At 63.5% G+C, this 41,086-nt stretch carries 31 protein-coding genes; 20 read left to right on the forward strand and 11 right to left on the reverse strand.

The genetic code is table 11. From position 1 onward, the window contains the following. Window positions 1-71: 71 nt before the first annotated feature. The 7 genes from M5G17_RS18155 to M5G17_RS18185 form a co-directional block, all read right to left on the reverse strand. Window positions 72-1,475 carry an amino acid permease gene (locus M5G17_RS18155; protein ID WP_273894301.1) on the reverse strand — a complete coding sequence of 468 codons (1,404 nt, stop codon included), beginning with the start codon at window positions 1,473-1,475 and terminating at the stop codon, window positions 72-74. A gap of 204 nt (window positions 1,476-1,679) precedes the next feature. Then, a complete protein-coding gene (locus tag M5G17_RS18160; RefSeq protein ID WP_273894302.1) occupies window positions 1,680-3,935 on the reverse strand; it encodes an ATP-binding protein in 2,256 nt (751 codons plus the stop codon). Beyond that, entirely contained in the window at window positions 3,932-4,699 is a 768-nt protein-coding gene (locus M5G17_RS18165) for a substrate-binding periplasmic protein (protein ID WP_273894303.1), read from the reverse strand. Before M5G17_RS18165 ends, M5G17_RS18160 begins: the two co-directional genes overlap by 4 nt. 4 nt (window positions 4,700-4,703) lie before the next feature. Next, the gene (locus tag M5G17_RS18170; RefSeq protein WP_273894304.1) at window positions 4,704-5,420 is read right to left on the reverse strand and encodes a response regulator; all 717 of its coding nucleotides are present in this window, start codon (window positions 5,418-5,420) and stop codon (window positions 4,704-4,706) included. 72 nt (window positions 5,421-5,492) lie between these two features. Further along, window positions 5,493-6,137, reverse strand: coding sequence for a TetR family transcriptional regulator C-terminal domain-containing protein (locus tag M5G17_RS18175; protein ID WP_273894305.1), 645 nt, complete (start codon window positions 6,135-6,137; stop codon window positions 5,493-5,495). 110 nt (window positions 6,138-6,247) lie between these two features. Further along, entirely contained in the window at window positions 6,248-7,024 is a 777-nt protein-coding gene (locus tag M5G17_RS18180; RefSeq protein WP_273894306.1) for a class II aldolase/adducin family protein, read from the reverse strand. Between the two features lie 37 nt (window positions 7,025-7,061). Further along, window positions 7,062-8,099 carry an ABC transporter substrate-binding protein gene (locus tag M5G17_RS18185; RefSeq protein ID WP_273894307.1) on the reverse strand — a complete coding sequence of 346 codons (1,038 nt, stop codon included), beginning with the start codon at window positions 8,097-8,099 and terminating at the stop codon, window positions 7,062-7,064. Window positions 8,100-8,282: 183 nt separating this feature from the next. Here M5G17_RS18185 and M5G17_RS18190 point away from each other — a divergent pair, with 183 nt between their 5' ends. From M5G17_RS18190 to M5G17_RS18215, 6 genes are all read left to right on the forward strand, one after another. Continuing rightward, window positions 8,283-10,232, forward strand: coding sequence for an oxidoreductase (locus tag M5G17_RS18190; protein WP_273894308.1), 1,950 nt, complete (start codon window positions 8,283-8,285; stop codon window positions 10,230-10,232). 46 nt (window positions 10,233-10,278) lie between these two features. Further along, on the forward strand, window positions 10,279-10,881 hold the full coding sequence (locus tag M5G17_RS18195) for a cupin domain-containing protein (RefSeq protein WP_273894309.1): 603 nt from the start codon (window positions 10,279-10,281) through the stop codon (window positions 10,879-10,881). 24 nt (window positions 10,882-10,905) lie between these two features. After that, entirely contained in the window at window positions 10,906-11,652 is a 747-nt protein-coding gene (locus M5G17_RS18200) for an enoyl-CoA hydratase-related protein (protein ID WP_273894310.1), read from the forward strand. Between the two features lie 87 nt (window positions 11,653-11,739). Then, window positions 11,740-12,417 carry a DUF3313 family protein gene (locus tag M5G17_RS18205; protein ID WP_273894311.1) on the forward strand — a complete coding sequence of 226 codons (678 nt, stop codon included), beginning with the start codon at window positions 11,740-11,742 and terminating at the stop codon, window positions 12,415-12,417. A 90-nt stretch (window positions 12,418-12,507) separates the two neighbouring features. After that, window positions 12,508-13,572 (forward strand): HNH endonuclease, encoded by a 1,065-nt coding sequence (locus M5G17_RS18210; RefSeq protein WP_273894312.1) that lies wholly within the window; start codon window positions 12,508-12,510, stop codon window positions 13,570-13,572. 12 nt (window positions 13,573-13,584) lie between these two features. Further along, the gene (locus M5G17_RS18215; protein WP_273894313.1) at window positions 13,585-14,409 is read left to right on the forward strand and encodes a hypothetical protein; all 825 of its coding nucleotides are present in this window, start codon (window positions 13,585-13,587) and stop codon (window positions 14,407-14,409) included. 43 nt (window positions 14,410-14,452) lie between these two features. Here M5G17_RS18215 and M5G17_RS18220 read toward each other — a convergent pair whose 3' ends face one another. Continuing rightward, on the reverse strand, window positions 14,453-15,751 hold the full coding sequence (locus M5G17_RS18220) for a serine/threonine transporter (protein WP_273894314.1): 1,299 nt from the start codon (window positions 15,749-15,751) through the stop codon (window positions 14,453-14,455). A 175-nt stretch (window positions 15,752-15,926) separates the two neighbouring features. Further along, the gene (locus tag M5G17_RS18225; protein WP_273894315.1) at window positions 15,927-17,303 is read right to left on the reverse strand and encodes an L-serine ammonia-lyase; all 1,377 of its coding nucleotides are present in this window, start codon (window positions 17,301-17,303) and stop codon (window positions 15,927-15,929) included. Window positions 17,304-17,449: 146 nt separating this feature from the next. On the opposite strand from M5G17_RS18225, the gene M5G17_RS18230 reads away from it, so the two are divergent. Beyond that, window positions 17,450-18,385 (forward strand): LysR substrate-binding domain-containing protein, encoded by a 936-nt coding sequence (locus M5G17_RS18230; RefSeq protein WP_273894316.1) that lies wholly within the window; start codon window positions 17,450-17,452, stop codon window positions 18,383-18,385. Window positions 18,386-18,433: 48 nt separating this feature from the next. Here the strand turns inward: M5G17_RS18230 and M5G17_RS18235 are convergent, their stop codons facing one another. Together M5G17_RS18235 and M5G17_RS18240 are read right to left on the reverse strand one after the other, a co-directional pair. Further along, the gene (locus tag M5G17_RS18235) at window positions 18,434-23,347 is read right to left on the reverse strand and encodes a dermonecrotic toxin domain-containing protein (RefSeq protein WP_273894317.1); all 4,914 of its coding nucleotides are present in this window, start codon (window positions 23,345-23,347) and stop codon (window positions 18,434-18,436) included. A gap of 82 nt (window positions 23,348-23,429) precedes the next feature. Further along, window positions 23,430-25,133: a sulfatase-like hydrolase/transferase gene (locus M5G17_RS18240; RefSeq protein WP_273894318.1), complete on the reverse strand. Its 1,704-nt coding sequence runs from the start codon at window positions 25,131-25,133 to the stop codon at window positions 23,430-23,432. 402 nt (window positions 25,134-25,535) lie between these two features. Here M5G17_RS18240 and M5G17_RS18245 point away from each other — a divergent pair, with 402 nt between their 5' ends. From M5G17_RS18245 to M5G17_RS18305, 13 genes are read left to right on the forward strand one after another with little or no spacing between them, the layout of a single operon-like run. Continuing rightward, on the forward strand, window positions 25,536-26,888 hold the full coding sequence (locus M5G17_RS18245) for a UDP-glucose dehydrogenase family protein (RefSeq protein WP_273894319.1): 1,353 nt from the start codon (window positions 25,536-25,538) through the stop codon (window positions 26,886-26,888). Then, window positions 26,885-27,955, forward strand: coding sequence for an NAD-dependent epimerase (locus M5G17_RS18250; protein ID WP_273894320.1), 1,071 nt, complete (start codon window positions 26,885-26,887; stop codon window positions 27,953-27,955). The genes M5G17_RS18245 and M5G17_RS18250 overlap by 4 nt, the downstream gene beginning before the upstream one ends. Beyond that, entirely contained in the window at window positions 27,952-28,698 is a 747-nt protein-coding gene (locus M5G17_RS18255) for a sugar transferase (RefSeq protein ID WP_273894321.1), read from the forward strand. Before M5G17_RS18250 ends, M5G17_RS18255 begins: the two co-directional genes overlap by 4 nt. Further along, window positions 28,699-29,346, forward strand: coding sequence for a CpsD/CapB family tyrosine-protein kinase (locus tag M5G17_RS18260; protein ID WP_273894322.1), 648 nt, complete (start codon window positions 28,699-28,701; stop codon window positions 29,344-29,346). Between the two features lie 22 nt (window positions 29,347-29,368). After that, entirely contained in the window at window positions 29,369-30,391 is a 1,023-nt protein-coding gene (locus tag M5G17_RS18265) for a polysaccharide biosynthesis/export family protein (protein ID WP_273894323.1), read from the forward strand. Window positions 30,392-30,411: 20 nt separating this feature from the next. Next, window positions 30,412-32,001, forward strand: coding sequence for a GumC family protein (locus M5G17_RS18270; RefSeq protein WP_273894324.1), 1,590 nt, complete (start codon window positions 30,412-30,414; stop codon window positions 31,999-32,001). Next, on the forward strand, window positions 31,998-33,086 hold the full coding sequence (locus M5G17_RS18275; RefSeq protein WP_420793399.1) for a glycosyltransferase family 4 protein: 1,089 nt from the start codon (window positions 31,998-32,000) through the stop codon (window positions 33,084-33,086). The genes M5G17_RS18270 and M5G17_RS18275 overlap by 4 nt, the downstream gene beginning before the upstream one ends. Then, window positions 33,083-34,453 (forward strand): O-antigen ligase family protein, encoded by a 1,371-nt coding sequence (locus M5G17_RS18280; RefSeq protein ID WP_273894325.1) that lies wholly within the window; start codon window positions 33,083-33,085, stop codon window positions 34,451-34,453. The genes M5G17_RS18275 and M5G17_RS18280 overlap by 4 nt, the downstream gene beginning before the upstream one ends. Then, window positions 34,450-35,415, forward strand: a complete 966-nt coding sequence (locus M5G17_RS18285; protein ID WP_273894326.1) for a glycosyltransferase family 2 protein — start codon at window positions 34,450-34,452, stop codon at window positions 35,413-35,415. Before M5G17_RS18280 ends, M5G17_RS18285 begins: the two co-directional genes overlap by 4 nt. Next, window positions 35,408-36,544, forward strand: a complete 1,137-nt coding sequence (locus M5G17_RS18290; protein ID WP_273894327.1) for a glycosyltransferase family 2 protein — start codon at window positions 35,408-35,410, stop codon at window positions 36,542-36,544. Before M5G17_RS18285 ends, M5G17_RS18290 begins: the two co-directional genes overlap by 8 nt. 9 nt (window positions 36,545-36,553) lie before the next feature. After that, entirely contained in the window at window positions 36,554-37,564 is a 1,011-nt protein-coding gene (locus M5G17_RS18295) for a polysaccharide deacetylase family protein (RefSeq protein WP_273894328.1), read from the forward strand. Next, entirely contained in the window at window positions 37,561-38,865 is a 1,305-nt protein-coding gene (locus tag M5G17_RS18300) for a lipopolysaccharide biosynthesis protein (RefSeq protein ID WP_273894329.1), read from the forward strand. Before M5G17_RS18295 ends, M5G17_RS18300 begins: the two co-directional genes overlap by 4 nt. Continuing rightward, window positions 38,862-40,781: a hypothetical protein gene (locus tag M5G17_RS18305; RefSeq protein WP_273894330.1), complete on the forward strand. Its 1,920-nt coding sequence runs from the start codon at window positions 38,862-38,864 to the stop codon at window positions 40,779-40,781. The genes M5G17_RS18300 and M5G17_RS18305 overlap by 4 nt, the downstream gene beginning before the upstream one ends. Window positions 40,782-41,086: the final 305 nt, after the last annotated feature.

The raw sequence follows: 41,086 nt of genomic DNA on the forward strand, positions 1-41,086 counted from the left end.
ACCATAGAATCTCCCACAGAATCCAACCTGTGGGAGCGGCGGTGCGGCGGCCGACTTGCCCCGCGAAAGGCCTACACCGACGGCGCCAACACCACCTGACGCTTGCGATTGATGATGAAGTACGCCGCGTAACACACTGCAATGAAACCAAAACCCCAGTACAACGACGGCCGCTGGGTCTCATCCATTGCCAGGAACACGAACAGCGAACTGCACAGGGTGATGCACAGCAGCGGCACCAGCGGGTACAGCGGCGCTCGGTACTTCAGCTCGCTGAGCTTGCCGCCCTCACGCAGGTAGGCGCGGCGGAACTTGTACTGGGCCAGGGCAATGACGATCCAGGTCACGGTGCCAGACATACCGCTCACCGCCATCAGCACCATGAACAAAGTGTCGGCGGCGATGAAGCTGGTCATCAGCGACACCAGGGCAAAGCACAGGGTGATGCTCAGGGCGCGCAGCGGCACTCCGCGCTTGCTCAGGGGCGACAGGCTTTTCGGCGCCATGCCGGTCTTGGACATGGCCCAGAGGATGCGCGTAGAGGCATACAGGCCGGAGTTGCCCACGGAGAGAATCGCGGTGAGGATGACGAAGTTCATCAGGTCCGCCGCGTACGGAATGCCGACCATGTCGAACACCTGTACGAACGGGCTTTCCATCAGGCCCGCCTGCTGCCACGGCACGATCGCCGACAGTACGACAATGGCCAGAACGTAGAAGATCAACACGCGGAACACCACGTTGCGCACGGCGCGCGGGATGCTCTTCTCCGGCTGGTCGGTCTCACCGGCGGCCACGCCCATGATCTCGCAGCCCTGGAAGGCGTAGACCACGGTCATCATCACCGCGAACACCGCTGACAGGCCATTGGGGAACAGCGAGTCGCCAATCAAGTTGTTCATCATCGGCGCAGGTTCGCCGCTAGTCAGCGGGATCGCGCCGAAGATCACCAGCACGCCAACAATGATAAAGCCCAGGATCGCCGCCACCTTGATCCCCGAGAACCAGTATTCGGCTTCACCAAAGGCACGGGTAGCCAGGGCGTTGAGGCCGAACAGCACCACCACGAACAGCGCCGACCAGTACCAGATCGGCACTTCGGGGAACCAGCGCACCATCAGCATGCCAGCGGCGGTGAACTCCAGGCCCACGGTGGTGGCCCAGCTCATCCAGTACACCCAGCCGATCATAAAGCCGGTGGCCGGGCCGATGAATTTAGTGGCGTGCGCCTGGAACGAGCCGGACACCGGCATCTGCACCGACAGCTCGCCCAGGCAGACCATCACCAAGTACATGAGAAAGCCCGCCACCAGGTAGGCAAGGATCGCGCCCACCGGCCCGCCCTGGTTGATGGTTACCCCCGAGCCCATGAACAGCCCGGTGCCGATCACCCCGCCCAACGACAGCATGAAGATGTGCCGGCTTTTCAGCGCACGGGTCAGGTGGATGCCTTTACGGTCAGTAGAATCAGTCATGACAGCACCTCAACAGTGGTTGAAGCGCGGGAGGGACAGGCGATGGTGCGGGGACGGCTGAGCTTTACGGCAGTTCATTATTATTATCTCCAATAAGCTTCGAAGACCGCGTGCAGTGCGGTTGAGGTCGATTATTGGAAAGCGATGTAAGCTGGCGTTGTACGTAAAGATCGAAGATGTAAAAAGTCGTAAGGTTTTTGTACGTCAGCCCTGGATCAGCTGTTTCAGGGTGTCGCAGGCCAGGCGCAACTGCTCGGCCAAGGGCGCTTGCAGGGTATGCAAGGCCGTCTGGTTCTTGCTCAGCGCCGCCTCTTCCACCTCGCGCAGAACCGTCGCCAGGCCACGAAACCCCAGGGAGTCACTGCTCCCGGCAAGGCGATGCGCCAGGTGGGCGACATCGGTGCAGTCCTCGGCCTTGAGCGCCTCGGCCAGGGCACCCCGCTGCTGTTCGATGGCATCGCGCAGCACCATCAGCAAACCCTGGACTTTCTGCTCGCCGAGCAAGCTGCGATGGGTATCGAGCAACGCCCAGTCCATGCCCTGCCCGGCCACCACGGCCTCGACCACCGGCACCTGCTGCACCAATGCCTGGCGTAAGCTGTCGAGTTTGAGCGGCTTGGCCAGGATGCCCTGCATGCCCGCCGCAAGGTACCCGCGCACCAGCGCCGGCTGCACGCTGGCGGTCAGGGCCAGGATCCGGCACTCGCGGTTTGGCCCCGGGTTCTGGCGAATGTGCCGGCACAGCTCGACACCGCTGATGCCCGGCAGGTGTACATCGAGCAGGATCAGGTCAAAACGACGTTGCCTGCACAAATCCATGGCCTGTTCGCCGTCCTCGGCCAGCCACAGCCGGTGGCCGTCACGCGCAAGCAAGCCGCGGATCACCTCGCGGTTGAGCTCGACGTCTTCGACCACCAGGATCTCCAGGGCGCGGATGTCCACGCCGGGCACCTGCTCGACAGGTGTTGCCGTCGCCGTTTGCAGGCTCAGTTCGAACCAGAAGCAACTGCCCTGCCCCTCGATGCTTTCCAGGCCGATGCGCCCGCCGAGCAGCTCCACCAGGTGCTTGCAGATCGCCAGGCCCAGGCCGGTGCCGCCGTAGCGGCGGGCCACGGCTTCGCTGGCCTGGACAAAACGCTCGAAAATCCGCCCTTGCACTGCCGGGGCGATGCCGATGCCGTTGTCGTGGACACTGATCCGCACCTGTTGGCGGCCCTGTTCCTGTTCCAGTACCTGGACCTCGACACTGACTTCACCGGCCTCAGTGAACTTGATGGCATTGGCCAGCAGGTTGCTGAGCACCTGGCGCAGGAACTGTTCGGCGCCGTGGTGACGCTCGGCCAGGCGCAGATCAATGCGGCACAGCAGCACGCTGTGGTTGTCCAGCGCCCGGGGCTCGAGCAGGGTCATGACCTCCTCGCACAACTGGCGCAGGGAAAAATCCACGGCTTCGGGGTGGCTTTCACCCTCTTCCAGGCGCGCGAAGTACAGCACCTCGTTGAGGATGCTCAGCAAGCCTTCGCCGGCCTTGTACAGGGCATCCAGGCGCTTGCTGTCGCGGGCATCGAGATTGGCTTCGCGCAGCAGCTCGGCCATGCCCAGAATGCCATTGAGCGGGGTGCGCAGCTCGTGGCTCATGGTTGCCAGAAAACGCGACTTGGCAAGGTTTGCCGCTTCGGCTTCGTCCTTGGCGCGCATCAGGCTGGCGGTACGCCGCTCGACCATTTTCTGCAGCTCATCGCGCTTGTCCTGCAAGGCCAGGCGGTCGCTCTCGCGGCGCTCGATGTCACTGAGGATCGCCCGGCGCATGTCGTCCAGGGCATGGGCCACGGTGTCGATTTCATCGTCGCGAGCCGAACGGCGCTTATCCAGGCGCAGCGGCTCCTGCCAGTCGCCGGCCCCGACCCGGCGGGCGAATTCGGCCATCACCTGCAAGTGGCGGGTGACCAGGCGATAGAACAACCCCGACAACGCCACCGCCAGGCCGCAGAGAAACACGCTCATCCACAGCAGGCTGGTCAAGCCGGTGGCGAACAGGCGCCGGTGCACCGCGCCCAAATCGATGCTGACTTCCAGCTCGCCAAGGTGGCGCAACGGCCCCGAAGGCGGTTGATAGTCCAAGGCGAAGCGCTCGATGCGCAGCGGCCCCTGGGGGTTCGCCTCGCCCTGCAGCAAGTTGAAATCGCTACTGCTCAGACGCACCCGCGCCACATCGGAGAAGTCCACCAGGCCGCGCAACTGCACATTCAGTTGCTCCTGGTCGAGGTCCCAGAGGCTGCGCTCAAGACTCGCCAGGTAACCGGCGCGAATCAATGCCATACGCGCATCGATGTCACGCATCTCGCGGCGGTACTCGAAATACAGCTGCACGGTGCTGGCCAGCACGGTGAAGCACAGGCTGAACAACAGAATGAACAGCAGCAGGCGCCGCAGCAGGCCACCGGGTTGCAGGCGGATCATCGGGCGTCTGCCGGCAGGTTGGCCATGTCACGGTAAGTGACTTCGCTCTGTTCCAGCCAGCGCTGGATTTCACCGCTGTCGTGCATGCGCTGCAGTTGCTCGTCGATCTGCGCCATGTGCAGGCTCAGTGGTGAATGCCGCGACACGGCAACGCGCAGGTAGTCGACACTGAGCGCTGCCGGCAAGGCCTGGATGGCCTCGGCGCCGGGCAGGTGCTCGACAAACAACTGGCCGGTGCGCCGTTCCTGGATGACAAAATCAATGCGCCCGCGGATCAGCTTGCCAAAATTCTGCTGGCTGGAAGACACCCACTCGATGTTCTGGTGGCGGGCGACGAAGCGGTCGAAGTCGGCCCCGTAGCTTTCCCCGAACAACAGCCCGCCACGGTAGCGGGCCAGGTCTTCCAGGCCCTCGAACTGCACCGGCCGCTGGCGGTTGTAGAACACCGCCACTTCCTCGCGCAGCACCGGCACCGTGGAAAAACGCATGGCCTGATCGCGCTGGTCGCTGTTGTAGGCCAGCACCACATCGACCCGCCCTTGGGCGGCATCGAGCAGGCAGCGCTTCCAGTTGCCCAGCACGACGATCTCCACCTCATAGCCCAGGCGCGCGAACAGCTGGCGCACCACCGTCGGCGCCAGACCGCGCACCTGCTTACCGTCACTCCAGGAAATCGGCGGGTACACCGGGGAATCGCAATAGCGCACACGTTCGGCAGCCTGGGCACCCGGCAGCAACAAGGTGAGCCAGAGCAGCCGCCACATGCCGTCAGGCCGCCACGCTGGCAGTGAACAGGTAACCGGCGCCGTGAATGGTGATGATCAGCTGCGGCTCGGCCGGGTCATCGTGCAGCTTGCGCCGCAGGCGGCCGACCAGCACGTCGATGGAGCGGTCGTTGGGCACCCATTCGCGGTTGCGGATCTGGTCCATCAACTGGTCGCGGCTCAGGGTATGGCCGCTGTTGCGCAGGAACACACTGAGCAGCTGGAATTCGCCGTGGGTCAGCAGGGTTTCAGCGCCCTGTACATCGATCAGCCGCCGGCGGTCAGTATCCAGGGCCCAGCCGGCGAACTGCTTGAGCGGATGCTGGGCGGCGCTGGGCGCTTTGCTGGCCTGGGCGTGGCGCACCCGGCGCACCAGGTTCTTGGCCCGCGACACCAGCTCGCGCGGGTTCAGCGGTTTGATCACGTAGTCGTCGGCGCCGCATTCCAGGCCGACGATACGGTCAATGTCGTCGTTGCGCCCGGTGATGAGGATAATGCCGACTTCCGAGCGCACCCGCAGTTCACGGGTCAGGGTCAGGCCGTCCTTGCCCGGCAGGCGGATGTCGAGCATGACCAGGTCGACAGCCTGCTCGGCAAGAAAATGTTCGGCTTGCTCTGCCGTGGCGGCGCAGTGCACGTCGTAGCCTTCCTGGGACAGGTAGGCGTGCAGCAAGTCGCGAATGAGCGGATCGTCATCGACGACCAGGACCCGAGGCGTCATGGCGTGTTGTCTCTTGTTATTAGTGTTGTGGTGAAACCCGCGACAGCAGCGTAACGATTACTGAACGACCGATCAACAACCCTCGGTCAGGGTGAAGCGCCGACGGCCACCGGCTTCCAGGCCATCGACCCAGGCCTCGCAAATCTGCACGCCCTGCTCCGGGGTGAAGGTGCCAGGGTTGAGCCCCGACTCCAGCCACAAACCATCGAGCAAGGCGCTGAGGCTGATGGCCGCAAGGTCGGCATTGAAGGCCGGCCAACCACCCTCCTCGGCCAGCGCGGCAAGCAGCCGGCGCAACTCGTTGCGGTACTCGCCATAGGAGTGATCGTGCACCTGATTGATCGCCTCGGCGGTTTTTACCGCGCCCCAGAAGGCCAGCCAGGCATCGAGCAACTGCGGGTCGAGCAATTCGGCGCAGAAGGAGGCACGAAAGAACGCCGACAGCCGTTCACGGGCATTGGGTGCGGCCTGGGCCATGGCGTCGCGGATCAGGCCCATCACCCGGCCGGTGACCGCCAGGTAGGCCTCGGCGACCAGTTCGTCCTTGCCCGAATAGTGATGGCTGATCAGCCCCACCGAAACCCCGGCCTCGGCGGAGATTTTGCGGATCGAAGCGCCCTGGAAGCCGTGGCGCTTGAGGCACATCAGGGTCGCCTCGACCAGGTTGGCCTTGCGCAACTCCGGGACCATACGGCTGTAACGGGCTTCCTGGGACATGGGCTTTCTCGTCAAGCGGTGGACTTATCGCGGGGCAAGCCCGCTCCCACAGGTTTGTGGGAGCGGGCTTGCCCCGCGATGCTATTGAACGAATGTACAACAACTACGGATCAGTCGCGATAGCCCGGCGCCACCCGCTCCAGCAACCGGAGCAAGGCCGACCAGGCCAGTTGCATACCGTCCGGGTCGCTCAACTCACCTTCCTTCAAGGCCCGCGCCGGTTCGTTGAACTGGCGTTCGGTATGGGCGCAGACCTGCTCCGATGGCAACACCAGTTCACCGGCAGCCATCGCCGCAAGCTGGATCTCGCAGGCTTTCTCCAGGTAGTACATGCGCAGGAACGCCTCGCTGACGCTGCGGCCGACACTGAGCAGCCCATGGTTGCGCAATATCAGCACCGCCTTGTCGCCCAGGTCATGCACCAGGCGCTGCTGCTCGGCCAGATCCAGGGCGATGCCCTCGTAGTCGTGGTAGGCGACCTTGCCATGAAACTCCATGGAAATCTGATTGACCGGCAACAACCCGCACCTGAGCGCCGCTACCGCGCAACCGGCTTTGGTGTGAGTGTGCAGTACACATTGGGCATCCTCACGGGCACCATGGATGGCACTGTGAATGACGAAACCGGCCGGGTTGACCGGGTGCGGCGAAGCCTCGACCGCGTTGCCCTGCAAGTCGATCTTGACCAGGTTCGAGGCGCTGATTTCATCGAACATCAAGCCGTAGGGGTTGATCAGGAAGTGATGCTCAGGGCCGGGAATGCGCACCGAGATATGGGTGAAGATCAGGTCGGTCATGCGAAAGTGCGCGATCAATCGATAACAGGCGGCCAGTTCCTGGCGCAGGCGTTGTTCGACAGTAAAAGCACAAGGCGGGATCGAGTTCATTGTTGTAGTTCCCAGGTAATCAGGCTGGCGATCGGGGTTAGCGACTCGCCCAGGCGTTGAAACGCTCTTCAAGTTCATCGCCATGATCGACCCAGAACTCGACGTTCATCGACAAGGCGCCTTCAAGGTTCTGTTTCGAGGTCGGCACCCAGCTCGCCAGCTTCGGGTCAAGCGCGGCGGCGGCTTGGGTGTTGGTCGGCCCGTACGGGATTTGCTTGACGTAGCGTACCTGGGTATCGGGCTGGTTGGCGAAGGCAATCAGGCGCTTGGCCTGGTCGACGTGCCTGGAGCCCTTGATGATTGCCCAGTAGTCCATGCCATACAGGCTGCCTGGCCACACCAGGGCCAGCGGGCTGCCCTCCTGGGCGGCGACGGCGACCCGGCCGCTGTAGGTCGAGGTCATCACCACGTCACCGGCGCTCAGCCACTGCGCCGGTTGCGCGCCAGCTTCCCACCACTGGATACAGGGCTTGAGCTCGCTGAGTTTGTTGAAAGCGCGATCAACGCCTGCGGGGGTGGCCAGGACCTTGTACACGTCCTCAACCTTGACCCCGTCGGCCATCAGCGCGAACTCCAGGTTGTACACCGCCCGCTTGCGCAGGCCGCGCTTGCCGGGGATCTTTTTCACATCCCAGAAGTCTGCCCACGAAGTCGGCGCCTGGGCCAGCTTGTTGCGGTCGTAGGCGATCGCCACGCTCCACACCAGCACTGCCGAGCCGCACGCCTGGGCGGCATCGGGAATCAGTTGCTCGGCACGTCCGAGCTGGGTCCAGTCGAGGCGCTCGTACATGCCCTCGTCGCAGCCGCGCATCAGGTCCGGGCCTTCGATTTGCACCAGGTCCCAGTCGACGTTGCCGGTATCGACCATGACCTTGATCCGGGCCATTTCGCCGTTGTACTCGCTCTGGATCATCTTGCTGCCGTCCTGGGCACTGAAAGGCTTGAAGATCGCCGCATCCTGGGCTTTCTGGCCGGCGCCGCCATAGGCGACCACGACCATGTCCGGTGCTGCCTGGGCGCTGCCAATGCTCAGGGCGAGCAGGCAGGCAGAGAAACTGAGCAGGTTCGATTTCATCAATGGTTCCTCATGCCGGTACCACGTCAGGCGTGGTCCGTTTTCTTGTTGTGGTGAGGTTCGCCCCAGGACCCGGGGTGATTGCACGCTAGTTAAAGGCAAGTAAAAAAACAAGTTGATTTTTTACTATCGGTACACTTTCATAGAAAAATAATAACAACACCCCGCTGGAGCCTGACCCCCATGTCGACCTTCGCGCACCTGTTCGAACCGCTACAGATCCGTGGCAAACGCTTGAAGAACCGCATCATGTCCAGCGGACACGACACCTCGATGCCCACCGACAACCTGGTCAACGAACGCCTGGTCGCCTACCACCGGGCCCGCGCCGAAGGCGGCGTCGGCCTGATCGTGCTGCAGGTCGCCGGGGTACACGACAGCGCCCGCTACACCTCCCATGTGCTGATGGCCACCGACGACGCCTGTATCGTCGGCTACCGCCAACTGGCCGAGACCTGCCACGCCCATGGCACCCTGGTGCTGTCGCAGGTCTTTCACCCCGGGCGGGAAATCATGGAATCCAGCGATGGCTTGCTGGCGGTGGCCTACTCGGCCTCGGCGGTGCCCAACGAGCGGTTTCGGGTGATGCCGCGAGCACTGGACCAGGCCATGATCGACGAGATCGTCGCCGGTTACGCCGCCGCTGCCCGGCGCCTGCATCTGGCCGGTATCGATGGTGTCGAGGTGGTTGCCAGCCACGGCTACCTGCCCGCGCAGTTCATCAACCCACGGGTCAACCGGCGCACCGATGGTTACAACGGTGAACTTGAACAACGCCTGCGCTTTGTCCGCGAAGTGATTGGCGCGGTGCGTGCGGCGACAGCAGACGATTTCATCATCGGCCTGCGCATCAGCGCCGATGAGCGCGATGCCGAGGGGTTGACCGAGGATGAATCGCTGGCAGCGGTGAAAATGCTGCAGGCCGAGCTGGACTACGTGCATATCGTCGCTGGTACGTCGGCGTCGCTGGGCGGTGCGGTGCATATCGTCCCACCCATGGCCATCGAGGCGGCGTACCTGGTCCGTGAGGCCGGGACTTTCAAGGCGCAACTGGACATCCCGCTGTTCGTCACCGGGCGCATCAACCAGCCCCAGGAAGCCGAGCTGATCCTCGCCCGTGGCCAGGCCGATGTCTGCGGCATGACCCGCGCGCTGATCTGCGACCCGCAGATGCCCAACAAGACCCGCAACGATCAAGTCGAAGACGTGCGCGCCTGCATCGCCTGCAACCAGGCCTGCATCGGCCACTTTCACAAAGGCTTGCCGATCTCCTGTATTCAGCACCCGGAAACCGGCCGAGAGCTGCAATTCGGCACCCTGCAGCCAGCGCTTGCACGCAAGCGGGTGATGATCGCCGGTGGCGGTCCGGCCGGCATGAAAGCCGCAGCGGTAGCGGCGGCACGTGGCCACGAGGTGACCCTGTATGAGGCCGGCTCGCAGCTCGGCGGCCAGGTGTTGCTCGCGCATCTGCTGCCACGGCGCGCCGAGTTCGGTGGGGCCAGCACCAACCTGCAGCGCGAGATGCAACTGGCCGGGGTCAAGGTCGTGCGCAATACCCGGGTGGACCGTGCCGTGGTCAAACGTGAACAACCGGACCTGGTCATAGTTGCCACCGGCGCCGAACCCTACTGGCCCGCCTTTGAACGCGGTGGCGAATTGCAGGTGGTCGATGCCTGGCAAATCCTGCGTGGTGAGGTCAAACCCGGACGCTCGGTGCTGGTGGTCGACTGGCGCTGCGACTGGATCGGCCCGGGCATCGCCGAGCGCCTGGTGCGTGAAGGCCACCAGGTGCAATTGGCGGTCAATGGCACCCACTGCGGCGAAAGCCTGCCACTGTATGTGCGCGACCAGATGGCCGGCGAGTTGCACAAGCTGGGCATCCCGATCACCCCCTATGCGCGCCTGTACGGCTGCGACGACACCAGCGTGTACTTGCAGCACACTGCCAGCGGCGAGCCGATGATCTTCGAAAACATCGATACCCTGGTGCTGTGTCAGGGCCATCAGCCGGTCGATACACTAGCGGCCGAGCTGCAGGGCCTGGTAGAGGTCAAACGCATCGGCGACTGCCTGGCGCCACGCACGGTTGAAGAGGCGGTCTACGACGGTTTGAAGGTCGCCTGGAGCTTGTGAGCCTGTTTATACTCCGGGGCTTTGACAGTGCGGTTCGGAGCACGCCATGAGCAACAGCAGCAAGACGCCGCCTGCGGCCAACCAGGAAGGCGCCGCCGCCCATTTTCTCGGTACCCGCATCCGCGGCCTGCGCAAGCGCCGCGGCATGACCCTGGCCGAGCTTGCCGAACAGAGCGAACTCACCGCCGGCTACATCAGCCAGCTGGAGCGCAACCTCTCCTACCCGTCGATCCCGGCGCTGTTCAACATCGCCCGCAGCCTGGGCGTGACCATCCAATGGTTCTTCGCCAGCGAAGCCAGCACCGCGCCAGAAGACAATGGCTACGTGGTGCGCAAGAACAGCCGCCTGAGCGTGCACTACGAAGACGGTATCGTCGACCAGTTGCTGACCCCGCAACCCAACCGCCAGCTGGAAATCCTTCATTCGCGCTTCCCACCGGGCACCTACAGCCAGCAGAGCTACAGCCACGATGGCGAAGAAGCCGGCTATTTACTGTCCGGCAGTTTCGAACTGTGGGTTGGCGAGCGCTATTTCCAGCTCAGCGAAGGCGACAGTTTCAGCTTTTCCAGCCAGGAGCCGCACCGTTACGGCAACCCTGGCGATGTGGATGCGGTGGTGATCTGGGTGATCACCCCGCCGACGTTCTGATACCTACAACAACCAAGGCCAGCCATGAACGAGTTGATCACCCGCGACCTGCACCAGGGCCTGCTGACCCTGACCTTCAACCGCCCGGACAAGCTCAATGCGCTGAACACGGCGATGTATACGCAACTGGGCGAGCAACTGCTGGCGGCAGTTGAAGATGCCCAGGTCGAGGTCATCCTGTTGACCGGCGGACCACAGTGTTTTTGCGCCGGCAACGACCTCAAGGACTTTCTCGACAACCCACCCAGCGACATGGACAGCCCGGTGTTTCGCCTGATGCGGGTGGTCATGGCCCTGGACAAACCTTTGATTGCCGCGGTGGCAGGCGCCGCCATCGGTATCGGCACGACCCTGCTGCTGCATTGCGACCAGGTGCTGGTCAGCCGTTCGGCCAGGCTGCGCATGCCTTTCGTGCCGCTGGGCCTGTGCCCTGAATTTGGCTCCAGCCTGTTGCTGCCACGCGTGCTCGGGCACACACGGGCGGCGCGCTTGTTGCTATGCAATGAACTGCTCACAGGCGAGCAGGCCGTTGAATGGGGCCTGGCAAACGAGCTGCACGAGGATGGCGAGCAGTGCCTGGCGGCGGCGCGCACGCTGGCCGAACGGCTGCAAACCTTGCCGCAGGAAGCGCTGCGGATCAGCAAGCGTTTGCTCAAGGATGCTCATCGCCAGGAGCTGGCCGCGACGGTTGAACGTGAAGGCTTGCTGTTTATCGAACGGCTGCATACGCCTGAGGCGAAGGCGGCGTTGCGGGCGTTGGTCAAGGACTGACAGTTGCAGCCGGGCCAAGAGCTGCTAGCGTTGTTCTGGCGATCATTCCCCTGCCCCGTGCGGTCATTGCCAAGGATACGAAAGTCGATGAAGCCTACCTTGCGCTCCACCCTGCTCTGCTCCGCCCTGGTCGTTCTGGCCGGTTGCTCCAGTAACCAGGTAGACCCCAGCCAATACTCCGGATTCCTCAAGGACTACAGCCGCCTCAAGCCCGCCGAAAGCATCTCCGGGCAGCCGGTGATGCGCTGGATCGATCCGCAGGTGAAGGCTGGGCGCTTCACCCAGGTGTTTATCGAGCCCAGCCAGTTCTACCCAAAACCACAGCCCACCGCAGTGATCTCGGCCCAGGCCCTGGGACAGATCACCCAGTACTACACCAACGCGCTCAAGCGTGAACTGGGCGCCGAATTACCCTTGGCCCAAGGCCCGGGCCCCGGCGTGCTGGTGGTACGCCCGGCGATCACCGCAGTCTCGACCAAGACCGAAGGCCTCAAACCCTACGAAGTGATCCCCATCGCCCTGGTGGCCGCCGCCGTCAACACTGCCGCCGGCGGCCGCGACCAGGAAGTGGACATCGCCACCGAAGCGGCCTTCCTCGATGGCGGCAACAACAAGGTGGTGGCCCAGGTGGTGCGCAAGGGCACGGGCGAGGCCCTGGAAAATGACACCTCCAAACTGGCCCTGGAAAACGTCAAACCCGTGCTGGACGGCTGGGCCAGAGACCTGCGCAAAAACTTCGCCAAGCTCAGAAGCGAGTCGCGCTAGGCACCAGGCACCGGGATCAGTGTGCAGCGCACAGCTGATCCCGGAGGGCTACACTGAACGGATGTCAGTCTGCTACCTGAGGGCTGCATCATGCGTCCGGTTAAAAAAAGCTCAAACAACCAAAGTTACGCGCCCGATGCAGCACAGAGCTTCAGCGGTGCTGTTGCGGCCCTGCTGCAGAAGATCGACGGTGTCGCCACTCAGCCCAACTACACCATCGATCTGGATCGTGTGCTGAAGCTGCTACTGGAGCGCGCCAAAGGTCTACCCATCGCCGGTGTAACAGCCGTGGAACAGGACGTCCTGGTAACAGGGCTCAAACAGCGAGTCACCACTCTTTACAAAACCGCTGCCCTGCCTTTGACCCAGGAGCTGGGCGCTTTCTGCGCCTACTGCGGTACTGCCCTGCCCGGGTTGGTGGAAGTGGAACATACCGTGCCAAAGGCACCCTACCCAATGTATGCCACAACCTGGGAGAACTTTCTTCCTGCTTGCGGCCCCTGCAATACCAGCAAAGGCAACAAACCAGACCGCATAACAGCGACCCAGTCATCAGGAATACATGCCCCCGATGAGACGGACTTGCGTAATACCATCAGGTACCACTGCTACATCTGGCCGGATCTTGCACCAGACTGCTATCGACGGTTGCCGCTCAAGTTGCACTATCACGACAGCAACCGATGGATCGAGCTTGACCCGGCGACATCGGTGAATGGTAACAACCAACTCACGGCCTACGATGTGATACAGCATCAGATCCTGGCCACTATTGAAGTCAACCACACACTGCTCAATGACGTTCCCGTTACCGTCGTTGTGGATTGCGCCGCGCATGACACCGTGGAGGCCGATACCATCGACCTGACGGGATTGAACGATGACTCCTCGAGCATTTACGACCGACGCCAGATGAACCGCACGCGGGCCTGGTTCGATGCGTTGGAGGAGTGTCGACTGTTGGGAACCGCCCAAAGCGGATATGACTTGGACCTGCTCTGGAAGGGCACACCGCGGCGCGCGGCAAGCTCCGGCTTCTATGCAGTATGGTTGACGGTAATGCAGGCATACGGCGCCCACTACGCCACACGTTTTGTCCAGGAGACCAAGAACTCGCTGTACTACCCCCAGACCAATACCCACAGTCTTCCCTGAACGAGGTGCGCCATGCGACCGCTTGTACGCCCTGCGTTGCCACCACAACTGCAACACGTCCCCGCTGCCAGGCTGCTGGTGAGCGCGTTCGGCAACTTCTGTTCGTTCTGCGAGCGTCCTTTACTCGATAGCCTCTGGGTCTGGAACGCGAAAACGGGCCAGAGCCAGGAAGGTGACCGCTGCACCAGTGAGGACTGGGAACACCTTTACCTGCTCGACCACAACTGCCATGAAGCTCAACGACATGCCAGCCCCCTGGACTTGCCCTTGCTACTGCTGCCAACCGATACAGCTGCCTTCCTGCAGGAAGGCCCGCCGCTGCTGTATATACTGACATCCATGTCCAGGGATCAGGTCAATGAAGAGCAGAAATTGATTCAAAGCGACAATGTCGATCAGGTGTTGATTTCTGCAAGCGACTACCGGGCTCAGGCAACGATTCGCTATTTCGCGCTCAATACCGCATATCTGGTTAAGGACAGACTGGTGGTGCCTCGACAGGACCACCTGTCGTTACTTGATCGGCGCATGGAGCAACGCAGCGAGGCGTGGCGAGAGGCAACCCAGGCAGCGTTAGACTTGAGGGAAGCCGGGCAGTCCGAGGTAGTTAAAGCCCTGACCAGACAACTGCGCCAGTTGATCGGCACGACCGGGTTCTGGTCAACCTGCCGGGCAGCGGTCGACCTGGTCCTTCAGGACCCACAAAAACTGCAAGAGATATTCGCGGCAAACCTGCCTGCTGATCGGCCAGTGATTGCCGGACTGGCTGCGAAACACGCTATCCATTTTCTAGGCAACGGCCCGCACCAGCCCTTCCCCGGCACCGCACCATTCTAGGCAGTCGGCTGCACACCGCATAAAGCGGTGTGCAGCCATTCACTCAGGCAAAGAACGAGTAGAAAATCGCCGACAGGGTAATCAAACCGATCAGCACCACGAACACATTCGAAACCTTGCCCGAGTACTTACGCAACGACGGTACCTTGTGCATGGCGTACATCGGCATCAGGAACAGCAGGCAGGCGATGATCGGCCCACCAAGGTTCTCGATCATGCCGAGGATGCTCGGGTTGAGGGTCGCCACGGCCCAGCAGGTGATGACCATGAACAGCGCGGTCATCTGTTCCAGGCGCTTGGCCGAGACCTGCTTGCCACGGCTGCGCAGGGTTTTCACGATCATGCCCTGGAAGCCTTCGCTGGCGCCGATGTAGTGGCCCAGGAACGACTTGGTGATTGCCACCAGGGCGATCAGGGGCGCGACGAAGGCGATCACCGGAGTCTGGAAGTGGTTGGCCAGGTACGAAAGGATCGAGATGTTCTGCTGCTTGGCTGCGGCCAGGTCGGCCGGCGACAGCGCCAGTACGCAACTGAAGCAGAAGAACATCACCGTCAGCACCATCAGCACATGGGCACTGGCGAGGATCTTGCCGCTCTTGGCGTCAGCCTGCTCGCCGTAACGGTGCTTCTGCTCAACGGCAAAGGCCGAGATGATCGGCGAGTGGTTGAAGGAGAACACCATCACCGGGATGGCCAGCCACAAGGTCTTGAAAAACAGGCTCAGGGGCATGCCTTCGCTGGCCTGGGCGAAGAATGCGCCGTTCCAGTTGGGGATCAGGCTCAGGGCCAGCAACAACAGCGCGGCCACAAAGGGATAGACCAGCACGCTCATGACCTTGACGATGATGTCCTGGCCGCAACGCACCACGATCATCAGGCCGCAGATCAGCAGCAAGGCCAGCAGCGCCCGCGGTGGCGGGCTCATGTGCAACTGGTGCTCCATGAAGTTGCCCAGGGTGTTGGTCAGGGCGACGCTGTAGACCAGCAGGATCGGGAAGATGGCCAGGAAGTACAACAGGGTGATCAGCTTGCCGGCACCGATGCCGAAATGCTCTTCGACCACTTCGGTGATGTCTTCACTGGCGCCGCGCTTGCCCGACAGCACGAAGCGGGTCAGGCCGCGGTGGGCGTAGAAGGTCATGGGGAACGCCAGTACCGCCAGCACTAGCAGCGGCCAGAAGCCGCCTACCCCGGCGTTGATCGGCAAGAACAGGGTGCCGGCGCCGATGGCGGTGCCGTACAGGCCCAGAACCCAGGTGGTGTCGTGACGGCTCCAGGCGCGGCTTTGCGCAGGCGCAGCCGATTCCACACGAACGGTCGTGGTGCTATTTACATCAGTCATCGATATTGCCTTGTAGTTGTTTTTGTTGCGTATGAACGAACTGCTTTGTTGCTAGGTAAAGCCTGGGGCTGCGTTGCAGCCCATCGCTGGCAAGCCAGCTCCCACTGGATGGTGCAATCCTTGTGGGAGCTGGCTTGCCAGCGATGCAAGGCGCAGCCTTGCTTCTTTTAAGGGATCAACACTCGACGAACGCGACCGCCAGGCCGCCGCGCGAAGTCTCCTTGTACTTGTCGTGCATGTCGGCGCCGGTATCACGCATAGTGCGGATGGCCCGGTCCAGGGAGATGAAATGCTCGCCGTCGCCGCGCAAGGCCATCTGCGCAGCATTGATAGCCTTGACCGCAGCAATCGCATTGCGCTCGATGCACGGCACCTGGACCAGCCCGCCGACCGGGTCGCAGGTCAGGCCAAGGTTGTGTTCCAGGCCGATTTCAGCGGCGTTTTCTACCTGCATGGGCGTGGCCCCGAGCACTTCGGCAAGGCCGGCAGCAGCCATGGCGCAGGCCGAACCGACCTCCCCCTGACACCCGACTTCAGCACCGGAGATCGAAGCGTTCTTCTTGCACAGGATGCCCACCGCGGCGGCACCGAGCAGGAAGTCGACCACGTCGTTATCGCAGGCATCAGGGTTGAACTTCATGTAGTAGTGCAGCACTGCCGGGATGATGCCGGCCGCGCCGTTGGTTGGCGCAGTCACCATGCGCCCGCCAGCGGCGTTCTCTTCGTTGACCGCCAGGGCGAACAGATTGACCCACTCCATGGCGCTCAGGGTCGAGCCGATGACGTTGGGCTTACCCAACTCCTGCAGGCTGCGGTGCAGCTTGGCCGCGCGACGCTTGACCTTGAGCCCGCCTGGCAGGATGCCCTCGTTGCGCAAGCCGTTATCGACACACTCGCGCATGGCCGCCCACAGCTTCAGCAGGCCACTACGCACTTCGGCTTCTTCACGCCAGGCCAGTTCGTTGGCCATCATCAACTGGCTGATGCGCAAATTATGCTGCTTGCACAGCGCCAATAACTGGGCGGCGCTGGCAAAATCGTAGGGCAGTTGCACCTGATCGGCGCTATTGCCCGCCTCACCCACTTGCGCGGCCTCAACGATGAAACCGCCGCCCACCGAATAGTAGGTTTGTTGCAGCAACGAGCCGCTGGCACTGCTGGCTTCCAGAGTCATGGCATTGGGATGGTACGGCAGGCTTTCATCGAGCAGCAGCAAGTCACGCGCGCAATCAAAGGCGATGGCCTGCTTGCCATCGAGCATCAGCACTTGGCTGCGTTGCAGTTGTGCGATCAGCGGCTCGATGCTGTGCGGGTCGATCTGGTCGGGCCACTCGCCCATCAGCCCGAGCAGGCAGGCGCGGTCGGTGGCGTGGCCGACGCCGGTGGCCGACAACGAGCCATACAGGCGCACCTCGACCCGGCTCACCTGGGCCAGCACGCCTTGTTCACGCAGGGCCTGGGCGAAGGTTGCCGCCGCACGCATGGGGCCTACGGTATGGGAGCTGGACGGCCCGATGCCAATCTTGAAGAGGTCGAAAACGCTGATAGCCATGCTAATGCCTGACCGAGGCAACATTCCATGTCACGCAACGGCACTGTTAAAAAATTGATGGGTGTTGCCAAGTTGCGCGATACTGCCCGGTCACCAACGCCTTGACCAACGAAATTTTCTAAGCAAGCCTTTAGCAGAGCTAAACGATGAAGCGACAAATGAATGGTCAGATGTACGTCTGGCTGCACGTGTTTGCCTGCGCCGCGCGGCACCTGTCGTTCACCCGCTGCGCCGAAGAACTGCACATCACCCCCGGCGCGGTGAGCCAGCAGATCCGCCAACTGGAAGAGCGCCTGGGCTTTCGTCTGTTCCTGCGCCGGGCCCGGGGCGTGGAGCTGACCGCCGAAGGCCAGCGCCTGGCGCAGACCGTCGCCGAAGCCTATGGCAGCATCGATGCCGAACTGCGCCGCCTGGATGCTGGCGAAATTCGCGGCACCTTGCGCCTGCGCTCGATCCCCTCGTTTTTGGCCAAATGGCTGACCCCGCGCTTGCCACGCCTGCAACAACGCTACCCGGACATCCAGTTACGCCTGGTGGCCGAAGACAGCAGCCAGGCCCTGCACGAAGGCGATTTCGACCTGGCCATCGACCTCAACGACGGCAGCTATCCGGGCATGCATTCAACGCCGCTGCTGGACGAGCAGATCTTCCCGGTCTGCGCCCCGGCCTTGCTACGCGGGCGGCCACCGCTGCATGGCCCTGCGGACCTTGCGCATTATCCGCTGCTGCACGACATCACCGCCTGGCGCGGCAGTTCCGAATACGCGGAGTGGGAGTTTTACCTGGCGGGCATCGGCGCCAGCGGCCTGGATGTGCGCCGCGGCCATACCTTCAACCGCAACCACCTGACCATCGAAGCGGCGATTGCCGGCATCGGCGTGGCCATCGCCCGCCGCACCCTGCTCAACGACGAGCTGGAACGCGGCGCCTTGATCGTGCCGTTCGGCCTGCCGATCGCCAACCACAAGCGCTACGTGCTGCTGTACCCACCCGGCGGCCTGGCCCATCCGGGCGCGCGGGCGGTGCACGACTGGCTGGTGGAGGAAGCCGAAGGCTTTCGGGCATTGCACGCCCGGGATTGAAGGGCAAATCCGGTGACCGCAAGCAGCCACCGGATCAAGGCCCGGCGGTTAATCCAGTACCGGGGTCAAACGCGCCAGCAAGGTGCGTTCGGCCTCAGCCCTGCCTCGTTGTAGGCTGTCGGTAAACACCTTGTACTGGTGCTCGTTGAAGTCCTTTTTCATCAGGTTGCCCGCCTCGTCTTGCCACACGGGCGTGATGCCAGCCGCTGTGAAGTCGGCGTCGCCGGCCTGGGTTGCCAGGTAGCTCAACAGACTGTCATCGAGTACCCGTACCGGCTCCTGACTGACGCCCAGGCAATAATCGGCGTACTCCAAGCCCTGATACCAGCGCTCGCTCAGCTCCATGAACGGCCCCTGGTAACGCTGTTTGACAAAGCGCCACCAACCCGGCAGCTCAAGCAACCATTCACGGCGACCCAGCGGTGTGTCGAGCACGCGCACCGCCGCTTCTACTCGCCTGGCGAGCCTGTCGCTGACATAGGCCGTGTGCCGATAAAGCATGCCTGATGAGGGCTCCGGATAGTTCAGCCGCTTGGCGCCCGACAGTGCCTGACGTAGCGCCAAGCGAATCTCAATGTCATCGACCGTATGCGACAGGTCCTGATCACTGATGTCATCCAGCGGATCCAGTGGCGGATAAGCCAAGGGGTCACCCTCGCTCAGCACATCCCGCGCTATCTGCCTCGCGCTGGAAATACGGTCGGCAATCCGCTCGACCTGATGGCGGCGATACAACTGGCGGTACAGCTGCAGCAGTGTGTCGACCCTGCCCTGTTCGCTGGCCGCCTCATTGCCAAGGCGGTAGGCCATCACTTCGACCTCCAGCGCGCTGAACACATCGGCGCCGGCGTCGCCGCAGGTTTCTGGATAGCCTGCGGCGATCTCCTCAAGGTTTTCGGTCAGTGCCTGATCCTGCCCGGCAAGTTCGAGCATGCCCCACACCCGCCCATTGACATGAGCCAAGTCGACTCTTACCGCTTGTGAACGTTCAAGGGTGCTCAGGGCACTTTTGAGCGCGTGGTTGCGCCCTTCGTCGAACAGCCCGCGCCACAGGTCCTGGCGCCCCTGGCTCACGCCATTGAGCCACAACGGCTGTGCATGGGTTTCACCTGAAAACACGTGAGGCAGGCCAATGGCATGCAAATGCAGGACACCCTGCGCATTGAGCGGATTGTTGTCCAGGCGCAGCGATAGAGGGCCACGCTGACCGAACTCGAGCACATGCTGGCCAAAACGGGTCTCTACCAATGACGGAATCGCTTCGATGGTGTTATCAGCCAGGTTGATCGAACGCAACTGGTACTGGTTCTGATCCATCAGCCGGGTCAAGCCCTGGGGCCATTCGCTCAGCTCGCAGTGACTCAGGTCCAGCTCCTTGAGCCAGGGCATGAAGCTCAAGTCCGGGGCGCGCCTCAGCGGGTTGTCGCGCAGGATCAGCTTGTTCAGGTAGATGAACTTGGCAAATGCCGTGCTTGCGGCCTCATCAAGGGTAATGCGGTTATCGTGCAGATCCAGATAGTTCAGTTGCAAATCGGCAAGCTTGTCGATCTGCGCCGCATCCAGCAGCAACTGGTTGGACTGCAGCTCCAGCCGGGTCAACACCGGCAAGCTGGTCAGGGTATCGATAGCGCCATCGGCGAGTTCGCCCAACTGATTGCGGGCCAGGCTGATGATCTTCAGCTTGCGCAATGGCCGTAGCGGTTCGAGCAGGGTTTGGCTGACCTGCAGGCGGTTGTTTGTCAGTGCCAACTCTTCCAGCTCAAGCAGCTTGGTGATCGACGCGGGGATCTGTTCCAGCGCGTTATCGTTAAGGCCCAAGGCCCGTAGTTTGGGGAAACAGTCGAACAGTCGAGACGGAATCGCCCCGTCTTTCACTGAGCGCAGGTCCAGCTCGGTGATGTGGCTGAACGTTGCGTCCAAAGTGGGTAGCTCGGTCAGGTCAAGGCCTTTGAGGTCGAGCTTGTGCCGACTTGCACCACCGCCGCGCTGCCAGGCCATTTTCAGGCGTGTGGCCACTGCCCTGCGGGTACTGTGGCGCGCTAACGGTCGCGCCCAGTAGTCCAGCTTCACCTGCAGTTGCCGGTATTGACTTTCCAGCGCCGTGATCGAGTCGGCCACATCAACACCGGTCTCGCGCAGTTCACCCAGCAAACGGCCGATCTGTGCGCGATCCAGCTGCGGGTAGAGCCTGCCCAGACGCCGGCGCGCTTCGCCGCCCAGTGTGCCGACCGCGCCGCCCAAAGGGTAACCTGCGCGCCCGTCGGCAAGGCGCAAGGGCGATTGGTGCCAGGGCCGCGCCGGGCGCTGGCCGAGCAACCGCGAGCTGCGCGTGCGGTCTGCAAAGGCCAGGGCCTGCAGCCTGTGCTGCAAGGGCTGGCTGTCGCTGACCTGCACGCCCAGCGCGTTGCGCTCGGCATCGGGCAAAGCCCTGAGCACCGCAGCATAGAAGTCTTTACCCACAAACAGTTCGTTGCCCACGGCATCGTAGCTGCAATACCGCCGCCCCGTGTTGACCAGGCTCTTGAGTTCGCCATCGGCTCGGCCAACGGCGGCCAGCAGTCGGCCACTGAGCACGTGCTCACGCAGTTCCAGGCGGACATCGCCGGTCCAACCCGGCAGCGACTCCAGCAAGCCCAGGGCCAGGCGTTCACTGTCGAGATTGTCCGGGCGGGCGCCGTGCAGCCCTTCCAGCGCACGGCACAGGCGCACCTGTTGCTGGTAAACACGCGCCTCTTCAGCCAGGCGCAGCGGCACACGCCCGCCGGTTTGCTGCAATTGCTCAAGCTCACTGAGCGTGGCCTGGCTCTCGATCTCCCGGGCCACCCGCGCAGGCAATGATGGAAAGTCCCTGATCAGGCGTAGCGCACCTGGCGACAACCCCTGCAGCGTGCCTCGATAGAGGCGAGCGAAAATCTCACCACGTTGCGCTGCCAGTTCATCGTCTGTCAGCTCACCGTCCCGGATGGTTTCGACCAGCCTGCTGGCACGCCGCTGAAACTGCAAACGCTGCAACGTGTCGGCCAGCAGTGCAGGTACCGGGTTCTGGTGCACATACAGGTGGCGCAGCGCCGCCTCGTCAATACCGCTGATGGCGGCTGCACGCTCCAGCGTCGTATCGTCCAGACCGTCGCTCAGAGCGCCGAGCCGCCGCAGCAACTGACGCCGTTCCCAGTTCAGCGGCTGCTCGCCATGCCAGGTCCAGACACCCTCGCCGTTGTGCGCAAGCGGCGGTTCATAGGCCTCGGGGTCATTCGGGTGCACCAGCCGCCATTGCTGGCGCTGGGCATCGTAGCGCTGCTCGTACCACTGTTGGTCAAAACGCAGGAAGTGGCGACCGTCATGCAGATACTGGCCCAGTTCGTTGGCCTCGACATCGGCGCCAGGGCTGATGTCGCTGGCATAACCGTTCAGGTCGCTCTTCCACAGCCGCGCTTGTCCATTGGGCAGTTCCACCTGTACCAGGCCATCAACAAAGCTTGAGGGCCGCAGCACTGCACCGACAGCACCCAGCCCGGCAAATGCGCCCAGGTTCAGGCCCACCGAAACAAACTGCTGCACGGCCTCGGCGGTTTCGCCTTGCTCCCAGGCGTGCACACCATGAAACACGCTGTCCATGATCTGCGCGCCGGTCACCGCCAGCATGACCTCATTCAAACCGGGTACCACGAAGGCTGCAACACTGAGAACGTTGACCCCGACCTGCAGCCAGACTTCCAGGCGGCCAAGCCGCGTCAGGTAATCCTCATCGCCGGTCGGTACCGCCAGCACTCGGGCATTGGCTTTCAGGCGGCGCACCTGTAGATCCTGCAAGGTCGTCCATAACGGCCCAGGAATCGTGCGCTCGACGATCTCCAGACGCGGCCGTGTCAGCGCCTCACGTATCGCCCCATCGGCTGCGGCCGCAGGCGCATACAGGGCACGGTCCACGCGCTGAGCGAAAACGCCTTGGAGCCCTTGTGGCACTTTGGCCGCCACCGCGCTGAAAAAGTCTGCGGATTTCAACTTGGCCGCCAGGTCACTGGCAAAGGCACTGGTCGATGCATACTCCTTGAGCGGCTGCGATGGCACCGCCGCCATCCACGCAATACAACGCTCGGTGGCCGCACTGGTAGCAGCTGGCGGGCCAATCAGCAAGACATCGCCCAACTCGCAATCGAGCATCGAAATACGCCGGCAGGCCACAGCTTTGCCATCGAGGGTGGCGCTGCCTTGGGCCATTAGCGCCTGGAGCATCTGATAGCTCGACGCGCTGATATCGCCGGTCATCCGCGCCCGCTGCAAGGTCACCTGAAAATCGCTGCTGATGGCCTGAGTCATGTCCCGGCTGAGCTGCCGGGCAGTGCTCGGGGTGTCGAACACCTGCTGCAGGTGATTCTGGTAGGCCTGGCCAAGATCAAGCTGGCGGCTCAACCGAGCAAAATCCGCAGGCCGCAAGGCGAGCTTGTCGAGCGGGTTGCCGGAACGGCTGATGAAACTGAAATGAAAGTCTTCGTTTTCTTCAAAGTTCTGCAAGGCTGCTTCAAGCAGACTGACCCGCCGCTCTGGCCCCTTCTCTACCCGCCGCCCGCCAATGCCCTGGCGCGGCCCTTCAAAGTCACTGGCCCAGCGGTGTAAGCAGGCAAGCTTGACGTCCACCTGCACGCCGTACTGCTCACGCAATGCCTGGGTCAACAAGGGTTCGGCAAAATCGGTGATATTGTGCAGGCCCGCCAACCGCCAGGCCAGTCTGCGTCGGGTCGACTGCTGCTGGTTCAAGGCCTTGAGCAAGGCCTGGCGCAAGGTTTCACTGCTGTTGCTGAACCAGGCCAGCGGCGCACCGTCAGCATCCAGGTAAATGGCCCGCTGGCTGTATAGCAGACCTTGCAAGTCGCTTGCCTTCAAGTGCTGCAGCCTGGGCCGCAAGGCCGCTTCCAGGCGGCGCTGATGAAAAACCTGATGTGCAGTATCGGGGATATCGGGCATGGCACGGTACCTGTGGGTGAATGGACCCACAGCTAACGGCCGAAACCTTGGTGGTTGGCGCTATATAACTACCTACTGCGCGTCAGTCCGCCTTGCCTATCGGCATCTGTGCCTGTGGCTCGCCCGGGGTAACCACCTGGCTCAGGTCGATGCGCTTGAACACCGGTTTTGCCCCCAGCCGCGCATTGAAGCGGGTGTTGAAGCTGAAGTCATCCTTAGTCGGCACCACCAGCGACCGCCCGTACACCGGAGTAATCCCGGCGGGGTCGTAACCGAGCAACTGCAGCAGGGTCGGGAAGATGTTGTAGTGGCTGGAGCGGTCTTTGTTGGCCGCCAGTTGCACCTGCCAGTCGAGGGTGCGCAGGCCCTGGCCCTGGATCACCACCAACGGCACCAGGCCCTCCTCCTCGACCGGGTTGCTGTCGCAATGGGTGTTCAACCCGGGGTTGCCGCGCTCGTGCAGGTCCTGGCCGTGGTCGGAGGTGTAGATCAGCACCGCCTGGCTGAGGTCGGCCTTGGCGAACAGGCGGTTGAAGAACTCGCCGACATTCCACAGCAGGCTGTTCATGTACGAGTTGCGGTACAGCACCCAGTCTTCGGGCTGCCCGGCAAAACCATCACGCCGTCCGGTGTCGGTGATGTCGGCATACTGCCCGCGCGGCAAGGCCGGGCGATAGGTCATGAAGTCGTCGGGGTACTTGTCGTGCACCGGAAAATGCACGCCGACCTTGTTGACCACGATCAACTGTGGCTTGCCGTCAGCCAGCAGCGCGATGAGCGTGCTGGCAGCGGCCATGTCGCGGTCGCGCACCGGGGTGCTGTCAAACTGGATGAACTGATCGATGTCGCGCAGCTCGGCTGCGTTCATCAGGTTCTGCAGATTGCCGCCGGTGCGCTGGGCGTCGATGTACACGGTACCCAGCCCCGCCGCCTTGGCGTATTGCCAGATCGACGGCAAGGTCGAGTTGATGCGCAGATAGTCTTCGCGGGTGCCGCCATAACGCAGGGTGACGTTGGTGTCGGCGCTGCAGTTGGCGATGGAGGCAGCATAGCCATAATTGAAAATGTCGACCCCGGGCCGCGCCTGGTTGAGCTGGCTGCGCACGCCGTGGGCGGTGTTCAGGTCCAGGTAATTGCCCGAGACGCTTTCATCGATGATCAGCACGATGTCCCGGGCCAGGGCCGGGCCGTTGCGCGCCAGGGTCACTGGTTCGCGCGGACCGACGCTGTCGTGCAAGGACTCGTAGAGCATCAGGTTGGCATAGGCCAGCGGCGTGAACATGATCGGCAGGCCGCGGGCGCCCTCGCCCGCACGCACAAACAAGATGGCCGTGAGCAAGGCGATACCCAGCAGCGGCGCGGCCCAGGGCACAAAACCCGGTGCTTTTAGCCCGTGCCGAGGCCGCAACCCCAGGCCCAGCAACAACAGCACTGTGCGGCCCAACACCTGGAGGATGACGCTGTGGTACTGCTCCAGGGCTTCACCGATAAAGCCGCCGGAATAGACCATCGAGATAAAGCCGCTGTAGGTCAGGTAGTCGGCGGTGATGCGCGTGTAGGCATCGAAGAATACCGCGCTTGTACTGAACACCAGGGCAAACCCCCAGCGCAGCCAGCCCTGGCGAATATTCGCACACAGCAGCAAGGCCAGCACCAGCAGTACCAGCACACCGACGTACAGCAGTAATGCCGGGCTCAGGCCGATGGCCTGGAAGCGCTCCAGGTAGTACGGGTAGTTGCTCAACAGGTACAGCGCGAGCAGCAATTCCTTGAAGTATCTGTGCATCACTCCCCCGCGCAACACCCTGCAAGTAACTCGGACATTGACACGTTAGCAGGCCGCTAACAAAGCGCAAACCGGAACAGCGTCAATATTATGACCTATTTATCGGCGCCAAATCTGACAGTTCAAATAACGCGAAATCGTTGCAATTGTGAAACGGTCATATCGGTAAACGCCTTGTTTAATAGGGCCTGTGACCGTTCATCGTTTTGCCATGCGGCAATTGGCCAGTGCCTGCACAAGCTAACTCACGGATTTAGAACGGCTTGATGGCAAAAAGCCAAAATCGTAATGAGTGTAAATCCGACGAAACATGCCATTTCATTGACACGGCTTGCCGCCGTTGGGCTATACCCAAATCACACCACTGTTTCATCCTCCTTACTCCATACGAGGCGAGCCGACATGGACGTGAGCGTATTTGGCACCGGCTATGTCGGTCTTGTGCAAGCTGCGGCCCTCGCAGACGTAGGTCACCGGGTTTTGTGCGTCGATGTCGATGCGCACAAGATCAGTCAACTGCGTCAGGGCGTACCGCCGATCAGCGAACCTGGCCTGTCCGGCATGCTCGAAGAAAACATCAAGGAAGCGCGCCTGCTGTTCAGCACCCAGGCCAGCGACGCGGTTGCCCATGCCGAGCTGATTTTCATTGCCGTCGGCACCCCACCGGACGAAGACGGCTCGGCCGACCTCTCCCATGTGCTGGGCGTGACCCGGCAAATTGCTGAACTGATGGACGCCGATCGTACCCTGATCATCAAATCCACGGTGCCGGTGGGCACCGCCGACAAGGTGGCGGCGCTGGCACGCGAAGAGCTCGACCGCCTGGGCAAGACCGCGCTCAAGGTCCGGGTAGTGTCCAACCCCGAGTTCCTCAAGGAAGGCAGCGCCCTGGCAGACTGCATGCGCCCGGACCGGATCATCGTCGGCACCCTCGATGCCCAGGCCCACGACCAGCTTGCCGAGCTCTACGCGCCGTTCTGCCGCAACCATGAAAAGCTCATGTTCATGGACAACCGCAGCGCCGAACTGACCAAGTACGCCGCCAATGCCATGCTCGCCACGCGCATCAGCTTCATGAACGAACTGGCCAACCTTACCGAACACCTGGGCGCTGATATCGAAGCGGTGCGCAAGGGCATCGGCTCCGACCCGCGCATCGGCTACCACTTCATCTACCCCGGTTGCGGCTTTGGCGGCTCGTGCTTCCCCAAGGACCTGCGCGCCCTGTTGCACACCGCCGAACACAGCGGCATGCCGCTGCGTTTGCTGCAAAGCGTCAGTGAAGTCAACGACGCCCAGCGCCAGATTCTCTTCAACAAGCTCAAGCAGCGCCTGCCTGGGAGCCTTGCCGGCAAGTCCATCGCCATCTGGGGCCTGGCCTTCAAGCCCAACACCGACGACATGCGCGAAGCGCCCAGCCGCTACCTGATGGAAGCGCTGTGGGCCGAAGGCGCAAAGGTCTGTGCCTTCGATCCGGAGGCCATGGCCGAGTGCCGGCGCCTCTATGGCTACCGTCAAGACTTGCAACTGTGCGCCACCCGCGACGACACCCTGGAAGACGCCGACGCCCTGGTGATCTGCACCGAGTGGAAGAACTTTCGCGTGGTCGACTTCGCCTTGCTGGCCAAAAAACTGCGCAGCCGCCTGATCATTGACGGACGCAACCTCTACAACCCCGACCAGGTGGCAACCTTCGGCCTGAGCTACAGCGGCATCGGCCTGCGCCAGGTCCAGCCGGAGGACCCGGCGCCATGAAGATCCTGGTCACCGGCGCCGCCGGTTTCATCGGTGCTCACTGCAGCTTGCGCTTATTGCGCGAGGGCCACCAGGTGATCGGCCTGGACAACTTCAATAGCTATTACGACCCGGCGCTCAAAGAAGCGCGGGTACGCTGGATAGAAGCTGAAGGTGGTCCGTTCACCCTCTACCGCCTGGACCTGAACGATGCCGCCGGCATGGCCGAGCTGTTCGCCAGCGAGCAGCCCGAGGTGGTGATCCACCTGGCCGCGCAAGCGGGGGTGCGCTACTCGCTGGAAAACCCACGGGCCTATATCGACAGCAACCTCAGCGGCTTTTTGAACATTCTCGAAGGCTGTCGCCGCCACCCGGTGCAGCACCTGCTGTATGCCTCGTCGAGCTCGGTGTACGGCGCCAACCAGCACACCCCGTACCGGGTCGAGGATGCCGTCGACCATCCACTGTCGCTGTACGCCGCCACCAAAAAAGCCAACGAGGCCATGGCCCACAGCTACAGCCACCTGTTTGGCATCCCCGCCAGCGGCCTGCGTTTTTTCACCGTGTACGGCCCCTGGGGCCGCCCGGACATGTCGCCGATCCAGTTCGCCCGGGCGATTGCCGAGGGCCGGCCGATCCAGCTGTTCAATTACGGCCAGCACCAGCGCGACTTCACCTACATCGACGACATCGTCGAAAGCCTGGTGCGGCTGATTCCCCTGGCACCCCAGGCCAACCCAGGCTGGGACCGAACTCAGCCGGACGCCGCCAGCAGCCACGCGCCGTGGCGGCTGTTCAACATCGGCGGCCAGCGCCCGGTGGAGCTGACCGATTACGTTGCACTGCTGGAAAAACACCTCCAACGCAAAGCCGAGATCGAGCTGCTGCCACTGCAACCGGGCGATGTGCTGGCCACCTGCGCCGATGCCAGCGCGCTGGAACAGGTCACCGGCTTCACCCCCCAGGTTTCACTGGATGAAGGGCTCGGGCGTTTTATTGCCTGGTTTCATCAGTACTACCCGCAACTTGACCGGGACGCGGTGCGGGTCAACGGGCAAATGCCCGCGCCTCAACGGAGAACGGTATGACAGGACAACCTAAAAGTGCGCAACTGCAGGCACTGTACCAAGACAAGCGCATGGACCCCGCGCATCGCCAGCGCATCGACGCGGCGATTCACATGCAAGGCCGTGGCTGGCTGACCGGTCGCGCCGGCGGGCGGCCCTGGACCCTCTCGCGCACCAACCGGGCGGTGGCCTGCTTCGGCGCCCTGTGCATCCTGCTGATCATCTCGCCGCTGCTGCTGGGCGTGGCCGCGGTGGTCAAGTTCAGCAGCCCGGGCCCGGTGTTCTTCGTGCAAAAACGCACCGGCTACCGCGGCCGCACCTTTGGCATGTACAAGTTCCGCACCATGGTCGCCAACGCCGAGGCCTTGAAGGAGTCGGTGCGCCACCTGAACAAACACGGCGCCGATGCCATCGATTTCAAGATCGACAAGGACCCGCGCGTCACCCCGATCGGCCATTGGCTGCGGCGCAGCAGCCTGGACGAGTTACCCAACCTGTTCAACGTGGTGCTCGGCGACATGCGCCTGGTCGGTCCTCGCCCCACCTCGTTCAACGCTTACCGCTACAAGGACAACCACCTCGCCCGCCTGAGCATCTACCCCGGCATGACCGGCCTGTGGCAGATCTCCGGACGCAGCGACATAGACTTCGACCAGCGAGTCGAACTGGACCTGAGCTACATCAACGAACAGAGCTTGTTGCTGGATCTGAAGATCCTCTTCAAGACTCCCTTCAAAGTCTTCAGCGGCCACGGAGCAAGTTGAATGGACGGTTCTACTTCAAGAAGTCTGACCATCGCCACCCCGAGCGAAACCAACCTTACGTCCACGGTGCTCGACGAAGAGCAGCGCGTGCTGTTGCTGACCGCCGCCAACACCGGCAGCGGCACCAGCACCAGCGCCCTGGCCTTCGCCAGCCAGTTGGCGCTGATGAGCGGCGGCCCGGTCCTGTTGGTGGACAGCAGCCCCAGCGGCAACAACCTCAGCCAGCAGTTGAGCCTGCACAAGTTGCGCGGCTTCAGCGACCTGATGTTCGACCAGGACACCCCGCCGCTGATGCAAGACTGCATCGTGCGCCTGTCCGACCAGCCGTTCGACGTGCTGCCGGCCGGTACTTACAAGCGCGGCAAGCAGCGCCTCAACCCCGACCTGCTGCGGGTACTGCTCAAGCACATGAGCGACCACTACCGCTTTGTGGTGGTCGATGGCGAAGCCGTTTACGCCAGCGCCGACAGCCTGATCATCAGCCCCCTGGTCGACGGTGTGATCCTGGTGGTGCGCGCCGAGGAAACCCGCTGGGAAGTGGCCCAGGCGGCCAAGCAACGCCTGGACCAGGCCGGGGCAAAACTGATTGGCAGCGTGTTCAACAAGCGCAAGTACTACATGCCCAAGTGGCTGTACAACAACCTTTAGGCCAGCAGCCAAGGAGCCTCACATGAAATACACGACGTTCGCGCTGTGCCTGCTGACCCTGGCCGGCTGCGCCAATCAGGACACCCGGCAGATGCCGGTGCAGATCATGACTGCCAACCCCGCCAATGCCCAGGATGCGGAGCTGCCGCGCAGCGAGCAGGTGCTGCGCCCGCAGGACGTGCTCGATGTGATCTTCCACATCAGCACCAGCGGCTCGGCGTCGTACCGTATTCAGTCCGGCGACACCGTGGGCCTGGCCTTCCCGGCCGCCAGTTCGCTCAATGGCAACCAGCTGGTGCTGCCGGATGGCACCATCGAACTGCCACGGGCCAACACCTCGGTGAACGTCGCAGGGCAAACCCCGGACGAGGCTCGCCGCACCATCCAGCAGGCCTACCGCAACAAGCGCCTGTTCCAGCCGGGGCGTGACAACGTCACCGTGCAGGTGATCAGCCCGCTGACCAACGAGCAGAACCTCAAGAGCGCCCTCAACCACCCGGCCACCGGCATGAGCCGCGAGATCACCGTGGGCAGCGACGGCCAGGCCAGCTTCCCGGAAATTGGCACCGTGCCGCTGCAAGGCATGACCGTGACCCAGCTGCAGACCTACCTGAACAAACGCTACGCCGACCTGCCCGGGCGGATGACCGTGGACGTGATGCTCAAGTCCACCGCGGTCAACGAGATCTATGTGCTGGGTGAAGTCGGCCAGCCCGGCGCCTACCCGATCCGCCGGCCGGTGTCGGTGCTCGAAGCCCTGACCCTGGCCCGTGGCCCGAACGTCAAGGCGCGGCTCGACTCGGTGGTGATCATGCGGCGCAACGGCAACCAGGTCCAGGCGGTGCCCTACAACGTCGACAAGGCCCTGGATGCCAGCGCCGCACAAGTCGCCTACCTGCAACCGGACGACATGCTCTACGTGCCCAAGACCAAGCTTGCCAGCGCCGGCGACCTGGCCCGGCAACTGGCCGACGTGGTGCTGTTCCAGGGGGTCGGTTTCAGCTTCGGTTATCGCGTTGACAACAAAGACAGCGACAACAACTAATTCCAGGCGGGTATCCGAGCATGAATACAAAAGAAAACTACCTGCATGAGTTCTTCAGGATCTTCTTTGCCAACCGCCAGTTGGTCAAACGGGTGTTCCTGGTCTTCGCAGTGATCGCCTTGCTGTTGCCTTTGGTGCTCAAGCAGAGTTTCGACATCACCGCCGAGGTGATCGTGCAGTCGAAAAAACTCTCCCAGAGCGACACCAACACCACCCTGGCCCAGGAGACCGACAAGTTCATCCCGCCGTCGCTGGCCGACATGGAAACCGAGAGCAATATCCTGCGCTCGCCAACGCTGATTCGCGAAACCATCAGCCAGCTGCGCGAAGAAGGCCAGTACGAAGTGCCGCCCAGCCTGATGCAGCGGCTGGTCACCGGGCCCCTGCGCACGATGATCATCAACCCGCTGCGCGAGCATGTGGTCAACCCCGTACGCACCTTGTTCGGCCTTGAGGTCGACCCGGTGCGCGACACCCAGCTCGATGCACTGACCGACGACGCCATCAAGGACCTGAAGGTCGAGACCCTGCCCGGCTCCAACGTGGTCTCGGTGACCTACAGCTTCCCTGACCCGAAACTGGGCACCCTGTTCGTCAGCCGCCTGCTCGACAACTACCTGCGCAACCGCCAGAGCCTGCAGTCCAACGAGCTGCCCGAGCAGTTCTACGAGCAGAAGAAAATGCAGTACCAGGTGCGCATGGATGACCTGGAAGGCAAGCGCCTGGGCATGCTCGAAAGCATCGGCTCCTCGGACCCCAAAGAAGAGATCACCTTCCGCCTCAACGCCATCAACACCGAAGAACAGGCGCTCAACCAGTACCGCGACCGCCTGCTGCAAAGCCAGCAATGGCTGGACTACCTGAAAACCAGCCTGGCCGCGGCGAGCAACGCCAATATGCGCGATTTCGCCTTCCCCTACACCTTCACCACCACCGTCGACAAAGTGGCGTTCGAAGACCGCGAGATCAAGCAGTTGGGTGAACAGCTGACCACCCTGGTGCTGACCTACGTCAGCGACCTGGCGGTGTTCCAGCCGGGCAGCGAGCAGATGCTGCTGCAGCGCGAACAGATCGCCAAGACCCGCCAGCAGTTCCTCAAGATCGTCGCCAACCGCATCAAGGAGCGCGAGAAAGACCTGTCCGTGGTGCAGGGCGTGATTGCCCAGAAAACCCAGCGCATCGCCGACTTCAAAGGCCGTGTGCACCAGTTGCAGGAAACCCAGAGCAAGGCGCGCCAGCTCGACACCGAGATCGACGCCCTGCACAAGGCCTACTTCACCTACACCCAGCGCTACGAAGAATCGCGCGGCGCCGACCTGCTGGCCGGGCTGTCCAATGCACGGATCCTCAGCGCGCCCTACGAGCCGGCCGAGGCTGCGTTTCCCAAGCCGCTGCTGATCGTACCGTTCGGCATGCTCACCGGCTTGCTCCTGGCCATTGCCCTGGTCTACGTCAAAGAGTTCTTCGACCGGCGCTTCAAGCACCCGGCGCAGATTACTCATCAGCTCGACCTGCCGGTGCTGCTGGTGATCAACGACCTGACCCCGGAAACCCCCAACCCCTACAAGGGCTGGTCGCTGCCGCGGCTGGTGCACTGGGTGCGCAATTGAACGCAACCCAACAGCCGCCACGGCCGATCCTGCACCTGCTCAGCAGTGGCGGCTTCTACGGCGCCGAGCGGATGCTGCTGGACCACTGCCAGGCCACGCCAGGGCAGCACCGGGTGCTGTTCCTCGGCGCCCCGCAGCCACTGCTGGCGCGCTTTCGCGCCGCCGGCGTGGCCTGTGAAAACTGCGACAGTGTCGGCGAGCTGCTGGGCCAGTTGCGCAAGCACCACGACCAGCAGCCGCTGATCAACAGCCATAACTTCAAGGGCCTGGTGTTGGGCTGGCTGGGCGCCCGTTTGTGGCGCCTGCCGATGGTCGCCACCCAGCACGGCTTTACCCCCAGCAGCCGCAAACAGCGGCTGTACACCTGGATCAGCCTGCAACTGTGCCGCACCGGCACCATCGAGCGGGTGATCTGCGTGGCCGAGAGCATCAAGCGCATCCACCGCCAGGCCGGGGTCGTCGAGCACAAGTTGCAGGTGATCCCCAACGGCTTGCCGGAGGCCGATACCCTGCCCGCGCGCCCTCATGGCGATGGCCGCTGGCTGGCCGGTTATGTCGGGCGTTTAAGCAGTGAGAAAGGCCCGGACCTGTTTCTCGATACCTTGATCCCGCTGTGCCAGCGTCATCCCCAGCTAGATGCAGTGATGCTCGGCGAAGGCCCGGAACGCGACGTGTTGCAGGCTCGCATCGATGCCGCCGGCCTGACCCAGCGCATTCGCCTGCCAGGTTTTCAAGCCGACATGCGTACGTGGATGGCGCGCCTGGATGCGCTGGTGATCAGCTCGCGCACCGAAGGCACGCCGATGATCCTGCTCGAAGCCATGCAAGATGGCGTGCCGGTGGTGGCCTTTGCCGTCGGCGGTATTCCGGATGTGATCGAACACGGACGCAGCGGCCTGTTGGCCCAGCCCCTGATGGTGGCTGAGCTGGCCGCGCAGCTCGAAGCGCTGATGCTCGACCCAGCCCAGGCCGCCGAGCTGATCGCCCAGGCCCGGCGCACCCAACGCGAACGTTATCACCTGCCGACGCTGGCACAACGCTGGGCCCGGGTCTACCTGGGCGCGGCCAAGGAGACCTGCGCATGATCATTCCCCTGTCGCTGATCGGCCTGGTGGCGTTGTTCAGCCTGGCCCTGCTGGCAAGCCCCTACCCGTTCCTGGCCCCCGGCGCGGTGATCGGCCTGGCCGGCCTGCTGGCCCTGTACAAGCGCCCAGCCTGGGGGCTGATGGCGATCATCACCCTGGTGCCGCTCGAAGGCCTGTTCAAGGACAGCGAACTGACCGCAACCAAACTGATCGGCGCGGCCCTGGCTCTGGTACTGCTGCTGCAACTGGCGGTCAAGCAGTTGCCCGGCGAGCGCCTGCGCAGTTCGATGTGGCCACTGCTGCTGGGCTTTCTGGCCCTGTACCTGCTCAGTTTTCTGGCCAGCGACAGCAGCGAAATGTCCCTGGGGCATTTTCGTGAACTGGCGGTGGGCTTGCTGCTGTTCGGCATCACTCTGTTGATCGGCCGCGAGCTCAACCTGCCGATGATGTGCCGGCTGGTGACCCTGAGCGTCAGCCTGACCTGCATCATGGCCATGCTCTCGACCAAGTACCAGGACGAGGGCCGCGCCGCCGGCCTGCTGGAAGACCCCAACGTATTTGCCATGCTCATCGCCATCGCCGTGCCGATGGCGCTGTGGCTGGTGTTCAACAGCCCCAAGCGGGCCTACAAGCTGTTCTGGATTGCCTGCTGCATCCTGTTGCTGGCGGGCATGACCAAGACCAACTCGCGCTCGGGCCTGGTGGTGCTGCTGATCAGCCTGGGCATCGTGCTGGTGCACTACCGCACCCAGGTTGCCCACCTGCGTCCCCGGCACCTGGGCTTTGCCATGCTCGGCCTTGCGATCCTGCTGCCAACCCTGGTGGCGCTGATGCCGGAAAGCTACGTGGCGCGCATCCAGTCCCTGGCGTTGCTCAAGTCCGGGGTCAACGCCTTCAAGGACGACTCCCTGGGCCGGCGTTCCTCGTACATCGTGGTGGGCAGCAAGATGATCCGCGAGCACCCGGTGCTCGGCACCGGCCCCGGCACCTTCCCCCTGCACTACGCCACCACCGGCTACGCCAAGGCGTTTTCAGCCAACCGCAAGGTCGGCGACCTGTACCGCCGGGCGCACAACACCTACCTGGAGATCTTCAGCGAAGTCGGCGTACCGGCCGGCATCCTGTTCGTCAGCCTGGTGCTGCTGGCGCTGTACAACGTCTGGTACGCCCGGCGCCTGTGGTTGCAACAGGGTAATCAACAGCAGGCCGACCTGCTCACCCACCTGTGCATGAGCATGCTCGCCATCAGCCTGTTCCTGATGTTCTTGAGTGCGCCCAACCATAAATACCTATGGATCATGCTGGCGCTGTCCAGTGTGCTGCGCCTTAAAGCCGAACAGGCACGCCTTGCGCAGGTGAAGGCATGAAGGTCAGTGTCGTGGTACCGATGTTCAACGAAGCCCGGCACATTGCCCGCACCCTGCAGTCGGCCATGAACGCCGCCGCCGATGCCGGCCTTGAGTGCGAATTGATCGTGGTCGACAACGGCTCCAGCGACGACGGCCCGCAGATCGCCCGCAGCCTCGGTGCCCAGGTGCTGAGCCTGCCCGGGCTGACCATCGGCGCCCTGCGCAACCGTGGCGTACAGGCCAGCTGCGGCGAGTGGCTGGCGTTTCTGGATGCCGACATCGAAGTCCCCGAACACTGGTTGAGCCTGCTGCTCGACCTGCACGCCGAGGGCCGTGGCGATGTCTTTGCCCTGGACTGCGATACCCCGCGCCAGGCGCCCTGGTTCGCCCGCGCCTGGCAACGGCGCACGCTGCGCGCCGGTGTGCCGGAACTGCACGCCATGCAGTGGCTGCCAACCCCCAACCTGTTGATGCAGCGCCACTGGTTCGACCTGGTCGGCGGCTTCAACGAAACCCTGCGCACCGGCGAAGACAAGGACTTTACCTGGCACCTGAACAAGGCCGGCGCGCGCTTGCTGGCCCTGCGCTCACCAGTGGTGTTGCACTGGGGCTTCGAAGGCAGCTGGAGCGAATGGCTGGGCAAAGAGCTGTGGCGCCAGGGCAGCAACCTGCAACTGCTGCGCAGCAATGGCCCGAGCCTGCGTCTGCTGCGCTTTCCCATGCTCTCGCTGGGCGCCTGGGGGCTCGATGCCCTGGCCTTGTCGGCCTTGCTCGACGGTTTTCCGCACCTGGCCGTGTTGCTGCTGTTTGTCACAAGCCTGCCGGCCCTGGCCCTGAGCCTGCGCCAGAGTTTGAAACACCGCGACCTGCTGTTCGTCCTGCAACTCTGGGGCCTGCACTGGATCCGCCTGCACCTGGCCGGCGCCGCCTTCGTGCTCAGCCTGTTCAACTGGAATGCAAGGAGGCCCGCCCGTGGCTGAGTTCATCTATTGGTTGTGCCTGTTGCTGCCCTTCTATGCCTGGCTCGGCTACCCACTGCTGCTGACCCTGGTGGGGCCGCTGTTCCCCCGGCACCGACCGGCGTCGCTGGCCCCGCAACGGGTCAGCGTGGTGGTGGCGGCGCACAACGAAGAACGCAACATCGACAACAAGCTGCGCAACCTGCTGGCCCAGGACTACCCGGCCGAACACTTGCAGATTGTCGTTGCCAGCGACGGCTCAACTGATCGCACAGTAGCGCTGGCACGCGCCTTCGACGACCCGCGCATCAAGGTCCTGGACTTGCCGCGCATGGGCAAGAACAGCGTGCTCAACGTCGCCGTCAGCCAGTGCAGCGGCGATATCCTGGTGTTCACCGACGCCGACGTGCACTGGATCGACGGCGCCCTGTCCGCGTTGCTGGCGCCCTTTGCCGACCCGCAGGTGGGCGGCACGGTGGGCAAGATGATCATTCCGGTGGCCGGCAAGGGCCTGAGCGTGGGCGAGAGCCTGTACCGCCACTACGAAGCCTGGCTGCGCCGGGTGGAAAGCCGTACCGGCTGCACGGTGTCGGCCGATGGCGCCCTGCAGGCGTTGCGCCGTGAGCTGTATCAGCCGATCCCGGCGCGGGTCAACGACGACTTCTACATCAATACCTGCGCGCCGGTGGCCGGCAAACGCGTGGTCTACGTCGACCAGGCCCAGGTGCTCGACCAGGGCGTGGACGAGGCCGTCCGCCAGTTCAGCCGCCGCCAGCGCGTCACCGTCGGTGGCCTGATTAGCCTGGCCGCCCGCCGCGAACTGCTCAACCCGGTGCGCCACGGCCTGTATGCCATCGCCCTGATCAGCCACAAGCTGATCCGCCGCCTGGCGCCGGTACTGTTGGTGCCGCTGTTGCTGGCCAACCTGTGCCTGCTCGACGAGCACGGCTTTTATCGCCTGAGCCTGGCCGCGCAGTTGCTCGGTTATGCCATTGCCATTGCCGGCCTGCTGGATGTCCGCCAGCGCCTGCCCAAACCGTTTCGCCTGGCCGCCTTCGTGCTGGTCACCCTGGCCGGCATGAGCGTCGGCCTGTGGCAGTTCTTGCGCGGACACAGCTACAACCAATGGACCCCCGACCAGACCCGGTGAGCACCTGACATGCCGATAAAAACCAGTATCAAGCGTGCCAGCGGTTGGCTGTACCTGAACTCTCCCAAGGGCCGCAACCAGCTGCGCGGCGCCGGGGTGATCCTGATGCTGCACCGGGTCCTGGCCGACGACAGCAGCGCCGCCCTGCCCCACCGCAACGAACTGTGCGTCGGCCCCCAGGCTTTCGAGCGCCTGCTGCGCTGGCTGCACCGACACTTCGACTGCGTGCACCTGATGGACCTGCTCAAGGCCCATGAACAACCGCGCAGCGGCAACCGGCCCAAGGTCGCGCTGACCTTTGACGACGGCTGGCGCGATAACGCCCTCAATGCCTTCCCGCTGTTGCAGCAGTACCAGGTGCCGGCGAGCATCTTCCTGTCCACCGACTACATTGGCAGCCGCCAGCGCTTCTGGTGGGAGAGCCTGGGCGAAACCTTGTGGGGCAGCCATGGCGAAAGCGCGCGCAGAGCCTTGATCGAACAGCTGCGCAAGATCGGCAGGCCGCTGCCCGCCGCCTACTTCATGAGCGACCGGGCCTACGCCCGCAGCCAGGCCCTGGCCAAGTACCTGCAAAGCCTCAAGAGCTTGAGCCCGGTGGCCCTGCATCACCTGACCAACACCTGCCCGGCAGAATCGCTGCCCCAGGCCCTGGACTGGAACCAGGTGCGCCACCTGGAAAACACCGGCCTGATCAGCTTCGGCCCCCACGGTGCCAGCCATGCCCTGCTGCCGGGCCTGGACGACCAGCGCCTGGAAGAAGAGCTGAGCCGCAGCCATTACGCCCTGCAACAAGGCTGCAAGCAGCCGCTGCCGGTGTACTGCTACCCCAACGGCGACCACGATGCGCGGGTGCGCGAACGCCTGGCCGCGCACCGCTACCCCTTTGCCCTGAGCACCCGCGCCGGCATTTGCCAGGGCCATGACGACCCCCTGGCCCTGCCGCGCATCGGCGTCAGCCAGCGCAATGCCAGCCGGCCGTCATTGTTAGCCTGGCGCATCTGCCGCGGAGGACGCACATGAGCCGCAGCCATTACCTGCGCCACCTGCTGCTGAGCATGGGCACGCGCCTGGCGATGATCGCCCTGCGGCTGATGCGCAACGTGTTGCTGGCGCGCATCCTCGGCCCCAGCGAACGCGGCCTGTTTGCCCTGCTCAGCACCCTGCCCGACCTGATCGGCGCCGCCACCAGCGGCGGGCTCAACACCGCCGTCGGCTACCAGGCGGCCAAGCAGCGCAGCATGGGCCTGCTGCTCAGCCAGGTGCTGATCTACGGCTGCCTGGTGGCCGGCGCCCTGACCTTGATTTGCGTGGCCCTGGCCCGGGAGTTCGGCACTGAACTGGAAGTGACCACCCAGCTCGGCCTGCTGGCCTGGCTGTTGCTGCTGGCGGTGCCGCTGACCGTGCTCAAGAGCGGCCTGCTGACCCTGCACAATGCCACCGGTGGCGTTGGCGCCTTCAATGCCCTGCGCCTGACCGAATCGCTGGTGCCGCTGCTGCTGTTCGTCGGCCTGTTCTGGATGTGGCAGAACGATGCCCTGGAAGCGGCGCTGATCAGCTGGTTGCTGGGCCTGAGCCTGGTGGTGCTGCTGGGCTTGTACTGGCTCGGCCGCCAGCACTCGATCCGCCTGTGCTGGGACCGCAGCGGCCAGCGCGAGCTGCTCGCCTACAGTGCCAAGAGCCACCCGGATTTGTTGTTCCAGCAGGTCATCCTGCGCTCGGACTACCTGTTCATCAGCGCCATGCTCGGCAGCGCGGCACTGGGGCATTACGCCATGGCCAGCGCCGCCGCCGAGCTGTTGCTGATCGTCCCCGAAGCAGTAACCACACCCTTGATGAAGCGCCTGCTGCAGCAGGACGCCGGCATGGACAAACTCACCCCCCTGGCCCTGCGCCTGACCGCCACGGTGATGCTCGGCGCCTGCCTGAGCATGGCGCTGATCGGCGAATGGCTGATCGTCACCTTGTTCGGCGCCGAATACCAACCAGCCTACCCGGCCTTGCTGGCCTTGCTGCCGGGGCTGTTCGGCCTGTGCTACGCGAGCATCCTGCGCCTGGACCTGCTGGGCAAAAACCGCCCCGGCACGGTGTCGCTGATGATGGGCCTGGGCGCCGCCTTGAACCTTTTGCTCAACGTGCTGCTGATCCCGGCCTACGGCATCGTGGGCGCGGCGGCGGCCTCCTCGATCGCCTACCTGGCGGTGACCCTGGCGATGCTGTTGCTGTACTGCAAGCTCAGTGGCGTGGCCTTCTGGCAAACCTTGCTGGTACTGCCCAGCGACCTGGCGCCGCTGCGCCAGATGCTGCAACGGCGGCCGGCATGAAGCGCCCCGGCCTGCTGTTTACCGCGTTACTGCTGACAGCCACGGTGCAGGCGGCGCCCTTACAGTGGGCGGATATTCGCGACGGCAGCCTGTACCTGCAAGCAGCCAAGGCCGACACCCTGAAGATCAGCTGGCAACCGGCCTGGCAGGCCGACGCCAACGCCGAACGCCTGTACCTGCTCGACGGCCAGGGCCACTTGCAGGCCGAACGAGCGATCCCGGCCGCAGAAACCCGTGGCCAGGTGCAATGGCCGCTGGCGGCGAGCAGCAACGACTACCAGCTGGAAATCCCCGGCTACAGCTTTCGCCGCTACCGCATCGAACATGCCGACAGCACCCGCGCCCTGCTCGCCCCGGCCAAGGTGCACTTCAGCGCCGAAGTCGGGCCCCATGTCGAGCTGTACTTTCGCGTGCCGGCCAACCAGCAGGCGACCCTGGCCGGCAAGTACCACGGTGGTGTGCACGGCCTGCAAGTGCAGCGCCTGGGCGATGGCCGGCAACTGAATCTTGCGCTCAAGCCCTACCCGGCCTATTGGCAGTTCGACCGCCTGGCGCTGCCGCTGGCCAGCAGCGAGCAAACCTACCGCCTGCGCCTGCTCGGCCGTGGCAAGGTGGCGTTCTGGCTCGACGGCAGCGCCAACCTGTTTGCCCAGCAAGCGCAGCACCTGGGGCCACTGCACAACGCCGAGGGCCAGGTCAGCTTGCGCCTGGGCGAGCGGGTTTTGGGGCCGACCCCGAGCCTGGGCGTCAACCTGCCCTATGTGCTGCCGCCGCCGTCCAGCTACGCGGTGCTCGACGCCCTGCAACCCCAGGCCGCCGGCTACTACAGCTTCTCCGACCTGCTGGCGCGCAAGCCTGGTTACGAAGACGCCTTCCGCCGCTTCTACCAACAGCGCTACCGCATCAAGCAGGACATCACCCTGCTCGGCGGTACCGCCAGGCAATCGGTGCTGGCTGCCGACCGCACCAGCAACGACGGCCTCGACGCCTGGCTGAGCAGCACCCGCGCCTTGCCGGGCGACACCTTGCACTACCTGGCTTTTGCCGACGAGCCGAACCTGTTCTACCCCGACTACCCAAGTTTCAGCAGCTACTTCCAGCACATGCTCGAGCGCGTGCAGCGCTTCCCCGGGGCCCGTGAGGCCGGGGTGCGCATTGCCGTGCCGGCCAGCTCGCGCCTGGTCAACGGCCCGCTGCATGCAGACAGCCGCGCGCGCATCGGCCTGGACTGGGCCCGGCGCCTGCTCAAGGAGCACGGTGGGCAGATCGATGCCCTGGCCTGGCACGAATGGATGATCCGCGACCTGCTGGCCACCCGCAGCTACCGCGACTCGGTGCGCCAGGCTGCCGAACTGGTCGGCCTCGATGCCCAGGGCCGGCCGAACAAGGCCCTGCTGCTGGACCAGACCAACCTGTCCAGTGGCTCCAGCCTGAGCCCCTACGACCAGGACACTCATTTTGCTGCCCTGTGGTGGACCTCGGTGGTGATCAACGCCTCCCAGGACGGCCTGCTCGACATGCTCAACTGGTTCCATGTCGCCGACGAACCCGAATGGCCCAAAGGCATGGTGCGGGTATTGGGCGAAGACCGTTTTGAACTCAAACCGGTGGGCCTGGCCCAGCAGTTCATCCAGCAGCACTGGCTCGACCAGGTGCTGACGCTGGACAACGATGCCTTCGAAGTCGACGCCCTGGCCATGGCCCGTGGCAAGCAGCGCAGCCTGCTTGGGGTGAACAAGGGCGAACGCCTGCAGCACATCAGCCTTGCCACCCAACAAGCCTGCCCGCAAGGAGCACTGAGCCTGTTCGGCCCTGACAACCAGGCACGCGCCATGCCGTTTGCCTGCGAACAAGGCCGCATCCACTTTCAATTGCCAGGGCAAACCCTGTTTGCCCTGACCTGGAGCGCGTCATGAGCGCCCTCAACAAACACTCTCGCCTTACACCAAGGCTACCAACGCCGCCCTCACAGGCCATGGCACGTTGCAACAAATGTGGGAGCCGGTCTTGCCGGCGATGCGCCGCGCGGGCGGCGCTCGATCTCAAGAGCGCCACAAGCCTCAAGGCAAGCACCTGGCAGCCATCACACAATCTGCAGCCGTCATCGCGGGGCAAGCCCGCTCCCACTGAAATCAGCCTCAACACACCCTCTCGCCTTGCACCAAGGCTACCATCGCCGCCCTCACAGACCATGGCACGTTGCAACAAATGTGCCATGGCC

It is taken from the genome of Pseudomonas rubra, assembly GCF_028656935.1.
Lineage (GTDB): Bacteria > Pseudomonadota > Gammaproteobacteria > Pseudomonadales > Pseudomonadaceae > Aquipseudomonas > Aquipseudomonas rubra.

Coding starts and splice junctions, on each gene's coding strand:
- M5G17_RS18155 (WP_273894301.1), bottom strand. CDS start 1,475: ATGACTGATTCTACTGACCGTAAAGGCATCCACCTGACCCGTGCGCTG.
- M5G17_RS18160 (WP_273894302.1), bottom strand. CDS start 3,935: ATGATCCGCCTGCAACCCGGTGGCCTGCTGCGGCGCCTGCTGCTGTTC.
- M5G17_RS18165 (WP_273894303.1), bottom strand. CDS start 4,699: ATGTGGCGGCTGCTCTGGCTCACCTTGTTGCTGCCGGGTGCCCAGGCT.
- M5G17_RS18170 (WP_273894304.1), bottom strand. CDS start 5,420: ATGACGCCTCGGGTCCTGGTCGTCGATGACGATCCGCTCATTCGCGAC.
- M5G17_RS18175 (WP_273894305.1), bottom strand. CDS start 6,137: ATGTCCCAGGAAGCCCGTTACAGCCGTATGGTCCCGGAGTTGCGCAAG.
- M5G17_RS18180 (WP_273894306.1), bottom strand. CDS start 7,024: ATGAACTCGATCCCGCCTTGTGCTTTTACTGTCGAACAACGCCTGCGC.
- M5G17_RS18185 (WP_273894307.1), bottom strand. CDS start 8,099: ATGAAATCGAACCTGCTCAGTTTCTCTGCCTGCCTGCTCGCCCTGAGC.
- M5G17_RS18190 (WP_273894308.1), top strand. CDS start 8,283: ATGTCGACCTTCGCGCACCTGTTCGAACCGCTACAGATCCGTGGCAAA.
- M5G17_RS18195 (WP_273894309.1), top strand. CDS start 10,279: ATGAGCAACAGCAGCAAGACGCCGCCTGCGGCCAACCAGGAAGGCGCC.
- M5G17_RS18200 (WP_273894310.1), top strand. CDS start 10,906: ATGAACGAGTTGATCACCCGCGACCTGCACCAGGGCCTGCTGACCCTG.
- M5G17_RS18205 (WP_273894311.1), top strand. CDS start 11,740: ATGAAGCCTACCTTGCGCTCCACCCTGCTCTGCTCCGCCCTGGTCGTT.
- M5G17_RS18210 (WP_273894312.1), top strand. CDS start 12,508: ATGCGTCCGGTTAAAAAAAGCTCAAACAACCAAAGTTACGCGCCCGAT.
- M5G17_RS18215 (WP_273894313.1), top strand. CDS start 13,585: ATGCGACCGCTTGTACGCCCTGCGTTGCCACCACAACTGCAACACGTC.
- M5G17_RS18220 (WP_273894314.1), bottom strand. CDS start 15,751: ATGACTGATGTAAATAGCACCACGACCGTTCGTGTGGAATCGGCTGCG.
- M5G17_RS18225 (WP_273894315.1), bottom strand. CDS start 17,303: ATGGCTATCAGCGTTTTCGACCTCTTCAAGATTGGCATCGGGCCGTCC.
- M5G17_RS18230 (WP_273894316.1), top strand. CDS start 17,450: ATGAAGCGACAAATGAATGGTCAGATGTACGTCTGGCTGCACGTGTTT.
- M5G17_RS18235 (WP_273894317.1), bottom strand. CDS start 23,347: ATGCCCGATATCCCCGATACTGCACATCAGGTTTTTCATCAGCGCCGC.
- M5G17_RS18240 (WP_273894318.1), bottom strand. CDS start 25,133: ATGCACAGATACTTCAAGGAATTGCTGCTCGCGCTGTACCTGTTGAGC.
- M5G17_RS18245 (WP_273894319.1), top strand. CDS start 25,536: ATGGACGTGAGCGTATTTGGCACCGGCTATGTCGGTCTTGTGCAAGCT.
- M5G17_RS18250 (WP_273894320.1), top strand. CDS start 26,885: ATGAAGATCCTGGTCACCGGCGCCGCCGGTTTCATCGGTGCTCACTGC.
- M5G17_RS18255 (WP_273894321.1), top strand. CDS start 27,952: ATGACAGGACAACCTAAAAGTGCGCAACTGCAGGCACTGTACCAAGAC.
- M5G17_RS18260 (WP_273894322.1), top strand. CDS start 28,699: ATGGACGGTTCTACTTCAAGAAGTCTGACCATCGCCACCCCGAGCGAA.
- M5G17_RS18265 (WP_273894323.1), top strand. CDS start 29,369: ATGAAATACACGACGTTCGCGCTGTGCCTGCTGACCCTGGCCGGCTGC.
- M5G17_RS18270 (WP_273894324.1), top strand. CDS start 30,412: ATGAATACAAAAGAAAACTACCTGCATGAGTTCTTCAGGATCTTCTTT.
- M5G17_RS18280 (WP_273894325.1), top strand. CDS start 33,083: ATGATCATTCCCCTGTCGCTGATCGGCCTGGTGGCGTTGTTCAGCCTG.
- M5G17_RS18285 (WP_273894326.1), top strand. CDS start 34,450: ATGAAGGTCAGTGTCGTGGTACCGATGTTCAACGAAGCCCGGCACATT.
- M5G17_RS18295 (WP_273894328.1), top strand. CDS start 36,554: ATGCCGATAAAAACCAGTATCAAGCGTGCCAGCGGTTGGCTGTACCTG.
- M5G17_RS18300 (WP_273894329.1), top strand. CDS start 37,561: ATGAGCCGCAGCCATTACCTGCGCCACCTGCTGCTGAGCATGGGCACG.
- M5G17_RS18305 (WP_273894330.1), top strand. CDS start 38,862: ATGAAGCGCCCCGGCCTGCTGTTTACCGCGTTACTGCTGACAGCCACG.